Annotated in this window: 46 protein-coding genes and 1 pseudogene; 25 read left to right on the top strand and 22 right to left on the bottom strand. The window is 42.5% G+C overall.

All coding sequences use genetic code 11. The features are described from left to right. Window positions 1–33: 33 nt before the first annotated feature. Together V7K62_RS21075 and V7K62_RS21070 are read left to right on the top strand one after the other, a co-directional pair. Entirely contained in the window at window positions 34–1,071 is a 1,038-nt protein-coding gene (locus V7K62_RS21075; RefSeq protein ID WP_334867454.1) for an NADP(H)-dependent aldo-keto reductase, read from the top strand. A 288-nt stretch (window positions 1,072–1,359) separates the two neighbouring features. Continuing rightward, window positions 1,360–2,031 (top strand): glutathione S-transferase family protein, encoded by a 672-nt coding sequence (locus tag V7K62_RS21070; RefSeq protein WP_334867958.1) that lies wholly within the window; start codon window positions 1,360–1,362, stop codon window positions 2,029–2,031. A 254-nt stretch (window positions 2,032–2,285) separates the two neighbouring features. Here the strand turns inward: V7K62_RS21070 and V7K62_RS21065 are convergent, their stop codons facing one another. The 4 genes and pseudogenes from V7K62_RS21065 to V7K62_RS21055 all read right to left on the bottom strand — a co-directional run bounded on the left by V7K62_RS21065 (window position 2,286) and on the right by V7K62_RS21055 (window position 4,772). After that, on the bottom strand, window positions 2,286–3,317 hold the full coding sequence (locus tag V7K62_RS21065; RefSeq protein WP_334867452.1) for a zinc-dependent alcohol dehydrogenase family protein: 1,032 nt from the start codon (window positions 3,315–3,317) through the stop codon (window positions 2,286–2,288). Between the two features lie 186 nt (window positions 3,318–3,503). Next, a pseudogene (locus V7K62_RS31610) lies at window positions 3,504–3,662 on the bottom strand (tetratricopeptide repeat protein); the annotation flags it as partial. 351 nt (window positions 3,663–4,013) lie between these two features. Continuing rightward, window positions 4,014–4,547, bottom strand: coding sequence for a GNAT family N-acetyltransferase (locus V7K62_RS21060; protein ID WP_334867450.1), 534 nt, complete (start codon window positions 4,545–4,547; stop codon window positions 4,014–4,016). Window positions 4,548–4,571: 24 nt separating this feature from the next. Next, a complete protein-coding gene (locus tag V7K62_RS21055; protein WP_334867956.1) occupies window positions 4,572–4,772 on the bottom strand; it encodes a GNAT family N-acetyltransferase in 201 nt (66 codons plus the stop codon). 81 nt (window positions 4,773–4,853) lie between these two features. Here V7K62_RS21055 and V7K62_RS21050 point away from each other — a divergent pair, with 81 nt between their 5' ends. Further along, window positions 4,854–6,734 (top strand): ABC transporter ATP-binding protein, encoded by a 1,881-nt coding sequence (locus V7K62_RS21050; RefSeq protein WP_334867448.1) that lies wholly within the window; start codon window positions 4,854–4,856, stop codon window positions 6,732–6,734. A 175-nt stretch (window positions 6,735–6,909) separates the two neighbouring features. Here V7K62_RS21050 and V7K62_RS21045 read toward each other — a convergent pair whose 3' ends face one another. Next, the gene (locus V7K62_RS21045) at window positions 6,910–8,094 is read right to left on the bottom strand and encodes an RNA-guided endonuclease InsQ/TnpB family protein (protein WP_334867954.1); all 1,185 of its coding nucleotides are present in this window, start codon (window positions 8,092–8,094) and stop codon (window positions 6,910–6,912) included. Between the two features lie 441 nt (window positions 8,095–8,535). On the opposite strand from V7K62_RS21045, the gene V7K62_RS21040 reads away from it, so the two are divergent. Then, a complete protein-coding gene (locus V7K62_RS21040; RefSeq protein ID WP_334867446.1) occupies window positions 8,536–9,960 on the top strand; it encodes an ATP-binding protein in 1,425 nt (474 codons plus the stop codon). Between the two features lie 89 nt (window positions 9,961–10,049). Further along, window positions 10,050–16,025, top strand: a complete 5,976-nt coding sequence (locus V7K62_RS21035) for an nSTAND1 domain-containing NTPase (RefSeq protein ID WP_334867444.1) — start codon at window positions 10,050–10,052, stop codon at window positions 16,023–16,025. Between the two features lie 44 nt (window positions 16,026–16,069). Here V7K62_RS21035 and V7K62_RS21030 read toward each other — a convergent pair whose 3' ends face one another. The 3 genes from V7K62_RS21030 to V7K62_RS21020 all read right to left on the bottom strand — a co-directional run bounded on the left by V7K62_RS21030 (window position 16,070) and on the right by V7K62_RS21020 (window position 19,996). Beyond that, window positions 16,070–16,708, bottom strand: coding sequence for an acetoacetate decarboxylase family protein (locus V7K62_RS21030; RefSeq protein WP_334867442.1), 639 nt, complete (start codon window positions 16,706–16,708; stop codon window positions 16,070–16,072). 133 nt (window positions 16,709–16,841) lie between these two features. Then, window positions 16,842–18,749: a molecular chaperone DnaK gene (dnaK, locus tag V7K62_RS21025; RefSeq protein WP_334867440.1), complete on the bottom strand. Its 1,908-nt coding sequence runs from the start codon at window positions 18,747–18,749 to the stop codon at window positions 16,842–16,844. A gap of 428 nt (window positions 18,750–19,177) precedes the next feature. Next, on the bottom strand, window positions 19,178–19,996 hold the full coding sequence (locus V7K62_RS21020) for an SDR family oxidoreductase (protein ID WP_334867438.1): 819 nt from the start codon (window positions 19,994–19,996) through the stop codon (window positions 19,178–19,180). A 366-nt stretch (window positions 19,997–20,362) separates the two neighbouring features. Here V7K62_RS21020 and V7K62_RS21015 point away from each other — a divergent pair, with 366 nt between their 5' ends. Further along, window positions 20,363–21,886: a sensor histidine kinase gene (locus tag V7K62_RS21015; RefSeq protein WP_334867437.1), complete on the top strand. Its 1,524-nt coding sequence runs from the start codon at window positions 20,363–20,365 to the stop codon at window positions 21,884–21,886. A 177-nt stretch (window positions 21,887–22,063) separates the two neighbouring features. On the opposite strand, the gene V7K62_RS21010 is transcribed toward V7K62_RS21015, so the two are convergent. From V7K62_RS21010 to V7K62_RS20995, 4 genes are all read right to left on the bottom strand, one after another. Further along, complete coding sequence (locus tag V7K62_RS21010) at window positions 22,064–23,302, bottom strand: M20 family metallopeptidase (RefSeq protein WP_334867436.1); 1,239 nt, start codon at window positions 23,300–23,302, stop codon at window positions 22,064–22,066. A 392-nt stretch (window positions 23,303–23,694) separates the two neighbouring features. Further along, window positions 23,695–24,441 carry a phycoerythrobilin:ferredoxin oxidoreductase gene (locus V7K62_RS21005; protein ID WP_334867952.1) on the bottom strand — a complete coding sequence of 249 codons (747 nt, stop codon included), beginning with the start codon at window positions 24,439–24,441 and terminating at the stop codon, window positions 23,695–23,697. 5 nt (window positions 24,442–24,446) lie between these two features. Next, entirely contained in the window at window positions 24,447–25,181 is a 735-nt protein-coding gene (locus V7K62_RS21000) for a 15,16-dihydrobiliverdin:ferredoxin oxidoreductase (RefSeq protein ID WP_334867434.1), read from the bottom strand. Between the two features lie 131 nt (window positions 25,182–25,312). Then, on the bottom strand, window positions 25,313–25,891 hold the full coding sequence (locus tag V7K62_RS20995) for a phycobiliprotein lyase (RefSeq protein ID WP_334867432.1): 579 nt from the start codon (window positions 25,889–25,891) through the stop codon (window positions 25,313–25,315). A gap of 116 nt (window positions 25,892–26,007) precedes the next feature. On the opposite strand from V7K62_RS20995, the gene V7K62_RS20990 reads away from it, so the two are divergent. Beyond that, window positions 26,008–26,832 (top strand): pentapeptide repeat-containing protein, encoded by an 825-nt coding sequence (locus V7K62_RS20990; RefSeq protein ID WP_334867430.1) that lies wholly within the window; start codon window positions 26,008–26,010, stop codon window positions 26,830–26,832. 101 nt (window positions 26,833–26,933) lie between these two features. Here the strand turns inward: V7K62_RS20990 and V7K62_RS20985 are convergent, their stop codons facing one another. Together V7K62_RS20985 and V7K62_RS20980 are read right to left on the bottom strand one after the other, a co-directional pair. Next, complete coding sequence (locus V7K62_RS20985; RefSeq protein WP_334867428.1) at window positions 26,934–27,134, bottom strand: hypothetical protein; 201 nt, start codon at window positions 27,132–27,134, stop codon at window positions 26,934–26,936. 148 nt (window positions 27,135–27,282) lie between these two features. Beyond that, window positions 27,283–27,945: a HEAT repeat domain-containing protein gene (locus V7K62_RS20980; protein ID WP_334867426.1), complete on the bottom strand. Its 663-nt coding sequence runs from the start codon at window positions 27,943–27,945 to the stop codon at window positions 27,283–27,285. A 138-nt stretch (window positions 27,946–28,083) separates the two neighbouring features. Between V7K62_RS20980 and V7K62_RS20975 the strand changes: the two genes are divergently transcribed. The 8 genes from V7K62_RS20975 to V7K62_RS20940 all read left to right on the top strand — a co-directional run bounded on the left by V7K62_RS20975 (window position 28,084) and on the right by V7K62_RS20940 (window position 36,353). Continuing rightward, window positions 28,084–28,665 (top strand): phycobilisome protein, encoded by a 582-nt coding sequence (locus V7K62_RS20975; RefSeq protein ID WP_334867424.1) that lies wholly within the window; start codon window positions 28,084–28,086, stop codon window positions 28,663–28,665. 834 nt (window positions 28,666–29,499) lie between these two features. Next, window positions 29,500–30,426: a phycobilisome linker polypeptide gene (locus V7K62_RS20970; protein ID WP_334867422.1), complete on the top strand. Its 927-nt coding sequence runs from the start codon at window positions 29,500–29,502 to the stop codon at window positions 30,424–30,426. 325 nt (window positions 30,427–30,751) lie between these two features. Next, window positions 30,752–31,510: a phycobilisome rod-core linker polypeptide gene (locus V7K62_RS20965; RefSeq protein WP_334867420.1), complete on the top strand. Its 759-nt coding sequence runs from the start codon at window positions 30,752–30,754 to the stop codon at window positions 31,508–31,510. Between the two features lie 389 nt (window positions 31,511–31,899). Continuing rightward, window positions 31,900–32,436, top strand: coding sequence for a phycobiliprotein lyase (locus tag V7K62_RS20960; protein ID WP_334867418.1), 537 nt, complete (start codon window positions 31,900–31,902; stop codon window positions 32,434–32,436). 99 nt (window positions 32,437–32,535) lie between these two features. Further along, complete coding sequence (locus V7K62_RS20955; RefSeq protein WP_334867417.1) at window positions 32,536–33,165, top strand: chromophore lyase CpcT/CpeT; 630 nt, start codon at window positions 32,536–32,538, stop codon at window positions 33,163–33,165. Continuing rightward, window positions 33,159–33,497 (top strand): CpeR family transcriptional regulator, encoded by a 339-nt coding sequence (locus V7K62_RS20950; protein WP_334867416.1) that lies wholly within the window; start codon window positions 33,159–33,161, stop codon window positions 33,495–33,497. Before V7K62_RS20955 ends, V7K62_RS20950 begins: the two co-directional genes overlap by 7 nt. A 440-nt stretch (window positions 33,498–33,937) precedes the next feature. Beyond that, entirely contained in the window at window positions 33,938–34,945 is a 1,008-nt protein-coding gene (locus V7K62_RS20945; protein WP_334867415.1) for a phycobilisome rod-core linker polypeptide, read from the top strand. A gap of 508 nt (window positions 34,946–35,453) precedes the next feature. Beyond that, a complete protein-coding gene (locus V7K62_RS20940) occupies window positions 35,454–36,353 on the top strand; it encodes a M23 family metallopeptidase (RefSeq protein WP_334867414.1) in 900 nt (299 codons plus the stop codon). A gap of 311 nt (window positions 36,354–36,664) precedes the next feature. Here the strand turns inward: V7K62_RS20940 and V7K62_RS20935 are convergent, their stop codons facing one another. Next, the gene (locus tag V7K62_RS20935; protein ID WP_334867413.1) at window positions 36,665–37,516 is read right to left on the bottom strand and encodes a cyanophycinase; all 852 of its coding nucleotides are present in this window, start codon (window positions 37,514–37,516) and stop codon (window positions 36,665–36,667) included. Between the two features lie 408 nt (window positions 37,517–37,924). After that, window positions 37,925–38,128, bottom strand: coding sequence for a hypothetical protein (locus V7K62_RS20930; RefSeq protein WP_334867412.1), 204 nt, complete (start codon window positions 38,126–38,128; stop codon window positions 37,925–37,927). A 334-nt stretch (window positions 38,129–38,462) separates the two neighbouring features. On the opposite strand from V7K62_RS20930, the gene V7K62_RS20925 reads away from it, so the two are divergent. Together V7K62_RS20925 and V7K62_RS20920 are read left to right on the top strand one after the other, a co-directional pair. Then, on the top strand, window positions 38,463–40,382 hold the full coding sequence (locus tag V7K62_RS20925) for an ATP-binding protein (RefSeq protein WP_334867411.1): 1,920 nt from the start codon (window positions 38,463–38,465) through the stop codon (window positions 40,380–40,382). Between the two features lie 246 nt (window positions 40,383–40,628). Continuing rightward, window positions 40,629–41,219 (top strand): thioredoxin family protein, encoded by a 591-nt coding sequence (locus tag V7K62_RS20920; RefSeq protein WP_334867410.1) that lies wholly within the window; start codon window positions 40,629–40,631, stop codon window positions 41,217–41,219. A 173-nt stretch (window positions 41,220–41,392) separates the two neighbouring features. Here V7K62_RS20920 and V7K62_RS20915 read toward each other — a convergent pair whose 3' ends face one another. The 4 genes from V7K62_RS20915 to V7K62_RS20900 all read right to left on the bottom strand — a co-directional run bounded on the left by V7K62_RS20915 (window position 41,393) and on the right by V7K62_RS20900 (window position 46,863). Continuing rightward, window positions 41,393–42,214, bottom strand: a complete 822-nt coding sequence (locus tag V7K62_RS20915) for a PEP-CTERM sorting domain-containing protein (RefSeq protein ID WP_334867408.1) — start codon at window positions 42,212–42,214, stop codon at window positions 41,393–41,395. Window positions 42,215–43,003: 789 nt separating this feature from the next. Continuing rightward, a complete protein-coding gene (locus V7K62_RS20910) occupies window positions 43,004–44,119 on the bottom strand; it encodes a sensor domain-containing diguanylate cyclase (protein ID WP_334867406.1) in 1,116 nt (371 codons plus the stop codon). A gap of 834 nt (window positions 44,120–44,953) precedes the next feature. Beyond that, window positions 44,954–45,184, bottom strand: a complete 231-nt coding sequence (locus V7K62_RS20905) for a DUF6737 family protein (RefSeq protein WP_334867404.1) — start codon at window positions 45,182–45,184, stop codon at window positions 44,954–44,956. A gap of 59 nt (window positions 45,185–45,243) precedes the next feature. Next, complete coding sequence (locus V7K62_RS20900; RefSeq protein ID WP_334867402.1) at window positions 45,244–46,863, bottom strand: cyclic peptide export ABC transporter; 1,620 nt, start codon at window positions 46,861–46,863, stop codon at window positions 45,244–45,246. A 608-nt stretch (window positions 46,864–47,471) separates the two neighbouring features. Between V7K62_RS20900 and V7K62_RS20895 the strand changes: the two genes are divergently transcribed. The 8 genes from V7K62_RS20895 (at window position 47,472) to V7K62_RS20860 (ending at window position 56,772) form a co-directional block, all read left to right on the top strand. After that, complete coding sequence (locus tag V7K62_RS20895) at window positions 47,472–49,127, top strand: B12-binding domain-containing radical SAM protein (protein ID WP_334867400.1); 1,656 nt, start codon at window positions 47,472–47,474, stop codon at window positions 49,125–49,127. Window positions 49,128–49,240: 113 nt separating this feature from the next. Continuing rightward, window positions 49,241–49,846, top strand: coding sequence for a CDP-alcohol phosphatidyltransferase family protein (locus tag V7K62_RS20890; RefSeq protein WP_334867398.1), 606 nt, complete (start codon window positions 49,241–49,243; stop codon window positions 49,844–49,846). Window positions 49,847–49,944: 98 nt separating this feature from the next. Then, window positions 49,945–50,658, top strand: a complete 714-nt coding sequence (locus tag V7K62_RS20885; RefSeq protein ID WP_334867396.1) for a 2OG-Fe(II) oxygenase — start codon at window positions 49,945–49,947, stop codon at window positions 50,656–50,658. 136 nt (window positions 50,659–50,794) lie between these two features. Then, a complete protein-coding gene (locus V7K62_RS20880) occupies window positions 50,795–51,550 on the top strand; it encodes a phosphocholine cytidylyltransferase family protein (protein WP_334867394.1) in 756 nt (251 codons plus the stop codon). A 436-nt stretch (window positions 51,551–51,986) separates the two neighbouring features. Further along, window positions 51,987–53,642 (top strand): phosphoenolpyruvate mutase, encoded by a 1,656-nt coding sequence (gene aepX, locus V7K62_RS20875; RefSeq protein ID WP_334867392.1) that lies wholly within the window; start codon window positions 51,987–51,989, stop codon window positions 53,640–53,642. Window positions 53,643–54,130: 488 nt separating this feature from the next. Next, window positions 54,131–54,421 carry a hypothetical protein gene (locus V7K62_RS20870; protein ID WP_334867390.1) on the top strand — a complete coding sequence of 97 codons (291 nt, stop codon included), beginning with the start codon at window positions 54,131–54,133 and terminating at the stop codon, window positions 54,419–54,421. A gap of 22 nt (window positions 54,422–54,443) precedes the next feature. Continuing rightward, on the top strand, window positions 54,444–55,625 hold the full coding sequence (gene aepY / locus V7K62_RS20865) for a phosphonopyruvate decarboxylase (RefSeq protein WP_334867388.1): 1,182 nt from the start codon (window positions 54,444–54,446) through the stop codon (window positions 55,623–55,625). A gap of 64 nt (window positions 55,626–55,689) precedes the next feature. Next, a complete protein-coding gene (locus tag V7K62_RS20860) occupies window positions 55,690–56,772 on the top strand; it encodes a 2-aminoethylphosphonate aminotransferase (protein WP_334867386.1) in 1,083 nt (360 codons plus the stop codon). Window positions 56,773–56,833: 61 nt separating this feature from the next. Here the strand turns inward: V7K62_RS20860 and V7K62_RS20855 are convergent, their stop codons facing one another. Next, entirely contained in the window at window positions 56,834–56,974 is a 141-nt protein-coding gene (locus V7K62_RS20855) for a hypothetical protein (RefSeq protein WP_334867384.1), read from the bottom strand. 312 nt (window positions 56,975–57,286) lie between these two features. Further along, on the bottom strand, window positions 57,287–57,671 hold a 385-nt coding region (locus tag V7K62_RS20850; protein WP_334867382.1), incomplete at its 5' end, for a hypothetical protein.

Raw genomic sequence — 57,671 nt, 5'->3', positions numbered from 1 at the left:
ACTGTTCAATCAACTGAATAACAGCGCAGAAGTATGAAGTACAACCAACTTGGCAAGAGTGAATTAAAAGTTTCTGAAATTTGTCTGGGCACTATGACTTATGGACAGCAAAATACTATTGAAGAAGCGCACGAGCAGCTAGATTATTCTATTGCCCAAGGAGTCAACTTTATTGATGCAGCGGAGATGTACCCAGTACCAACAAGTGCTGAAACTTATGGATCAACTGAAACTTACATTGGAGAATGGTTAAAACGCCAACAAAGAGATCAACTGATTATAGCTACTAAGATTGCTGGCCCGGGTCGAGGTTTTAAATGGGTACGTGGTGGAGCCAAAGCAATTGACCGCAATAATATCAAACAAGCTGTAGATGATAGTCTAAAAAGATTACAAACAGACTATATTGATCTATACCAAATCCACTGGCCCGATCGCTATGTGCCACGGTTTGGGCAAACGGTATTCGATCCAACTCAGGTAGGGGAAACAGTTCCCATCACTGAACAGCTAGCAGTTTTTGCCGACGTAATTAAAGCAGGGAAAATTCGCTATATCGGTTTGAGTAACGAAACCCCTTGGGGAGTTGCCCAGTTTAGTAACGCTGCTAAACAATTAGGATTGCCCAAAGTTGTTTCGATTCAAAATGCTTACAACTTGCTGAATCGAGTATTTGACGGAGCCTTAGCAGAAGCAGTTTATCACGAAGAAATTGGGTTACTAGCTTATAGTCCTTTAGCATTTGGCTTCTTGAGTGGCAAATACCTCAACGGCAAACCAGAGAAAGCAAGAGTCACTTTGTTTGAAAATTTTGGTCAGCGCTATCTCAAACCAAAAGTAAGTCAAGCAGTAGAAGCTTATGTGGAAATTGCCAAGCGCCATCAACTGAGTCCAGCACATCTAGCTTTGGCATTTGTGCGGAGTCGTTGGTTTGTCCCTAGCACAATTATTGGTGCTACGACACTGGAACAACTCAAAGAGAATCTGGAAAGTATAAATGTAGTTCTCAACAAAGACATTTTGGAAGAGTTGGATATAGTTCATGCTCAGTCTCCAAACCCAGCACCATAAGAGTACTGAGATGCCTCGTTACCAGTCTCCAGACTGGTAACGCCTTCCAAGAGCCTCTGGCTCTAGAAGTCTGTCAAGTTTAAAATTAGCTTTTCAAACATCCTCTAAGCACTTTAGTGCTTACTACGAACTTCTGATTATTAAAAATTTGGTTAGTGTCGAGAATTTTTCCAGCTACACCCGTCTCAAAAAGATTTTGTGACACTAACAATTTAAGATTTGGGATTTTGGATGAATATTCAATTCCCAATGCCGATTAACAAGTCCTATTTACCAAGGAACTTAAACATGGCCCAAATCAAAGTATACAGTGCAGTTGTTTGCCCTTATGCTCACCGTACCCGCTTGGTACTCCAAGAGAAAGGCATCGACTTCGATTTGATTGAGATTGATTTGCAGAATAAGCCTGAAGGGTTTACTAAAGTTTCTCCAGATGGTAAGGTACCTGCACTAACTGATGGCGATAACCGAGTTTGGGAATCAGCAGTAATTAATGAGTATCTCGATGAGGTATTTCCCAATCCACCACTGTTACCCAGCAGCCCCATTGCTAGGGCACAGGCTCGCATCTGGATCGATTTTGCTAACACCAGGTTCGTTCCCACTTTTTCGACTCTGCTGCGGAGTTCAGATCCCCAAAAACAAGAAGAAGCTAAAGAGGAACTATATAAACACCTGGAATTCATTGAAAACGAAGGTTTAGCAAAGCTATCTAAGGAAGGCCCTTACTGGTTTGGTGAATCCATTAGTTTGGTCGATTTCACCTATTTCCCCTGGTTTGAGCGCTGGGCTGCACTGAGAGAGTATCGTGGCTTTGGCATACCGACTGAATTCACCCGTCTGCGGCAATGGAAGCACGCTCTTAAGGAACGTGAGTCGGTGAAAGCGATCGCTCACTCTAAAGAATTCTACATCGAGCGATATGCTAAATTCGCTGCGCCTACTCTCGCTGCTGTTTAAATAAATTTATCCTCTCGTTCTTTGGCTCTGGCAAGGAATGGGTTCTGGAGGCTCCGCCTTTTTAGACTTGAGGCAGAGCCTCAATAAATGCATTCCCACGCAGAGCATGGGAACGAGTTAATAGGACTAGCCCTTTCAAGGTGAGTAAAAATTTTGCTCAAAAAATTCCTCTTTAATCTCTTAACTCTGTGTTCTCTGCGTCTGGAGTGGTTAAATAAATTACTTTTAAACCGGCAGAGGCACAGAGAAGCCAGCTACGCTTTTAGCGCGAACGTAGAGAGCGTCATTACAATTTTACCGAAGTGAGCGGCACTTTTGAGGTAATGATAAGCCTCCCGTGCTTCAGTGAATGGGAAAACTCGATCAATAATCGGTTTAATTTGATGCTGTTGCATCGCCTGATTCATCGCCTCAAACATTTCTCGACTGCCAACATAAATTCCTTGAACTGTTAAACTCTTAAAAAGTATTGGCATGGGGTCAATCTCATTTCCTCTGCCAGATAATACGCCAATCAAACTAATACGTCCCCCAATACGGACTGCTTGTAGCGATTTTGGCAGAGTACCTGCACCGCCTACCTCAACTACATGATCTACACCTGTGCGATTGGTCAATTGATAAACTTGCTTTTCCCAATCTGGTGTTATTTTGTAGTTGATTGTCTCGTCAGCACCAAGCTGTTTGGCTTGTGCCAACTTCTGATCACTGCTGGAAGTAATAATCGCTCTAGCACCATGTATCTTGGCAAACTGGAGAGCAAAAATTGAAACTCCCCCAGTACCGAGTAATAAAATACTATCACCTGCGCGAATATTGCCTTTTGTCACCAATCCGTGCCAAGCTGTGACTGCTGCACAGGGCAAAGTTGCGCCTTCAATATCGGATAAGTGGTCAGGTAATATCACTAAACCATCTTGGTGTAATACGACATACTCAGCCAGCATTCCATCGATACCGCCTCCGAGATCGGATTTCATTTTCTCTTTGGTTAAAGAGCCATAAATCCAGTCTTGGAAGAAAATACCAGCCACGCGATCGCCTATTTTCACCCGTGTCACACCTTCCCCCACCGCCACAACTTCCCCCGCACCGTCAGACACGGGAATTAACGGATATTTCTGTCCAGCACCGTAAGCTCCTTCAATGACAAGCAGATCGCGGTAATTTAAGGATATTGCTTTGACTTGAATCAGAACTTGTCCAGCTGCGGGTTTTGGTTCAGGGCGATCGACTAATGCCAGGGCATCAATCCCGGCGTTGCTTTGAATTTCGTAAGCTTTCATAGAATTTATGTTTGTCAATAGCTCAAACGCCACAGTACAAGACTAGGCTATCGCCAATCATCCAATGCGAAAACATCTGAACGTATGCCATGCAAACTTTTTAGGATGCGGTGACGCCGGGACACAAAGAGTAAATCTTAAGTCAACTTAAGGTGAAAAGGGCAGTTTCTAACCGCCCTCTTCACGCTACAGAGAATCTATGAACTGCTGTACTTTTTCCAGGAGTGGTTGATATTCGATTTGCTCTGCTAACTCTTGGGCCTTTTGGTAGCACGATTGCGCCATTCTTTTGCGTTTTGTTGTAGCGTAAAGGCTTCCCATATTCAGCAAAGTTGAAATTTCCCCCGTTGGTAGTAGCGGTTTGCTTGATCACGACGTTGTTCCCACTCTTTGACTTGATTTAAAGGTTGGATCATCTGACCTCAGTTGCATTCTGCGATAAGTAGGCAAGACATCTCTTGGGAATGAACCCCTCTTTGGTTTCCCAAATTTTACCCTTAATCTTCTATCTTTAGATATAAGACGAAAACAGAGAAGTATGATATCGTTTCATACTTACAGGAATATTTATGAAGCAATTAATACAAATTCTGTAGTAGGGACGCATAGCAGTTTTCGTACCCTGCCTGAAGCCGCTACACCTATATAGATACAACAGATGGTAGGGGCACACCAATCTTGAATATATTGATAGTTTTAAGATTGCAAAATGTAAAGGGAATCATCCGGTGGCCATTCTGTGTGTGAGATAGCGTAGTACACTACATCATGGCCGTAATAGCTAGCATTCTTTTCGTACTTCATCCCTACCTTTTGAATCACCCGCACTGAAGCGAGGTTTTCTGGATGTGCGATCGCTACTATCCGATCTAGCTTCACTTCCCCAAATCCAAACTTTAAAGTTGCAAGAGATGCTTCAGTCGCCAGTCCCATGTTCCAATAGGACTTGTCAAACACATAGCCAATCTCAACTTCCGGCGTATTTTCCAGAAAACCAAGTCCACAACGACCAATCATTGTACCAGTTTCTTTGTGTATTACTGCCCACATCCCAAAGTTGTGTTGTTGCCAGTGTTGGATATGTTTCCTTAAACTTGCCTGGGTTTGTTCTCTTGTTCTTGGGGACAGATACCTCATGACTTCTACATCGCTGTAGAGGCGAAATAGGTAATCAAAGTCTTTTAGAGAAAAGTGCCTGAGTTGTAGCCGCGCAGTTTCTATCTCAGGCATAATCACCCCAATTCAAATTTAAATTTACAAAATGTAAAGGGAATCATCTGTGTAATAAAAAATTGTAATATTTTCTCTTGTTACTTCTTTGACCCGATCTTTAGGCATAGTCCCTCTATGTGAATACCTCATAACTGCTGGATTGCTCAAAATGGGAGCAAGTTCATCTAAGTCTTGAGGAGTATAGGGTCTTAGTAGTAGTCTTGCAGTTTCTATCTCAGGCATGGTATCAGAGTAGGAAGACAAACGCTACTTTAAACAAGCGTGTTTTTTCCAAACATTAATATAAAATATAATGCTCTTACTATGAGCATCTATCAATCTCTCAAAAAATCTTATACGCAACATCGTCGGACTGAGAATGACTGGCGGTTATTTTTGCGTTTGGTGCCTTATGCCCGTCGTAGCGGACGGCTACTGGCGCTGTCGATGTGCCTACTCGTACCGATCGCACTAGCTAATGCTGTACAACCCTTCTTGATTGGCCAAATAATCTCCCTGATTCGTAAGGAACCAAGCGCTTACGAATTTTTCCGGAATCGTCCCTTCTCGCAAGGGCTAAATATCCTAGAGGGATTATTGGTAATTGCGATCGCCATCCAATCAATGTTGACAGGTTTCCAAGGTTATATAGTCCAAAAGCTAGGGCAACAAATCACCGCAGCAATTCGCCAAGACTTATTTCAGCATGTGACATCTCTGGCGGTACGCTTTTTTGACCGCACACCCGTAGGTAAATTAATTACCAGAATCACCAGCGATGTGGAAGTGTTAGGCGATGTCTTTTCTACTGGGGCAGTTGGCATTGTATCCGATTTGTTTTTAATGCTGGTGACTTTGGGTTTAATGTTTTCCATCCAGTGGCAACTTTCTTGCTTGCTGCTATTGATGCTGTTACCAACTAGCTGGGTAATTGTTTACATTCAAAAACAATACCGCAAAGCCAATTACAAAGGACGAGAAGAACTTTCGATCCTGAATTCACAGTTACAAGAGAATGTGCTTGGTATTAACGTCGTACAGTTGTTCCGCAGAGAAAAATTTAATGCCGAATTATTTCGGGCGACAAACAGCGGCTACACTCAGCAAATGGATAAAACCATCTTTTATGATTCATTTGTTTCAGCAACCTTAGAATGGATTGGACTGATTGCGATCGCAGCTGTTTTGTGCGTGGGTGGTTGGTTGCTGTTGGAAAAAAACTTGACTTTTGGGACTTTATCTACATTTGTATTGTATGCCCAGCGATTATTTGACCCTTTAAGGGCTTTTGCCGAAAAATTTACAGTAATTCAAGCTGGTTTCACTGCCATAGAACGCGTCGGCGATATATTAGATGAACCGATAGAAATCCGCGATCGCGCCAATGTCCGCTTCTCAATATTTGATGCGAAATTTGGCTACATAGATGAGATCGTGGCAAATCTAGAATCCCCAGACCTCACTTCCCCCCCAGAACTGGGAGAGATTCGCTTCGATCACGTCTGGTTTGCTTACAAAAATGATGATTACGTAATTAAAGACTTAGATTTCACCATTCATCCTGGTGAAAAAATTGCATTAGTCGGCCCCACCGGTGCAGGTAAAACTTCGATTATCCGTCTTTTATGCCGCCTCTACGAACCCACCCAAGGACGTATTCTCATAGATGGCGTAGATATTCGGGAAGTCCCACAAGCAGAACTGCGGCGCTACATGGCAGTAATTTTACAAGAAGGCTTTTTGTTTGCTGGCGATGTTAAAAGCAACATTTCTTTAGGAGATGGTTATACCATTGAACAGATTCAACAAGCAGCAGAAGAAACCAACATTTCCCAGTTTATAGAAGAACTACCCCAAGGTTATGATACTCAACTTCGAGAACGGGGTACAAATATTTCTAGTGGTCAAAAGCAACTTTTAGCCTTTGCGCGGGCTGCCATTCGCAATCCCCAAATTTTGGTACTAGATGAAGCTACGGCTAGTTTGGATGTTGGCACAGAAGCTTTAGTTCAAGAGGCATTAAACCAGCTTTTGCTCAGACGTACCGCCATTATTATCGCTCACCGCTTATCTACGATTCGGAATGTAGACCGGATTTTTGTTCTCAAGCGTGGCGAATTAATCGAACAGGGAAGTCACGATCAACTCCTGCAACAGGGAGGGCTTTATGCCACTTTACATAACTTGCAGATGTTGGGAAGTTAGGGGCAAAGTAATTGAACTACACTACTCCCCAATCCCCAGTCCCCAGCGTAGCTCTGTCCTTGGCGCAGCCTCTGTCTGCAACACGCTGTTCGCGTTCGTAGAGAAGTATCCCCAGTTCCACTCTCAGTCTGTGACGTACCCACACTCATCGGAGTACCGATTGAGTTTGGGCTTCTCAGAGACTCTTCAATGAAGACATTTTCTGAGCTTTAAGATCGTGCGCCCCACGATTCTTTATATTTATACTGGCATTTAGATCCCGACATATAGAAGTCTTGCAGGCATGACAGTTATGTATCCTTTGAGATAAGGTCTTTTTGACCTTAGTGCCACAACTAGAACATTCTTGACTAGTACCGTTGGGGTTTACAGCTATCACTTTCAACCCAGCATTTTCGGCTTTGTTTGAAAGTATGGTTATAAATTGTCGCCATCCGGCATCATTTATACTTTTAGCTAACCATGTTTTAGCGAGTCCTTTTATATTCAACTTTTCAACAGCTATGACATCGTACTTATCAAGCAATATTTTAGCTGTTTTAAAGTGAAAGTCCTTGCGAGTATCAGCAACTTTTTTATGCTTTATACCCAACTGCTTAATCGCTTTTTTGCGGCGATTAGAACCCTTCTTGCGACGTGAGACTTTACGCTGTGCTGACTTTAATTTACGTTCAGCTTTACGTAAATACTTTGGTGCAGCAATTCGGGTGTTGTCAGAAGCAACATAAAAATCTATCAACCCTACATCAATACCAACAATATTATCAAGATTAAAATCAGGCTTTATGATTGGAACTGTTTTGTCATCAAGGCTTAGAGTAACATAATAGCCATCGGCTTTTTTTGTGACGGATACGGTTTTAATGTCGAAACCATCTGGTATTTGACGATGAACAATTACTTTAACATCACCTATTTTTGATAGTGTGATTTTATTATTGACAAAGTGGTGACGCTTAAACTGAGGATAAGTAAAAGTTTTGTATTGACCTTTACCTTTAAACCGAGGTCTACCAGATTTTTTACCATTAGCATCACCAGCAAGCCATCTATCAAAAGTTATTTCAACTTTTTTAGGGACTTCCTGTAGTACTTGAGAGTGTATGTCTTTGTACCAAGGTCTATCCACTTTTAGCTGGGTTAGTAATGCTTTTTGACTGTAGTAGTTAGGCTTGTCCTTCAACTCTGGTAAATGGCAGATTAACGGACATCTATCGATAGGACATCGATTCATTTCATGCCAATCAAACCTTTGAGCAAGCAGGTAATTATATTGATAACGCAACATTTCAAGTGTCTTATCAATCTTTTCTACTTGTTCTTTGTTAGGTTTGATTTTGTACTGATATGAAGTTCTCATTTTAATATTAAGATTGTTTTTTCGACCTATAAGCATGATAGCATAAACGTAAAGATGTTGTATAGGCATTTATGAAAAACAAAGCATTAAATCTGAGAATATCGGAACGCAGATTAAACAAACTACGTTTATATTCTGTCCAAAAAGATACAACTATGACCCATGTTATTGAAGATTTTATTGATTCATTAAAACTCGAAAATGGTGATTCCTTATCGACCCCTTGCCCTCTCAATTCGTAGAATTGAATTGGTTGGTGGTCAATTCGTCAGACGCCGGAGTACCGGCTACCGCTTTCGCTATCACCCAAAAATTCATCCCACGCTCCCCTGAGTACAGGGTGAGACGTGGGGCTTCTTTTCGTTTAAGCTAAACAATTTTGCGGAATATGTAACAGGGTTTGTGTTGACAATAAAGAAAAGCCTTGTTGTGAGGTAGTTAATGGAACTGGATTTACAGAAGTTTTATCAGGCTTGCAACCCTAGCAAGACCTTGGCTGTAGAAAATGCCGAGGATCGAAAGTACTATATTGATTTTTCCTCAGTGCGCGGTGGCAGGATCATTGAGGAGTTAAAGGAGAATATTACCTTTTTCTCACCTGAAGGCCCTACCTGCGAATTATTTACAGGACACATCGGCTGTGGTAAATCGACAGAATTGCTCAGACTGAAAGCAGAATTAGAGCAAGCAGACTTCCATGTGGTATATTTTGAGTCCAGTCAAGACCTGGAAATGGGTGATGTCGATATCAGTGATATTTTATTGAGCGTAGCTCGCCGAGTTAGTGAAAGTCTCAATAGCTTAGAAAAACTGGAAATTCCTGAACCCCAAGGTCTGAAGAAAATACTTCAAGGAGCCGCTAAACTGTTGATGACGGAAGTTGAGGTTTCTGCCGAAGCATCACTTCCTGGTATTGGTAAGTTTTCTGCAAGTACTGAAGGTAAATTTGCTGCTGAAGCGAAAATTCCAGGTATTGGAGAGCTGAAAGCAAATGAGAAAGAAGGAGTATCAGTGGTGGCGCTAGGCATTGGCAAGATTACAGCCAAAGCCAAAAATAGCCCGGAACTTCGCAACAAGTTAAGAGAATATTTAGGGCCGCGCACAAAAGGCATTTTAGATGTAATTAACGAGGAATTACTCGAACCTGCCATAGTTAAACTGAAGCAACACGGCAAAAAAGGACTAGTGGTAATTGTCGATAATCTCGATCGCGTCGAAACTGCTGCTAAGTCTTGGGGACGACCCCAGCCTGAATATCTATTTGTAGATCGGGGAGAACAATTAACTCAACTCAAGTGCCACGTGGTTTACACCATGCCTTTAGAGTTGATGTTTTCCAATGACTTGAGTCGGTTGACACAGCGATTTATGGTAGATCCAAAAGTGTTGCCAATGGTGCCAGTGCAGTTGAGAGATGGCAGTGAATGTGCCGAGGGGATGGCACTGTTGCAACAGATGATATTAGCAAGAGCCTACCCTGATGTCCAGTCCAGCGATCGCGTCGCCCTGATTACAGAGATTTTTGATACTCAGCAAACCTTAAATCGACTGTGCCGAATCAGTGGCGGTCATGTCCGAGAATTACTCAGACTGCTCAATGATTGGATCAAAAAGGAAAGAAGACTGCCTCTATCTCGTGCGGGGTTAGAAACCGTAATTAGAGCCTATTGCAATCAAATGACTTTAGCAATCACAGATGATGAGTGGGACTTGCTGCGCCAGGTACAACAACGAAAATGGGTCAGCGGCGATAATGGATACCGAGTTTTGGTACACAGTCGATTCGTCTATGAGTACCGAGACACTCAAGGGTCTTGGTTTGAAATTAATCCAATTTTGGCAGAAGCACCAAGGTTGCAGTTTTAAGTTCTGAGTGAGGAGTTAGGAGTTAGGAGTTTTTAATCTCCCCCTGCTCCCCCTACTTCCCCATCTCCCCATAAATAAGAGGTCTAGTCATGAGTGATCCACAGCCACTCACAATCGACAACGAAAATTCTTTAGAAGAATTAGCATGGGCGATCGCTACTTCTCAAAAAGAATTTTCTCTGATTTTGGCACTTTGTAATGCAGCTAATTTGCGAAAACGTTTGGTACAAAGTCTGCAAGCATCCAGCGATTTGGAAATTCGGGAAATAGTTCTGGATAAGTCAATTAAGACATTTTTTCAGACTATCCAAGACTCACTAGGCTTGGAGCATCCCCAGGTCTTAGTTGTGTCTGGTTTAGAGGCGGTTACTAAACTTGAACAAGTTCTGAGTGCGGCTAATCAGGTAAGGGAAGAGTTGAGAAAAAATTTCCACTTCCCGTTGGTGTTGTGGGTAACAGATGAGGTACTGCACAAACTCATACGATTAGCACCAGATTTACACAGTTGGAGTACAACTGTTGAATTTGCGATCGCCACTGATGATTTAATCGATTTTATCCAGCAAACTGCGAATGAAGTCTTTGAAAAAGTTTTAGCCGCTGGTGCAGGCAGATATCTCGACAACACCGCACTTAATTTACAAATTGGCTCTCCGCGTCGCGTTGAATTGGAGTCAGCATGGCATGATTTGCAAAATCGTCGTTTGAGTCTGAATCCAGAGCTTGAGGCGAGTTTAGAATTTATGCTAGGTCGAGCTACTTCTAGCTCACTGGAAGTGTCAGGGCAACATTACGAGCGCAGCTTAATACTTTTTAGTCAAGACACTTCATCTCTTCAGTTTTTAGAGCGACGCGCCTGTTTACAGTATTCTATGGGATTATGGTGGCGAACCTACGCAGTATTGCATCACCCCGAACGCGATCGCGCTCATAATCTTGCCAAAGATTATTTTCAGCAATGTATTGAGGTATTCGAGCAAGCTAACCGCCAAGAATTGGTAGCTAAATTTATCAACGCTTTGGGAGCTATCTTGCAAAGTCTCCATCGCTGGGAGGAGTTGGAAGTTGTTGCTAATAAAGCATTAGCTCTGCATCAAACTTATTTTGATCGGTTTAAACTAGCTAGAGCTTACGGTTTTATGGCTGAAGTGGCGATCGCTAAATCAGCTTGGAATGAGGCAAAACGAACGGCACAACAAGCGCTTTCGCTGCTAGATAGTGTGCAAATAGATACAGCTAACCCAGTCTCAGAGGAGATGAAAGCAGATTTAGATTGGGAAAGGTCGTATCATCGGGGTTGGTATTTGTTTGCTCTAGCGCGATCGCAATCTGCACTAAATCTCTCACAAGCAGCACTCGAAACCTTAGAAACTGCCAAAACAGAAACCAAACCCCAATACGATCCAGAGCTTTACATTCACATTTTGGCAGACTTACGAGCAAGCTACTTTCAAAAAGGTGAATATCTCACGGCATTTCATCTTAAACAAGAGCAGCGCTCAATTGAACAGCAATATGGTTTCCGTGCTTTCATTGGTGCAGGTAGGTTACAGCCTCAACAGACGGAAAATAACCCGGCTTTACCATCCTTTGAACAACAAGCAACAGTAGCGACAGAAATTGCTGCTTCTGGAAGACAGCAAGATATTAATCGCCTAATTGAACGCATGGGTCAATCTGACCGTAAACTAACAATAATTCATGGGCAATCAGGCGTTGGCAAAAGTTCGATTTTACAGGCTGGATTAATCCCAGCATTGAAACAAAAATCAATTGCAACTCGTGATGTTTTACCTGTTTTGCAACAAGTTTATCCAGATTGGATTGGAGAACTGAATAATCGGCTAAGAGATGCTCTCTGTTACCTAACCTCCGAAGTCAGGGGGAAAGCGTACTCCCCTCCTCTGTTAGAAGAGGGTTTAGGGCAAAGGTCTATCCTCAACCAATTAGCAAAACATGATGATTACAACCTACTAACAGTTTTAATCTTTGATCAATTTGAAGAATTTTTCTTCATTTATAAAGACCCGACTAGTAGGAGGCCTTTTTATGAATTTTTACGCGAATGCCTAGATATACCCTTTGTAAAAGTTATCTTATCTTTACGTGAAGATTATGTCTATTATCTATTGGAATGTAATAATCGCCTTGCTAATTTTGAAGTAATTAATAACAATATTTTAGACAAAGATATTCTCTACTTTCTGGATAATTTTTCAGTAGAGGATGCTAAAAAAATTATTCAAACATTAACTGAAAAAAGCCAGTTAGTTTTAGAAGGAGCATTAATTAATGAATTGGTAAATGATTTAGCTAGAGATTTAGGGGAAGTACGCCCGATTGAGTTGCAAGTGGTAGGAGCGCAACTACAAACAGAAAAAATAACCAGCCTAGAACAATATCAACAACATGGGCCCAAAGAAAACTTTGTTGGGCGATTTTTAGAACAAATCGTCAAAGACTGCGGTTCTGATAATGAACAAATAGCCAAACTAGTTTTGTACTTGCTCACAGATGAAAACAATACTCGCCCTCTCAAAAATCGTGCTGATTTGGAATTAGAGTTAGATATAAAAGCTGAAAAATTAGACTTAGTTTTAGAAATATTAATCAAATCAGGATTAGTGTTGAGGGTACCAGCATCACCGGCTGACCGCTATCAACTAGTACATGATTATTTAGTGCCGTTCGTTCGCCAGCAACAATCAGCCCGATTAATTGCTGAGTTAGAAAAGGAGAGAGAGCAACGGAAGCTGACAGAAGCGAAGCTGAATGAGGTTCTGCAACAACAACTTTTAGAGACACGTCGCGGCTTAGTCTGGAAAGTAGCATTAGGGGCGATCGCTGGGGGATTAGCAATATTCTTGCCACTAGTGTTAATCAGTCAGAACAATGCCAATCTCTACTCTATGACTCAGGAGTCAAAAAATCAACTTAACTCAAATAAAGATTTGGAAGCGCTTGTAGAAGCTCTAAAAGCAGGTAAACGATTACAACAATGGTGGTCAATAGGAGTACAACCCGAAACCCAAATGAAACTGGTGACAACACTACAGGATGTAGTTTATAAAATAAGAGAGCGCAACAGTTTAGAAGGGTATAAAGATACTGTCACCCGTGTGAGTTTTAGCCATGATAGTCAGAGAGTAGTTACTGGCAGTGAAGATGGGACAGTGAAAATCTGGAGTCGGGACGGCAGAGAAATTCCTAATTTTAATTTTAGAGCTTATAACAAAAAGATTACCAGCGTCAGCTTCAGCCGTGATGATCAGATGGTAGTTGCTGGCAGTGAAGACGGTAAAGTACTACTTATTAGGAGTCGGGATGGCAAAGAAATCGCCAACTTCCAGGGGTACGAAGAGGAAATTACCAGTATCAACTTCAGTCCCGATGGTCAAAAGTTGATTTCTGCAAGTAAGGACAAAACTTTCAAACTTTGGAATCTTAAAGGTGAAGTAATCACAACCTTTAAAGGGCATAAGGAAAGTGTTAATAGCGTCAGCTTCAGTCCTGATGGTCAGCTAATTGTTTCTGGTAGTGAAGACAACATGGTCAAACTTTGGACTTTGAATGGCAAAGCTATCAAAACATTAAATAATGAAATTCCTGTTACCGAAGTTACCTTCAGCCCTGATGGTCAAACCATAGCTTCAGCAGGTGAATACAACAATATAAAACTCTGGCGACGTAACGGTTCCTTGATCAAAACCCTTAGCTCGTCTGGGAGTGTAAGTTTTAGTCCTGATAGTAAGAGTATTGCTTTAACTAGTTTTAGCGAAAGTACTGTAAGCGTAGAAATCGACCAGATTGACACCGAAAATACAGGAACGACCTTTGAACTCAAAGGACATGGAAATAATATCACCAGCGTCAGCGTTAGCCCTGACTTTCAAATGCTGGCCTCTGGAAGTGAGGATAGAACTGTGAAACTTTGGAGTTTAGAAAAGAACAGAGATTTCAAAAACCCTGATGAATCTGTAGTAAACAATGTGAGTTTCAGCCCCAACAGTCAGCTAATTGCCTCTGTGAGTGGTGAAGACAATGTACGACTGTGGAAGCAAAACGGTGCTCTCAAGACAACCTTACCAGGGCATAATTCACAACTTAGTTTCAGTCCGGATAGCCAGATGTTAGTTACAGCTAGTGAGGATCGTACAGTACAACTTTGGCGACGCGATGGTACTTTTATTAAAACTCTCCAGGGCGATGTTATACCGGGAAGCTTTAGCTCCGATGGACGAACCATTGCACTAGTTAAAAATGACAATAGAGTAGAACTATCAACAAGTAACGGTAAATATATTTCTACGCTCAAAGGTGACAAAAATAGGGTGAAGCAAATAACTTTCAGCCCAAATGGCGAAACTATTGCTACTTATGATGAGAATAAAACTATCAAAGTATGGCAGAGAAATGGTAAGTTAATTAATATTATTAATGGTAATGAATACAAGAGTATAGGTTTTAGTTATGATGGCGAAGTTTTAGCTATTCAAAATGGAAGAACTCTGAATTTTTGGCAACGAAAGGGTAAAAAAATTAAGTCTATTAATGATTTACAAGGTATAGCAACTTTTAGCCCTGATGGAAAATTAATAGCCATTATCAGACCTGATATACGTGATAAAAGAGTAAAATTCAAGTTAGAATTATGGCGAATTGATGGTACGTTACTTAGAACGTTTTCAGAAATAAATATCTATATCTATGATGGCATCTCCAGACCTTATTTTACAGAGGATAGTCAGGTTATAGTTTATCAAGATTATCAACAATTGATTTTCTGGAGAAGTAATGGCTATTTACTCTCGAAAATTGATAAAAATGTAAATAGCTTCAGCCCAGATTTGCAAACTTTAGCCACAATGGAAGAAAAGAATAGTGTCAAACTATGGAAAAGTGATGGTACATTCCTCAGAACTATTCAAGTTAAAACTAAAAAAGCAAATATTGAATCTATTACTTTTAATGATGATGGTCAAACTTTAGTTATCCACACTAATAAAAACACACTAGAAATTTGGCGTCAGGATGGTACTTGGCTCAAAACTATCATAGGTCTGAATAATAGGAAGATTGAGCGCTTGGCTACTGATAAAATTGAAGAGCAGGATGATGAATTGCCAATGAGCTTCAAGGATAAAACTCTAGCTATCCGCACGCAAGAGAATGAAGTACAATTATGGAGAATTGATAGCAATACCAGTACAAATATATCCCCAATTAAAACTATCAAGAACCAAGGTAATTGGGTTAAAGAAGTGAACTTTGTTAACACTGACACAATAGCGATTGTTAGTGGTGTAGATGTAGTAAAACTCTGGCAGATTCCTAGTGCAATAGGTAAGAAAGTGCAGCTGTTGCAGTCTATGAAAGGACATACTAATCAGATTACAAGCATCAGCATCAGCCCTAATGGTCAATTAATAGCCTCAGCCAGTAAGGATAATACTGTAAAACTTTGGCGGACTGACGGCAAGCTTCTCAAGACATTCAGAGGGCACAAAGACAATGTTAACAGCATCAGTTTTAGTCCAGATAGTCAGCTTATTGCTTCAGCTAGTGATGACAAAACTGTTAAAGTATGGCAACTTGATGGCAAAATGCTTATGTCTTTTGACAAGCATGATAATAGTGTCAACAGTGTCAATTTTAGTCCCGATGGCAAAATGATTGCTTCTGCTAGTAAAGACAGAACTGTGAGAGTTTGGAGTTTAGAAGGCAAGGAAAGAAAAAATTTATATACTGAAGAGCCTGTCAATAAAGTCAGTTTCAGCCCTAATGGTCAGATGATTGCATCTGCTAGTGATAAGACTGTTAAACTATCGAGCATTGATGGTACTTTGCTAGCAACCTTTAGCGATCGCTTTGGTAACGATGATGTTAGTTTTAGTCTAGATGGTAAAACTATTGCCGCTCCTTTGGACAACGGAATATCAGTTTGGAATTTTGACCTGAAAGAACTGCTCAAGCGCGGTTGTGACGAGGCTCATGATTATCTCAAGAATAACCCAAAAGCAGGGAGCGATCGCTATCTCTGTGACGACATCTACAAAAAAAAGTGAAAGCTCAAGGTGTCTTATTTAGAGTCAAATAAAACACCTTTAAATTAATCTAAAATTGATTGACCTACCACTTTTGGCGCATCAACCCGCAAACTCAACTGCTCACAACGGACAGTTAACCAAGGCTGACCTAAGCCTATTCCAGAAAAAGGACTTTCGATGGGGATTTCTAACTTAGAACCAATCAAACCCAACAGAGACTCAAATTCAGCAGGGAATATCAGCAAATCAGCACCCTTAGCGCTGAAACTAGAAGCACTTAATCGCTGTCTCCATGCCAAGCTTTGTTGATTATACTTAAGACTACACAATTTACGGTTTTCTTGATGCACAGTAATATGCTTTCCTTGTTCCCAGGTAAACTCAGCTAGTTCCTTTGGTAGTCCCCAAATTTCTCGACCACCAGCCACCGAATCAGCATTATCTACATAAATATGGGAAATCCAACCGCCGATTTTCCTCTGGTAATTAATCAAAGCTGGGACAACAATTAACTCACTATACTCCAGTACTGAACCTGACCCGTAATTAGATAAATACACGCTACCGAGGGTTTTACCAGGCCATACAGAAACAATGTCTAACTCTAAGGGAATCAAAGGGCGCACTTGGTCAATATTTACCAAATGCAGAGTTTGGATAGCATAACCTTGAAGTGTCCAAGGTGCTTGTGGATATGGCATAAGGGATTAACCGAACTTGATATAACTCCTAATTCCTAACTCCTAACTCATTAAAAAAATCCCCACCCAGACAAATGCCTGAGTGGGTAATATGAGGTCGGACAAAACAATCTTCCCAAAAGAAGTAGGGGAATTACTTGCTCTCTGTGAAATCAGCGTCAATCACATCGTCGCCGCTACCAGAGCTAGATGTGGAACCGCTATTGTCTTGAGGTTCAGCACCAGGTGTAGCACCGCCACCGGCTTGTTGATAGATGTTGCTACCAACGGCGAATAGTGCTTGTTGCAATTCTGGGGTGAGCTTCTTGATTTGCTCATCGTCTTCTTTAGCAACTGCTTCCCGCACTTCTTTCACCAAACCTTCGACTTTGGTCTTGTCAGCATCGGGAACCTTATCGCCCAATTCTTGTAACTGCTTTTCAGCTTGGTATGCCAAAGAATCGGCTTGGTTCTTGCGTTCAATCTTCTCACGCCGCTCTTTGTCAGATGAAGCGTTTTGTTCAGCTTCTCTCACCATCCGGTCAACGTCATTTTTATCCAGGGTGGAAGCGCCAGTTATACTGATGGACTGTTCTTTACCAGTACCTTTGTCCTTAGCGGTGACGTTAAGGATACCGTTAGCGTCAATGTCGAAGACCACTTCAATTTGAGGGACGCCACGTGGTGCAGGAGGAATACCATCGAGGCGGAAGGTTCCCAAGCTCTTGTTATCGTTAGAGAATTCGCGTTCACCTTGCAGGACGTGAATTTCTACATTGGTTTGTCCATCCACAGCCGTGGAGAACACTTCGGATTTTTTGGTGGGAATTGTCGTGTTACGGGGGATAATTTTGGTCATCACCCCGCCCAATGTTTCCACACCCAAAGATAGCGGTGTCACATCTAACAGCAAGATGCCAGTTACATCACCAGCCAGTACCCCGGCTTGAATGGCTGCACCAACTGCTACGACTTCATCAGGGTTAACGCTTTGGTTGGGGTCTTTACCCAATACCTGCTTCACAATCTGGTGGACTGCGGGAATACGGGTAGAACCACCAACTAACACCACTTCATCAATATCGCCTTTGTTTAACTTGGCATCCCGGAGGGCGTTTTCCACAGGAATACGGCAACGGTCGATTAAGTCAGAGCAAAGTTCTTCAAACTGAGCGCGAGTCAGGGTTGTATCCAGGTGCTTGGGCCCATCCTGGGTTGCGGTGATAAATGGTAGGTTAATTTCTGCTTGGGTGACGCTAGAAAGCTCAATTTTGGCTTTTTCTGCGGCTTCAGTCAGACGTTGTAAAGCTTGTTTGTCTTTCCGCAGGTCAATACCTTCGGCTTTTTTAAACTTCTCAGCTAAGAAGTCAACTATTTTTTTGTCAAAGTCGTCACCACCAAGGTGAGTATCACCAGATGTGGCTAGTACTTCAAAAACTCCATCTCCTACTTCCAGCACGGATACGTCGAAGGTACCACCACCAAGGTCAAATACTAGGATGGTTTCGTTACTCTTCTTGTCAAATCCATAAGCCAGAGAAGCAGCGGTAGGCTCGTTGATAATCCGCAGAACTTCAATTCCGGCAATTTTACCAGCGTCTTTTGTCGCTTGCCGTTGAGAGTCGTTGAAGTATGCGGGAACGGTGATTACAGCTTGGGTTACGGTTTCACCCAGGTATTTGCTGGCATCTTCAACTAGTTTGCGAAGAACTTTTGCAGAAATTTCTTCAGGAGCAAACGGTTTACCAGCTATCGGACAATCTAATTTGACATTGCCGTTGCTGCTGAGAACTTTGTAAGAAACTTCCGTAGCTTCGTTACTCACTTCATCGTAGCGGCGACCGATAAAGCGTTTGACTGAGTAAAACGTATTTTCGGGGTTCATCACCGCTTGGCGTTTGGCGATTTGGCCAACCAAGTTGTCGCCATTTTTCGCAAATGCGACTACTGATGGCGTTGTCCGAAAACCTTCAGCATTAGCAATTACTGTGGGTTTGCCACCTTCCATCACTGCCACGCAGGAGTTCGTTGTTCCTAAGTCAATTCCAACTACTTTTGCCATTTTAGGTGCTGGCTCCGTATAACTACAAATGAATGAATGAGAATATAAAGCACTAAATTTTGAACCAACAGGGTCAAGAAATCAGCCAGTTCAGCATGAACACCTTTGTTTTGGCTTTCCTGGGGTTAAAACTCCAGACTATGCTGATATATATACTGAAGCTTAGTGGTAGCCAGTCCATGAAGGGTGGTTTCCCGAACCTTGCTTGGGACGGTTAAACTAACTAAATTGTGTTTTTAGTTGGTTCATGGATTAATTTGTCTTCACTCTGTCTAATGTAGAAGAATTAATACTTTCAGTAATTAGGGTGAACCGTAACGTCCGAGTGGTGTTTGCCGTCTTTTGAGGCAATAAACTACAGAAGCAGTCAGGATTGGGGATTGGGAATTGGAGATTGGATAAAATATGACTCAGCACTTAGCAGTTACTCAGAGCGAAGAAAAAAGAGTTTCCCAGTCAATTACAGGCGGTCTTTGTCCTTGGTTGACTATTTCAAAAATTTTCCTAGAACTACTTGGCTGAAAAAGGCATTCTACACAAGCATTTGCGACGTCAATTCGGCTGGCATCACCCGAAAGTGTATCCCCAGTGCCTATGACCACACCGTATTTACCCCCAGTTTTTGCCTTCAGGAGGCTGTTGAGGTCGTATGAGGTATAGGGGCCGTCAATGAGGCGTCCTGGGCGGATAATGGTGTAGGGTAATCCGGAACTAATAATCGACTCTTCGCCTTTTTGTTTGGCATCCAACACGCCAAAACCATTAAGAATACTAAAAGGAAACTGATTTTTACGGAGAATTCCACAAGAAGAGACAAAAACGAATCGCTTCAAATTCTGGGGTGCTGCTGCTACTAGGTTGCTGACACCTTGAGCATCGATCTTTGCCGGACTATTCTTTGCTTTTGCTTCGCTAGATTTGGGATTAAGGAAAATTATTCCCCATTCAATCAAGTTTGGGGGTTGGTCAAACTCCCATCGCGCAGAGGGAAAGGCAGTGGTTCCAGTACAATTTATGATGTGGGTGACACCTGGCATTGCGGCTGGCAGTGTAGCTGGTTGGCGGATGTCACCAACAGCAATTTCCACTCTTTGGTTAAACATCTTTTCAGCTTTTGTGGCATTGCGTGTCAGGACACGAACTTTCAAACCCTTCTCTAGCAGTTTGCCTACCACCAGTTGCCCGACTCCACCAGTAGCACCAGCAACTAGTACCAAATCTTCAACTGAAGTTTCAAAAGAAGTCATAAAATGCCCTTGAGATAGTCTATTGCTAATCTACTCAAAAAAATGCGATGTCTACGACGGGCTACGCTTACGCAGATGGACTCTTTTAGGTAGCTTGCTGCATCTGACGAAATGAGGTTTATCCCTTCTCAAACTTGCATCTGCGATCGCCATCCCTATCGGTAAAATTCAGCGCAAATATTTTTCAGCCCATAACTGCGACGCCGAATAGCCCGTCGTAGACATCGCTATTATAGGGGAAATTGCGCCTGAATTGTTCGGTTCTACCACTGTCACCAGTACACAAATAGCTATAACCTCTTAAGTAGTAGTGAAATGTCTACCCTAGACGCTGTTAGTCGCTCTTGAATTAAGGGGTGAAAGCCTGTGTACAAATGGATATTGCCAAGCCTGAGCGAAATCTTGGCTGAAAATCAATCAAGTGTGGCTGAATGTTCACCTGCTAAAGCAGAGCAGCAGTGGCGTGTCAGCCTCGCAGCGACAGAACATTTGCTATTAAATACTTTAGCAGCTCCTTCAGCTGACACAACGCAAGGATTAGTTTTAACTGCACCAGCACCGTTATTTAGTCAGCCAAAACTGACCCAAAGTTTACAAACAGTAACTTTTACAGCAAAACCATTTAACCCCTTGGCGCTGATGCCATTTCAGATGCCAGGTGCAATCGCGTCTGTCCATGAAGAAATTGCTCCCCATGAATCGGTACTTCCTTTACTACCTGCCGATCCGCTGGGGGCGGAACAGTTTTGCTTGGTTTTTACAGATAAATTTAGATTAGTACTGGTTTTAGCAACCCACAAAAACGGTAAAAAAACCTTTTCATTTTCTTTTGAGCCAGAGGTAGTACAGCAGGCTTGGCGATCGCTAGGGGCACGGGTAATGCTGGCTAATCCAGAATTTTTTGCCCGCTTGGACGCATTAGTAGAACAGCATTCTCCGGTAGCACCAGACTACCGGATGATGATTCAGTTTAGCCAGTTGTTGCTTCAAGAATTAACAGAACCAGAAGAGACTAGAGACTCTTTACTAGGGACTGGGGAGAAAGAGAATAAGGGGGACAAGGAGAATAACTCATGCCCAATACTTGGGCAACGCTCAGTACAAGTGCCCAATCCCCATTACCCCTTATCCCCAGAGGGGGCCCCACCTTCCCCAAATCCTGATGTAGAATTGCTCCAAGCCTTCGCTCACGAAGTCCGCACACCTTTAACAACAATTCGCACCATGACTCGTCTGCTGTTGAAGCGGCGAGACTTAGATGTTAGTGTGATCAATCGCTTAAAAGTTATCGATCACGAGTGTACCGAGCAAATTGACCGCATGGAATTGCTGTTTAAGGCCGCAGAACTAGAAACTACTGCCTCAGCAAAATCGTCAAAAACTCAACTCACGCCGATGTCTTTAGATCAAGTGTTGCAGCAAAGTATTCCCCGGTGGGAACAAGCAGCGCATCGGCGGAACTTAACTTTAAATGTTGTTTTCCCCCAGCAACTACCGACAGTGGTAAGCAATCCTACCATGCTGGATCAGGTTCTGACTGGTTTGATAGAAAATTTTACTCGCAGCTTGCCCCCTGGCAGCCATATTCAAGTACAAGTTATCCCCGCTGGAGATCAACTGAAGTTACAATTATCGCCGCAATTCCGGTGCAAAGATTCAAATAAAGCCGCCACACCTGCAACGCCACCAATTCGTAAGGCTCTAGGTCAACTGCTGATGTTCCAACCAGAAACAGGTACGATTAGTTTGAATATCGCTGCAACCAAGCATTTGTTTCAGGCGATCGGTGGCAAACTAATTGTGCGCCAGCGTCCACACTATGGCGAAGTTTTAACGATTTTTCTGCCTTTAGAAGTTAGCAATAAACAGAAACCGGCAGTTAGGAATTAGAGATATAGCAGTTCTCGTTTACATCTGGTACATCTGTAGTAGCACAGCAGTGCCCCTCATCCCCTAACCCCTTCTCCCGTGTTGGGAGAAGGGGTTAGGGGATGAGGGCAAAACTCATACATTCTAAAGATTTCACCTTAAGATGACATCAATGCACAGATGTAATTATCCTATTCTTTAAGTTGAAACAAAGTACTTTTCCACGCATCTAACAAATATTTCCACACCCATTGCCAAGGCGGTTTCGTCAAAATCAAACCGGGGATGATGATGGGGATATGCTAAGTCTTTCGCGGGGTTAGCAGAACCTAGAAAGAAATAACAACCAGGAACCTCTTCTAAAAAGAATGACATATCTTCAGCAGCCATAGTTTGGCATTCTGGCACAATACCTACAGGAGTTTCTACCACTTCTTCTGCTACAGATCGCACTAGTTCTGCTATTTTAATATCATTAATTACTGGTGGATAAAGTGACCAATATTCTAAGTCATAATTTGCACCATGACTCTGACAAATTCCAGCAATAATCTGCTCGACACGCTGGTTAAAAAAGCCTTTCAAACTAGGATTAAAATACCTGACAGTAGCGCTCATTCTCGCTGTATCAGCAATCACATTACGTTTGGTTCCAGCGTGAAGTTCGCCTACTGTCACTACTGCTGAATCAATCGGATTAACATTCCGAGCGACAATAGTTTGCAAAGCATTGACGATTTGGGCAGCAACAACAACGGAGTCAACAGTTTGATGGGGTAGTGCGCCGTGTCCACCTTTGCCCAAAATTGTGCAGTTAAAGCACTCCACAGCTGCCATTAACGCCCCAGCCCGCACACCCACTGTTCCTAAAGGCAAATTATTCCATAAGTGCAAACCAATAATCGCGTCAACATCTGGATGTCTCAGAACTCCAGCTTCAATCATCGGTTTTGCGCCTCCTGGTGATTCTTCTGCTGGCTGAAAGATAATTTTCACGATCCCGGAGAAGTCTTGACGATGCTGCTGGAGATAATAAGCTGTACCTAAAGCGATCGCTGTATGTCCATCATGTCCACAAGCGTGCATCACTCCATCATGCTGCGATTTGTACGGCACTTCATTGAGTTCTTGGATTGGCAAAGCATCCAGATCCGCGCGAATCGCTAAAACTTGGGGAGTCGGGAGTCGGGAGTCGGGACGTTTGTTGCCCTTGATGGTGGCAACAATGCCAGTATGGGCAATGCCAGTTTGATGCTCTATTCCCCATTCTTGCAGCTTTTGTGATACAAACTCAGCAGTCAGTTTTTCTTGAAAACCCAACTCTGGTTGTTGATGCAATCGCCGCCGCCACTCTACTAATTGCGGTTGCAATGAGCGGATCGAAAGTCGGATGCGAGATAGATCAACAGAAGCGGGATTGGGAAAGGTGGAAACCATTATGAAGACAAACTAGTTTAAGTACAGCTAATACCAATTTGAAAAAGAATGCAACACATAATATATAGATAAGATCCTTCGCCAAACCTTCCCAAGGCATCGGGTAAGGTGCGTGTCAGCATATCATGTCGCAAACATTTTTTGAATTGGTATAACTGAGATTATTTTCCTAGTTTAACGTGACTTGGATGAGTCTTCAGTAAGGAAGTACTTAGCACTAGATAGACCTCTTGCACAAATGCAAAATTCGCCCTCATCCCCCAACCCCTTCTCCCAATTTTGGGAGAAGGGGAGCCCTCACCCTAAATCCCTCTCCCAAGGTTGGCAGAGGGATTTAGGGTGAGGTCTTTTGATTCTATGCAAGAAGTCTACTGAGTGCGGTCAAAGAGCCTCTAGTTAATAGCTGTTAATTTTCTCTCTAGGTCAAATAAAAAGCCGTGGATATACTCTTCAGTCCATTCGGCACCATAAAAGCGTTTAAACATCCCTCGTGCTGGGTCTTTTTCAGCCCGATATCGCAGGTATCGCAGTTGGGCTTGCTCAATGGCTACTAAATTTTGGGAATCTGTTACAGCTTCTGCTTGCTCCACGAAATCGAGATAAGCTTTCAAATAGTCTTTGAAAGCGGCAAACACCTGAGTTTCTACTACAGCCGTTTCTTGGGGACGAGTCCACAGAAAAGCGGGAGAGAAAAAAGGCTGTGCTTCTTCTGGGAAATCTCCTCCCCAGGATAGATGCTGTTGATGGGCGTGAAAAATGGGCAGAATTGGTTCAGTATATTTTGCTTGATATGCTAGATCGTCTCGAAATAGGGGCTGCATATCCAGAGCAATTAGATGTCCTCCTGGCAATGTCACCAAATCCGCCCCAAAAAATGGTAAATCGTAGTTGAGGCGGGGAAAAATCACAAAATTCAGCACTTGCAGCGAATTGCCACCCTGTACGTGAGCTGCACGAATTTGCCGCAATTTTGAAGTTTGAAAGGCATAACTGGTGGTGACAACCTCTTCCTGATTCTTTCCCTTGCCCACAACAGCACTCTTGGACTCAAACCCAGTGGGAATAGGATAGGGCTGTAAATCCAAGCGCGATCGCATATAGGCGATCGCATAATCGAGAAATGGTTGATAAAGCGTCACTTCGGTCATCTTTTGCCGGCACCAACTGCTAGGGGAACAGCATCTTCAAATAAGAATTCATGGAGAAAGCGCTCTGCCCATTCATGACCAAAGTAACTGCTAAACAAACCAGATGCTGGATCGCGGTCTGCACTATATTGGTCATAGTCTTTTTGGGCTTTGACAATCCGCTGGATATCTTCAGGGTCTTGGAGCGGTTCGGCATCTGCTAAGATTTGCCAATACAAGTTTAAATAATCCTGAAAAGCTTCAAAGACTCGCGTTGACACTGTTTCAGGGTCGGTTTTGGCAAACAATAGATATTTAGAAAAATACTGGTTGGCATCGTAAAACTTCATTTCTAAGTTTTGCGCCAAATCCGGGTATTTATCATGCAGAGATTTCAGCGGAACTATATATTTTTTTTGATAATCTTCATCCTGAAATAAAGGTTGAAAATCAAGCACAATCAGGTTTTTGACTTTACCAAAGGATAAAAAATCAATCCCTAACAGAGGTAAATCGTAGTTATGACTGGGATAAACTACGCTGTTAAAAATTTGGGCACTCTCCCCGGCATCAATGTAGGTATAGCGAATTTTCCGCAACTCTTGAGATTGGTGACACCAACTGCGAATAGTTGCTGGGTTTCTGCCGCGATCGCTAACTTTGAATTCCAAACCAGGGGGAATGACCCTACTTTGTAAATCAAACCGCTGAAATAGCTCTTTTTCTAAAAATTCCAGGAAAGGCTTATACATGGAGCATGATTTGTTAACCCTTGCATGAAAATAAGTGATGGCAATCATGCACGTCTCATTTATGAGAAACAAAGCAACATTCCTTAATGGGTATGGGGCATTAGTTATTCTTCCCCATTCCCCATTCCCCACTAACGCCTAGCATGATTCCGACTGATCATTTGCTCTAGCAGTTCTTGCGAAACACAGCGACGTTCAGAACAATAAGTCATCAAGTTGACTCCGTTCATCATTCGTACTGTACTGACTCTGACACGAAAATCATCCGTCACAAACCAACAACGTTCCTGACCTTGATTGTTGTCATAGTCAGTATTAATCGTCAGCACTCCATCATCGGCAAACTGATATCGGCTTACAACCGGAATGCTCTCGACATAGCCTTGGTTGCGGATCAGTTTTCCAGAACGCCTTGTTTCGTCGGGAACATCAACTAAAATGGCCGCATTATCGCTATTTGGTAGCCTGGTATCTAGGTTAGCTTGCCATGCAAAGCTAGCACCGCCTGTTGCTTTAGTAGGGTCTATCCCTTGGGCTGTACAAACTTCTTGGACTTTGGGATCATCCTTTTCCATGACTTTTATAATCAAATTCGACTCCCCCGACTCATCCGCCGCCGAGTCAAAATGATGAACGGAGCGTTCCGTAAACCATGTTCCCTCACTTTTACGGAAGAAGTCGATCATTGTCAAGGGCGGTATTATATGCATCTGTTTTGAAACCTCGTTTGATCAAATTTTGGCGTTATTGAATACTGAGTTATGAGATGAAGTCCCGATTTAGCTAAAGTGTAGAATAACTCCAAAAGTGATATTTTAATCAGCTGATGACAAATAGTGAAATTCAACTTATTACAAGCGTTCGTCCCAGTCCAACTCCAGAAATCTTAACAGCCCTCAAAAAAGGAATCCCTCTGGATTCGGTCGATTTATACCAATTCAATCTCAAGGAAGTCGATTTACGACAAGCTAATTTGACTAAAGCCAAGCTATTAGGAGCCGACCTCAGTGAGGTGATCTTGAGTAATGTCGATTTGAGTGGGGCTGATTTGCGAGGCGCTAATCTGCGAGGAGCCGATTTGAGTGGGGCTGATTTGCAGGGAGCCTATTTAAATCGTGCTAACCTCCAACAAGCAAATCTCAGTGGTGCAAATTTGGAGGGAGCCAAACTCCAAGTAGCGCGTTATGATTCCCAAACGAAATGGCCCCAAGAATATAATTACAAAGCTTCTGGAGCGGTAGGGCCGGGTGCTAATCTCAATGGTGCTTTTCTGAATACAGCTTCTTTACGAAATGCAGATTTACAAGGTGCTAATCTGCGTGGAGCCTATTTGAGTGGCGCTGACTTGACAGGAGCCAATTTGCAAGGTGCTTATCTGAGTGGGGCTGACCTGACGAAAGCTTATTTGACAGGGGCTTGCTTACGAAATGCTCGATTGACTGGAGCCGATTTGCGGGATACAGACCTGCGAGCAACCGATCTCAGTGATGCAGAGATGGAGCATCTTTTAAGTATCGCTGGGGCAGATTTTACTCTTGCTCAAGGACTCACAGACGCAACTAAAGCCATGCTTTCCAGCCGTCCATATTCAGAACTCGACGTTTGGAACGCCTACACCCGCAGAACAACTCGTGAAAGTTTGAGTGCTTAACCAAACTGAGTATCTAGAGAGTGCTGAGTTCCGAGTGCTGAGTCGAATTCAGGAGTGCTGTTAACGGACACATATAACAACTTTTAGGCACTCAGCACTCTTCATAAAGACTGCCAGTTCTTTTTCAGGAGCGCTAAAAATGTCGCGTATCCTTCGGAAAAACCGGGCGGATCAGGTAGAACATATTGTGGAAATTCTTTATACGATCGCCAAGGTTCCGAAGCATTATGCCGCAAATGTAAGGCACATTCTGAGGAACCTGGTAGTCGCCAAATCATTTGACCAGTTTGTATATCAGTCACAAATGCCTCCTCATCTCGAAAAAGTTGATCTTTTCTTCCAGATTTTGGCAGATTACCGGATATTTTTGTCAAATTTAAGCTAAGATAATATATTTTCTATTATTCAAATAAGTTTTATCACAACAATATTCCGAAAAAACCCACGCCGCTATTGTGGCAACAAGTCTTCTAAAGCAGCTCCGACAACTCGATGATTTTCATCCTGTCTGAGTTGGTTCAGGGCTGCTTTGGCTTCCGGCTCGTCAAATCGTTTGAGGGCATAGCTAACTCGCACGCGCATCCGCCAAGATTGATCATTCACCAAGGTTAGTATCTGGGATAATGCCGCAGCATGTTGGCTAGAATCAGCTAGGGCGGCGAGTCCATCAACAGAGGATTCCTGAACTGTGAAATCTTCATCTTTTAAACCCTGAACGCAGATATCAAATAGTTCTTCAGGGCAATCCATTTCAGCGATCGCGGCCAAAATGCTCCGCCGCACTAGCCAGTGATCATCCTGATAATATGCCAGAACTAGGTGAGAAACTGCGACTCTGCCAAATAGTGATAAAGAATTTGCCGCCTCAGCCCGCACGTTGGGAGTATCATCAAATTTCATAATTTGCATCAAAGCAGCAAAAGATTCCGCTGATTGTTGATTACCCAAACCCCTAGCCACAAAAGAACGCACCAAAAATTCTGAGTCATGAAGTTTACTTGTGAGCAGAGGAACTGCAACTTCTGATTCATAATCATTGAGGGCAGCGATCGCCTTCAGCCGATATTGAAAATCTGGGTTCTTCAGTTCAGCTTGGATTTTATGGATTTCCATAGGTGCATTTGGTACAGCTATTCTTTACTTTATTTTACAGATTAAACAAATGGCGATCGCATTCTCAGAAGATTGAATCACGGGTATGGGGCATTGGGAAAGAGGAGGCAGGAGTTTTTGAATTTGGAGAGAAGCGACGTGATTCAATTAAGCGAAACCGTTAAAGAATTAATAGCCAAAGCTAGAATTGTCAGCTTTGCTGAGTGGGAACAGTCCCATCCAAAAGCAGCGATTGCCATATTTCAAGCCGCGGATGATGCTTTTCGCTACCTAAGCGACGAAGATTTATTGCAGATTAAAACCTTGTCACCCGATAATTCTGAGTTGATTCCTGTTGCTCAGTTATTACGCGATCGCGCGGCCGAAATCGTTGATGAAGCTAGGGAGCAAGTTTTAGCAACTTATCCCGAAATTATCCAGCCTGGAGGCGGTCTTTATCCACCTGAACGCGCCCAAGCTTGCTGGCGAGATTTTTGGCATTTTCTCCGCTGTATTACTTATGGCCTCGCAGGTGGCCACGCTGAATATACAAATCCCACAGGACTGCACTATATGAATTTGCTCTATCAGGAATTACAAGTTCCATTGGATGCAATGGTTTTAGGCTTAGAAAGCATCAAGGCTGCTAGTTTGAAACGCTGCCAAGCCAATCAGCAGCAAACTCTTACTCCTTATTTTGACCATTTAATCAGCCAACTGGCTACTTTCCAAATTCGATAAGTTAAGTGGGCATGAATAATTAAAGGTTGCTAGTCAGGGCTGAAGCTCTTACTAAAAGGTTGTTTGAAAAGTGGTGACTGAGGTATCCAAAACTTTAGATCCTCCTAAATCCTCCGATAAATTGGAGGACTTTGAGAACGTTATTCCCCCCTTTTTAAGGGGAGCCAGCGCGGTCTTCTCTACGAGACGCTGCGCGATGGGGTCTCCCCAAGTGGAGCGACTGGCGTGGGCTAGGGGGGATCTAGATACAAGCGTAGATTTTTCAAACATCCTCTAAGAGGATGTTTGAAAAGTATTTGGCTGTGATTTTAGGCACTTTGATCCCCCCTAACCCCCCTTAAAAAGGGGGGCAACCTCTCTCAAAGTCCCCCTTAAAAAGGGGGATTTAGGGGGATCTAAAATGTTTTGATACCGACAAGCGTAGATTTTTCAAACATCCTCTAAAAGACAATCTTACTTAATTTTACATTGCGTAATATAGTTGAATTTATTCATGCTCACTTATTGAGATCAACTTGGGTGACTCAGCACGATTAATACTCTGGCTTAAGGGAATTACACAATACCATCACTTGTATCCCAATCGCCAATCAAATACTAAAAAAAAGCTGAGATTTTTTAAACTATTATTTAACTTAACAAATTTTAATAAATATGGTTTCGGCATCGTATCAGAATATGTAAAGGTGAACGATGCAAAAACTTAAAATCATCAAGACTAATAAGGATTTAAAGTCTACATGTCCTCTCCTTTGTCACAATGATCTAAAGTTTTTTAACATCTGCTGAATATCCTTCTCATAAAATTTAGTTGTTAACTGGGAGATAGTTTGAATGGCTTTTGGACCAGCATCACGATTAGGGGTCGCTCTGTTTGAAGATACCGATCCCATTGATCTGTGGCCAAGTCGCTCTAATGAGGAAGTTGAAACCGTAATTAGAACAGTCTACAAGCAAGTTCTAGGCAATGCTTATGTAATGGAAAGTGAGCGGCTTTCCGTTGCTGAATCCCAACTCAAACGGGGTGAAATTAGCCTTCGCGGGTTTGTGCGTCAAGTCGGGAAGTCGGAACTTTACCGTTCACGGTTTTTTGATAGCGCCCCGCGCTATCGGGCGATTGAATTAAATTTCAGACATTTCCTTGGTCGTGCGCCATTGGATCTAGAAGAAGCGCGTACACACAGGACTATTCTGGATAGAAAGGGCTTTGAGGGTGAGATTGATTCTTATCTAGACAGCGACGAATACCAAGAAACTTTTGGGGAAAACATTGTGCCTTATATTCGGGGCTACAAAACCGAAGCTATCCAGAGTTTGGTTCAGTTTACCCACTTGTTCCAACTGGTACGTGGTTCCTCTAGCAGCAGCCTCAAAGGTGACTTAGCTGGCAAACAACCAAAATTAAACAGTCTGCTAATTCAAAGCACGCCTACCCCTGTGGTTTCACCAGCTAGTAAGGGTGCTGCATTCCGCAACCCAACATCTACCCCTCGGACTCGTCAAGGTGTAGGATCTGGTGATGATGGTAAGGTTTACCGGATTGAAGTCACTGGCTACAAGGCAAATGTGGTAAATAACATTTCCAAGTTTCGCCGCAGTAACCAAGTCTTTTTCGTGCCATACAATAAGCTTTCACAAGAGTATCAGCGGATTCACCAGTGCGATCGCCAGTATTACCCCTGTCAACTAAAGAATAGAAATTGGGAATTAGAGATTAGGGATTGGGAAATAATTCCGCTGTACTCAGTCTCCAATCTTTAATCCCCAGTGTTGATCGTTCTCGGATTTAGGCAAAACTACAGGCGCTTAAGGGCAATACCCTTACCTGAAAATCATTCTTTTCGGCTGTTATTTGCGTAAATCCTGATTTATCAAGAGTTAGCCAAAGCGATCGCTAATCTGGGGTTTGACCAATTTCGCCGTCAGTTGTCAAATACGAAAATATTTAACACACTTTCACAAACTAAAGTTTTACAAAAGCTAGTCAGTAGCAAAAATAACTGACAACTGATCGGAAATTCTACCTTTACAAGGGGTAGGATGCTCGGAAATTTCATTTAATTAGCGTTTTTCAGGAGATATTTCAATGTCACTTTGGGCTATTGATTCACCGAATGTTGAACTGCGTCCGAATACCAGCGAAAGCGAATTACAAACACTGATTCGGGCAGTTTACAAACAAGTTTTGGGTAATGCTCACTTGTTGGAAAGTGAGCGACTAGCCACTGCTGAATCGCAATTGCGCGATCGCAAAATCAGTGTCCGCGAATTCGTCAACACCGTTGCAAAATCAGAACTCTATCAATCCCTGTTTTTCACCTCTTCTTCTCAGTATCGGTTCATTGAACTGAACTTCAAACATCTACTAGGACGTCCTCCTGCCGAGCAAGCAGAAATTTCCGAACACGTCCGCATTTACAACGAACAGGGCTATGATGCTGAGATCGAATCCTATATCGATAGCAACGAATATCAGCAGAATTTTGGCGAGAATATAGTTCCTTATATTCGCAGCACAAGCTCCCAAATAGGAATCAAGAATGTTACCTTTAACCGCACCTTTAGCTTACTCCGAGGAGTAGCTAGCAGTGATAGCGATCGCAAAGCCAAATTGATCGGCGATATCGGTTCCAATTTACCCACATCCATCAAGGCTCCCGCAGCTGGTTCTAGTGTAAACAGCACCGATAAACGCTTTTTGATTAAGGCTGTTAAAGGTGCAGGTAATCTCCGTACTCGTCTGGGCAACCTCGAATATGTAGTTAACTACAACCAACTGTCTGGACAAGTGCAAAACATTCATCGGACAGGCGGCAAAATTATCAGTATCACTGAAGTTGCTTAGATTTGTCTAAGAGGACGTTTGAAAAGTCCTCTTGTTGGTATCAAAAGTTCTAGATCCCTCTAAATCCACCGATAAATTGGGGGACTTTGATTCCGGTTCCCCCCAATTTATCGGGGGGTTAGGGGGGATCTAAAAATGCCTAAAGTCACACCAAAACACTTTTCAAACATCCTCTAAGTAGGAGGCTGAGAACTGGGACTGGGGACTGGCGGGAGAATAATAACTTCTAACTCCTAACTCTTGTACGCGATTAATCGCGTCTCTCCCCACTCAGCACTCCTAAACGCAGTTGTGGTCAAGAAGGCTAACATATAGACTAGGAGAATAACTTTCTTTTTTGCCAAGATATCTCTTGGATTTTAAGCTACTTTTTTAAAATCACTTTTCTAATGGAAATTACTGAGTTTTTTGAACTTTCAATTGGACGATGGCGATCGCAGCGAAGCGCTCATCATTTAGCATTCGCCCACTTTGAAGAAGTATTGTCTAACATTGACATTGAGTCTCTATCCACCAACGATCCAGCGGTGGTAGCAATCTGTCAATTGTATGACACTGAAATCAGCAGTATCACTCACCCCTTTCGGATGACTTGGGAAGGTGAGTCAGACTGGGACGATAAACCAATCTCTGGCAGTACTGTGCTAGTACCAATTCCCGATGTCGAAAATCCTTCTAGAGGCAAACTCCTGCGGGACAAGGGATACGCCGAAACAATCCCAGCAGTGGCTAAATATCATCTGAGTGACGATGGTATTTTTACCCTGTTAACAGAGTATGAACTCGCTGCTGCTGAAGAGCGAATTTGGTTTGCTAACCCAAATCTCCGATTTCGGGTAGCGACGATTAAAACCAGTGATGGTAAAGGCGTGACAACAGCTTCTTTTTCTTCAGAGATTCGCTCTTTGTCAAGTTCAACCAATTAGCAAATATCAGGTTAAAACATAAAAGGATACAAGCTCCTAAATTTATTTATGGGGATTGTAATGCGTGAATTTTGAATTTTGAATTTGGAGCGAAGCGACGTGACGATAGCGCCCAGCGAATCTAGCACCAACGCTAGCGATTTACTTACCTTAGCCTCTTGGATGGCAGGAGATTTTAGCAACTACAAGCAATCTTTTGCAAATCCGCAACTTTACGCCCACATTCACATTTATTTTCGTCCTTTACCGATTGAATTTTTTTCTGCCATCGGTTTTTATTCTGAACAAGCTTATGACCACGATTTATGGACACCCTATCGTCAGGGAGTACATAGACTAGTCGATTGGGGCGATCGCATTTATATCGAAAATTACAGCTTGAAAGACCAGATGCTTTATGCAGGTGCAGCTCGTGAATTAGATATCCTTAAAACCATCACTCCAGAAAGCATCGAACGACGTTATCACTGTTCAATGGTTTTCCAGCGAAAAGGTGAAATGTTTCGAGGCAGTGTGGAACCAGGCAATCAATGTCTGATTAAACGCAATGGATGTCAGACATATCTGATCAGCGAAGTAGAAGTAACCGAGCGTACTTGGATAAGTCTAGATAAAGGTATGGATGTTGAAACCCACGAGCAAATATGGGGATCTACCGCTGGCCCATTACAATTTGAAAAACGCGAAAGTTTTGCTGATGAATTACGTGCAGTGAAGGCATTATGTTGATTCAGCTTGAATCTGTTAAAACCAAAATGTTACCTCCACAGGCTGAAAAAAAGATGCGTTGCTGGATTCGCAGCCGCCATTTGATTTGTTCGGGTAACTTTTTTATATTCGAGACATTAGAATATACAACCATTGAGAGATTCTCTGAATGCGTTGCTTCTTTAGGAGGAACAGTAATATCCGTTGATCCAGTTAATAAAATTTGGATGGGCGATCATCGCCAAGTTATTTTATATCAGGCAAAAGCTAGTTTACATACACCTCATCATACTTTGAAACAATACTGGATAAAATACGGTGGTTTCTACACTAGATTTGATGAGCGTGCTTGAGAGTTACTATCCTGCGGAATTTCTTCTGACAGGCGTCTACACTCCAATTCAAAATTAAGTTTTGAATTTTAAATACTCCCCAAGGGGATTGACGGCTAATTGTTAATGTCTAATTGCTAATTTTCTCTGATGATTAGCTGTTAGTTATTAACAGTTAGCCGTCTAAGTTTGTTAGAAAATGTAACTAAAAAACTCCCCAAAACTTGATAATTTATATCAAGACCCAGTAATTAATAAATCTTAAGTAGGGTGCATTAGCCGCTTTGATTTGTATTTTGGTGACAAATCATCTCGAAATATGTATCTAACACAACGCCCTCTTAGCTGCGCTGGTTCACCAGTTGCTACAACTTTGGCAACCAAAGCAAAGCACTAGCTCCCCTACAGAAATTTTATTTTTACTTGACAAATTAGTCACTCTTACCCACACGAACCCAAGTATGCAGACCTTCATAGACGACGAAACCAGACGACGCCAATATCAAGCATTTCCCAAAACAGAACCCATCGAACTGTGGACTACTGCTTCAGCTGATGACATTGAAATTGTAATTCGGGCAGTTTATCGGCAAGTGTTGGGTAATGCCTACATCATGGAAAGTGAGCGGCTGATCGTTCCAGAATCCCAACTCAAGCAAGGTATAATCGATGTCCGTGAATTTGTGCGTCAAATTGCCAAATCAGAGTTATATCGCTCCAGATTTTTTGATAACGTTTACCGCTACCGTGCAATTGAACTTAACTTTAAGCACCTCCTCGGTCGCGCTCCCGATGATTACTCCGAGACGATATATCACAGCAACATTCTAGATGAGTCGGGTTTTGAAGCGGATATTGATTCTTATCTTGATAGCGATGAGTATCTAGATGCCTTTGGGGATAATATAGTGCCATATTACCGGGGTTATAAAACTCAAACGGGCAAAAAGATATTGGAATTTAGCAATATGCTGCAACTGCTGCGGAGCAATTCTAGCAGTGATAAGAACTTAGCAACGAATAATAAACCTCAACTGGTGCGATCGCTAATTACCAACACTGCTTACGGTAAACTGAAACCCACGGATATTGGTGCATTGCTGGCTGAAATATTCAAGCCCAAGCCAGAAACTGCTGCTCCAGTTAATACCTTTATTGCAGCTCGCACAGCAGCCGAACAAGGCTTGCGGCAAAAGATTCAAGAGCAAGAAAGCCAGATTGCAACTTTGCAACAACAACTAGCAGACTTAAGACCCTTTGCCACCATCGGGGCAACGAAATTTAGTAGTAGTTGGCAGTCCTCCAGTTTTGTGGCCAGCACAGGCGAATATACATCTTTACAACAGCAAGCTGACGCACAAGAAAAACAGATTGCAGCTTTGCAAGAGCAAATTGCTGATTCCCGACGGTCTGCCACAATTGGAGAAGCCCGGTTGAATAAGTGGCGCAGTCGCGTTTTTAATGGCTAATTTCTCTATTAGAGATATAGGAATCATATTTGATTTCTGAAAAAATCTCGGTAGTCTTGTAGTGGACTGTCTAGGCTTTAATGTTGCAAAAAAATTGCTTTGTTGGGTTACGCAAAGCCTCCACCCAACCTACGTCTACGTCTAATGCACTATTTAAGCCATGACAGTCCACTACGTGCATTTCAAAAATCAAATACTAGTCCTATAGCAGTGAAAAACCTTACCTTGTAGAGACGTAGCAGCGCTACGTCTCTACAAGGGTTTTGGATAACGCATATTTAACTTCACCAGATATCTATTAGACTTCTTGCATGAATCAAAAGCCCTCACCCTAAATTGGGAGAAGGGGTTGGGGGATGTAGCTACATCCAGCAGGTTGGGCGAATTTTGCATTTGTGCAAGATATCTATTGTTTAGCCGATTTTATTTCCTGATGTTTTCCAAGTCAGCTTGAAACAACAAATAATCAGAAAGTGTCTGAATTATTGTTTTAATAGACTTGCAACTTATGAAAAAAGCTATCGTTTATCAATACCGTACTTATGGACTAATTGGGTTAATATCCTTAACCGCTGTATTCGGTACAGCTACATCTGGCTTAACACAGTTAGCAGGCGATTCCCCAATTTTGCCAACTCCTATCCCTGCTTCTAACTTAATCTGGCCGACTCAAGGGTTTATTTCTCAAGGCTTCCGCAAATATCAACATGAAGGAATTGATCTTGCAGGGGCAGATGGAACTCCTATTGTTGCTGCGGCATCCGGTACAGTTGTAAAAGCAGGTTGGGATAATTGGGGATTAGGAAATGCCATAACTATTAAACATCTCGACGGCAGTACTACTGTTTATGGACACAATCGCCGTTTGTTGGTGAACAAGGGTCAACAGGTCATCCAAGGTGAAATTATTGCCGAGATGGGATCTACAGGCAATAGTACAGCACCTCATCTGCACTTTGAAGTTCATCCAAATGGTCGAATAGCAGTTGACCCCCTTCGTCTGTTGACATCTTTAACTGCAAGTGTTGGCTCTGGTTCTAGAGTTCAGCAAGTGGATAACCCGAACCGCCCAGTAGCAAAGCAAGTTTCACCTTCACAGCCAATTCCAATCGGTTTTGCACCTATAAACACTAATACTAAATGCAATGGAGTTACCATCATTGAAGGTGAGACTACAAGTACTCGTGTAAAAGTCTGTGAAGAAAATGGTCAGTTATTTTATATTGGGCAGTTGAAGCAAGACCCAAGTCAGCCGATAAAGATAGCAGCTTTGAATATTGGTAAAAGCAGATATCGAGCAGATAATGGGAGTTTCTATTATTTAGTCACTCCACAAAGAGTGGAAGTTTGGCGAAATGGCAGTAAGATTCGTTCTGACAGTTTTTATAGTTTAACGAAATCGCCATAAAATTTGGGTGGCCAAAAGTCGCCACTCAGTGGTGAGTGAAGAAAAGTACTCATACCATTCAATACCTACGCAGTATTGAATATTCATAGGTTGGGTTGAGCTTAAGCCTTACCCAACAAACCCCGCTCTTAGGTTGGGTTGAGGAACGAAACCCAACCTACACATTTTTATTTTTTAGCGTTAACAAGATGGGCAAACACTGGCAACAATAAGCGGGTAAAATTTTGGGATTTCGTTAACCGAACCGTATTGACAGCGGCAAAGGCCGCCGCAAAGCATAAAACTTTCAGTTTAAATGCACTTACTAAAAGTTAGGTGTTAATTGAAGCAACTGCTACAGAGCCATTTGGCACAGAGCCATTATTTAGGATCGGCTGGCGAGTTTTCAGGTCAAATTTGAAGCCATGTGGCAAAATATGAAGCTTTGCTCCACAAATCGCCAAAGACTCATCCTTCAAAATTTCGCCCATATTGTTATATGTAGCCTCTGATTCATCAACAATCGTAACCGCACCTTCACCAATCACTTCAATTTGGTCATTTGTCACTACCATCGCGGTATTTTCGTCAATCCCAAATCCCAAGACAGCAGGTTCTAGTATTAAAGCTGATATTAAGCGTCCCAAGCGTCCACGCTGAGAAAAATGTTGGTCAATTACTACCCCTGGTAAAAATCCCATACCTGGGCCCATTTCAACAGTTTCAATCCGAGGATGTGTCTGGGAGTCACCTTCCACAATCATTTTATCTGGCATCACAGCAGCTCCGGCGCTAGTACCTGCGATAACTACACCTTCAGAAAACCGCTTGTGAATTGCCACATCGATTTCAGTGTCCTTGAGGATGCTGGTAATACGAGCTTGATCTCCCCCTGTAAAAAATACCCCAGTTGCTTTATTAATAGCTTCCAATGCGGTAGATGAAGATGCATCTTCACGGGTTTCTGTATCAAGAATGCGAACATTTTCGGCTCCGAGGCGCTCAAACACTCTGATATAATTTTCTCCCACTTCTCTTGGTAGCTCTGTTGCTGCTGTCAAAATTACAATGTATGCCTTTGTACCCCCAGCGCGTCGTACAAAGTCCCGCAAAATTACGGCATCCCCGTCTTTGTCTTCGGCTCCCCCAATAATTACCAACTGCCTTTTGATATTACTTTCCATTATGATGCCCCTTGAATTTGAGTTAATCAATTTCACTAAACCATGACAATTCCAAGTATCAAATCATCCCTTTGATAGATTACTTGATAGAAGTAGGATTAACATTTACGTAGACGCATACTCTTACGGACAAGCAAGCTAGCAAAAGCGTCTGTCTGCGACACGTTGTTCGCGTTCGTAGAGAAGCGGCTTGTCGTTAGACATCGCAATTACACCAAAATATTTTTCCGAAAAATTACCTAATTTTTCAAGTACTAAATAAAATTCACAATGTCAACTGCCTCTAGAAGTATTTCCTAGAGGCATTGTTCGCTATATTGTCTAATTGTCGATTGGAGATTTATCGTGCGATCGTGAGCAATTAGTATTAACTTTAGCTGGGTGCAACTAAATGTCTGATAGAAAGTCCTAATGAATCCCACTTCTGTAAAGCAAGTTAGTTAAGAAAAAACGTGCTTGTTCTAGTGGGAGATGTCTGGGTTTGCCTTGGTAGACAATTTGATATTCATCCATATCTGCCCCATCTCCATGTCCAGAGATCAGCTTTTGGTGAAAAGCTTCCTCAGCAAGTTCTCGAATTTCATCTCTTAGAGCAGCTTGTGTGCTATTCATACTTTGCTGTGCTGTCTTTTTATGCTGTCTTTTTAATAACCCATATTCACTTATACAAATTAGTGGGTGAGTGTTGCACCTTTCAAAGGTTATATCTTTGATTATTCATGAGGATGAATTGACTGTTCTTGATACCTGGCTGAAGAATGGGGATTTAATTATGTCTTGAGATAGTTGAAAATGCTTACTGATAGAGTTAGCGTGGGTTTTGATTAGTTCAATGGCAAAGCCATGACTCTCCAAAAACAATGTGAATTAATCTACAATCAATAAGTCTGAGTAACCACAACTCAGCATTTAAACTTCAGGGTGTTTAGCCAAAGGTTCGGAATTAATGGTTCTACAAAAAAGCAGTGAATTAGTCCGCATTAATGCTAGAAGAACGGATGTCTTCGATATTTTCAACTTCAAGCATTACCTTGGCCCCAACCCCTATTTAGATATAGGGGCGCTAGTATTTGATTTTGCTCTAATTGACTCTAGAGAGCCTTTGCCCATTGAAGATTATATTGCGAGCATTGGCGATCGCTATCCAAATCTTCGCGATCAAACCTACGAATCTTATGCCCATCTCTTTGCCCAAGTTGTGTCCGAAGCCGGAAAACTGGACATGGATTTACACCTTAAACACTTGAGTGTTAAGCCATATCCAAATCTCACGCGGATTAGCGTCCAATCACTACATGAACGCACAACTAGAGAGGTAGTTTACTTTGTTTGGGATTGGTTTGAAGCCATTACCCAAGATGAAGACTTCACCTTTGATGAGCAGCTGGTAAGGTTGCAAGATAGATTTCGCGCATCTGTCTACGGTGGCCCCACGGTTTACGCCCTATTGCGAACAGCATACCAAAAAGGTATTCCCGCCTTTTATTTGTGGGAAGAAGGATTGATGCAATACGGCTTGGGAAAAAAACATGTCCGGGGGGTAGCAACAACTTTTAACTGTGATAGCCATCTAGATTCGGAGTTTACTACCCGCAAAGATGACTGTAAGGCATTTTTAAAAACCTTGGGTTTCCCAGTGCCTAAAGGTAATATTGTCTTTTCCGAGAAAGAAGCCTTGGCAGCAGCAAGAGAAATTGGCTACCCAGTGGCAGTTAAGCCAGTTGTAGGTCACAAAGGAATTGGCGTCACGGCTGATGTGCAAGACTCAAAAGAACTGGTATCTGCTTATAATAGGTCAGTGGCAGCGATTCCTGAAAATCAGCAAAACCGAATAATTGTTGAGAAAAGCATCTCAGGATCAGATTTTCGCTTGTTGTGTGTCAATGGTCGATTCGTCGCCGCCACAGAACGCCGTCCAGCATCAGTTGTCGGTGATGGGTACTTAACGCTTGCAGAGTTAATCCGCCAAGAGAACCGCAAACCTGCACGTTTAGACACGCCAACTTCACCGATGAGTAAAATCCAGATCGATGAAGCAATGGAACTCTACCTAGACGAACAGCGCTTATCATTAGACAGCGTGATTGAGAAAGGACGCACTGTCTACCTGCGTAAAGTCGCCAATCTTTCAGCCGGTGGTATAAGCATCGATGCAACCCCGACAATTCATGATGACAATATTATCTTGGCGCAAGATATTGCCCAACATTTCCAGCTAACTTGTCTGGGGATTGATGTCATTACCAAAAGTCTTGCAGAATCTTGGAAGTCCAGTAATTTTGCCATCCTGGAAATCAATGCCGCACCAGGCGTTTTAATGCATCTTAAACCTTCTGTTGGTGAAAGTGTTGATGTGCCTTCTCATATTTTAGAAACCTTTTTTGAGTCGGATACAGATGCCAGGATACCAATTATTACCTTTAACAAAATCTCAGTTGAAGAACTGGAAGCGACGATTGACCATATCCTTTTGGAACATCCCAACTGGACAATAGGTGCTGTTTGTCGTGACGCAGTTTTTGTGAATCGCTCGAAAAAAGTATTAAGCAAAGATTACAACAGCAATGTCCAAACTTTGCTGCGTCATCCCAAACTTGATTTGCTGATTGCCGAGTACCCTGAAGAGATCCTCGAAGAACAGGGTATGTTTTACCAAAATAGTAATATCGTAGTTTTGGATAATCCCACCGAAACTGAGATGATTCTGGTGCGGGATATTTTCGATAGTTCGACTGTGGTGATTAGAAAAGGCAACGGTATTTCTGTTCGTCGCAAAGGGTTAATTGAAGATTATTCTTTGGGTGAAGATGAACCATTTTCGCGGGTTTATTTGAAGGAAACTGGAGCGATTTTGGATGTTAAGTAAATAGGCGCTCAACCGGTTGCGCCCAGGATTTCTCAACTTCTCTACGAGACGCTACGCAAACAGATGGCAGCTTCTTGGGGAGGAATGAGGGCTTTGGTACTGGGTACTGGGAAAAAATTCTTTTAAGATTTGGTTGGGGTCTAAATCCCCATTCAAATCTTCCCAGTCCCCAGTCCCCAGTTAAAGAACACTTGGAGTCAGTTAAACTAAAGAAGAAATTGCTTAATAAGTTTTAATAATTCTGTTATGAGTACTGATTCACCTATTAATTCTCCCGAAAAACCTGAATCCACATTCGGGAAGCGTCTGAGAAACTTCTTAATTGTAATGGTAGCGATCGCACTTAGTGTTTCCCTAGTCTTAGGATTGCGAACTGAAACAACCTCGGCAACTCTAGCCAAGTTAAGTGAGGCGTCCACACCGTTAGAAGTAGCTGTCAGCAACGGCAAACCATCTCTAGTAGAATTTTATGCTGATTGGTGTACTGTCTGCCAGAAAATGGCACCAGATATCACTCAACTAGAAACAGAGTATGCTGATAAGATGAATTTTGTCATGCTGAATGTGGATAATACCAAGTGGCTGCCGGAAATGCTGAGATATCGGGTAGATGGGATTCCCCATTTTGTATTTTTGAGTCAGCAAGGGGAAACCATAGCCCAAGCGATCGGCGATCAACCCCGGACGATTATGGCTAGCAACTTAGAAGCTTTGGTTACTGGCTCGTCTCTCCCTTATGCTCAAGCTAGCGGCAAAGTTTCCAAATTTTCAGCCCCAGTAGCACCAACGGCGAATCAAGATGACCCCCGCAGTCATGGCAGCCAGGTGGTAAATTAAATAAATTGAACGAATTCAAAAAAATAGGATGAATATCACTGGCGCCAGGTGGAGCCTAACAGGTGCAGAAGCTGTTTTACGTCTTCGTTCCCTGCATATTAGTGATGATTGAGATGAATATTGGCGCTTCGATTTTCGGCAAGAATATGAGCGTAATCATCTGTTGTTGTAAGCTAAGAAGAAGCTATTTTACGCTTGCGTATTGAGGCAGCACCAAGCATAGTGCAAGTAAGCAGCGAACCTAGAATTGTTGAGGGTTCTGGGACAGAATAGACGTTCACCTGATTACTTTTAAATTCTATTAAGTTTAAACGAGTTGACTTATCGAAAGTACGCGAATATTTACCCTTAAAGCTAGTCGAAGCATATTCCTGTGTTCCGCCAAAAGATTTATCAATAGAAGTCTGACTTAAATCAAGAGTTATGCTACTACTCGGTTGAACTACAAAAGCATCATTGTTACCTAGAGTTGATAAATTTCCATAAATATTGAAAGAGTCCAAAAGATTACCAGTGTCGCTGTCGTATAACTGATATGACAACTCTCCATCAGCGTTTGCACGTTCAGTGAATGCATCATCAATGGATGTTTCAAGCTTAAATAAGCCACTGAAATCAAAAGAAAACTCTTTGTCTACTGCAAAGTCATAACCGATAATCGCAGCAAAGCTGTTCGCCGTCCCTGTATAGCCATAACCTTGACCTTCAGCTTGGCTGAAAGACCAATTGGAGGCAGAGCTGTTTGGATCGACATTAAACTTAGCCTCAGCTTTAGCATCAGCAGTTACTTGACCACCTGTGCTAATTGTTTCAGTCACAGTATCAGTCAGAGAGGTAACACTTAAAGGGTTGCTACTAAAGTTGTTTATGTTGAATCTTGACTCAGAATATGCAATGGTAGCAGCTTGGCTGGGCGAGGTTGCCAATATCGAACTAGCGATCGCTGGAGTAGCCAATGCCAAAAAACGCTTTACAACTTTCATGTACTGTTTCATACAATTCTTTCTTTTTATTTTTAGAATGTTAATGTTGCAAAATTGTCATGCTTACTGACTGCCTTACTAGTGAGCAAGAGCAAAATATAGGCAAGCAGGATGGACAGCTTGGGAAATTTTCAAGCCTTTTTTGTCTTATGCAGAAGAAATCTTCTATTTAAGAACGAATGTTTCTTTACCGTTTGTTCACGACTAAATCAGTAATAACCGCATCAGTGACTTAGTTAGTAAACCTGTCTAATCGAAAATTAGTTACATACTTATACTAACCGTGCATTAATTTAGTCCGTGTAAAGTTTGAGTAAAAAAATGGAGTTATTCGTTGGTATTTACGTAAGGATTCAGGTAGGGAGGAGTTGACATAAGTGATTTTTCCCCTCCTCGCTTGCTCTTGGGGGGTTGGGGGTGGGGTTCTTGTATATAACTCAACCGAGAACCATATATAAGTCAATACGCTTGGGTTAAGGCTAAAACCCTTTGTGAAATCAATTTTTTTAACGTAGACGCGGAGCGGCTTGCCACAGGCTACCACAGAGGCGCAGAGAACACAGAGAGAAGGAAAAAATGCTTAACTCAACTGTATTGATATATAAGTAGTCAGACAGAATTAATTACACAATGTCATTGCGAGCGAAGCGAAGCAATCGCAAGGGCTGGGATTGCTTCGCTTCGCTCGCAATGACTGTAAATATTTTTGTCCGACTACTTAAGGGATTTAGATTCCGACGGTTACTGAGCCTGTCGTTCGCGTAGTGCATTACCTACCTAATTCCCAATCTCCAATCCCCATCATCTAAGAGATTGCCGCTTGAGACGCTTTTGAACGTACATTAATTCGTCAGACCTGGCGATTAGTTGTTCTAGTGGCATATTGCTCTCTGGTGAGTAACGCTCTATCCCCATACTCATCGAAAGTTCATAGCTACGGTTTTGCTGTTGATTAAAGTTGGTGATATTTGCTTGTAGACGCGCTTGGATACTATCAGCATCCTTAAAATAGCTAGAGATCAAAACAATGAACTCGTCTCCACCCAAGCGGGCAACAATATCCGAGTTCCGAAAACTTTGCTTAAGTAATTCACCAGCATCAATAATCAAGGCATCTCCCATGTCATGACCAAGGGTGTCGTTAATCTGTTTTAGCCCATCTAAATCAATGAACATAACCCAGCAACACACTTTCATGCGGTGAGCAATTTTCAACTGCTGTTCAGCCATTAGGAAGAAAGCACGTCGGTTATGCAAACCTGTTAGTTCATCGGTCAGTGATAACTGCCTTCCTTCTATCTCTGCTTGTTTGCGGTTGCGAACTTCCTGAATGAGTTCCATTTGAGCGATCGCCTGACGACTTAGGCGGCGCAGTGCATCTAACTGCTGGTAACTTAGTTGATGAGGAATGGTATCCAGAACACACAACGTCCCAATTGGAAGACCATCGGGTGTAATTAGAGGGGCACCAGCATAAAAACGAATTTTGGGATTACCTCTAACTAGGGGATTGTTATTAAAGCGATCGTCCTTGATGGCGTTGGGAACCACTAATATATCCTCTGGTTGAAGAATGGCATGGGAGCAAAAAGCCCAATCTCTGGGTGTTTCGCTACTTTTTAGTCCAACCTTAGATTTAAACCATTGGCGATCGGCATCAATTAAGCTAATTAAAGCAATTGGAGTCTTACAAATGTAGGCAGCAAGAGCAGTTAGGTCATCAAATGCTTCTTCCGGTAGGGTATCCAGAATATTATAGTCCGCCAATGCTTTGAGCCTTTCTGCTTCATTGGCAGGTAGAGGAGCAGCTTGGGTTTTCACAGATGAGTGTCCGAGCGTTAGCCAGGAAAGTCTAGGACGCTGGAAATTTTGCAACAATCGCAAGATTACCTTTGCAGCAACAAGGCTGTGCGACATAAACATCTCTGCAACGAAAATCAATATTCGGTTGAATATACAGAAATATTGTATTACATGATGTTCTTCATGTTTCTGGTTTGCTCTGTTGTTCATGTCACCCCAGCTTTCACTGTGCAAATTCTCTAAGTATGTAGATGCTTACAAGGTCTTTTGCCGACAGCCAGCTTGAAAATATCAATATCAGCTAAAAATTATCAAAACTTATTATACTATCAGGGTTCTTCTTCAAGGATTGATATTTTTAGTACTACTAGTTTAAATATAATTACATAAAAATTGCGGGTTGGAAGCCGACTCTCGCAACATATCCTTGCCATCTGTTCTCTATCAAAGCAAAAGTAAGATGCTTGAATTTATACCATATTTACTCAAAGATTTTTGGCGCGATCGCACTCTTGATTGCCTTTACAACCAAAATATCATCAATATCACAAATTTTCTAGCGCTACGCAAATATTTTTGCTAAGACTCATTTGCTACTCATTCACAAGTTCTCTCGGAATTATTCTTCAGTAAGATTATCTTATACCAACTATTTTGGTAAAAGGCAGTAGTTGATCCAGTTTTAATAATCGGTTTCAGCTTTAATGCTTGATAGGCAAGTATGTTAGTTCTCCAGATGAGAAAGGTATACCGTGGGTACTCAACATAGATAAAATATTGCCTGAAGAAGACTCACCTACTACTTGATAGATACACTGGAAATTATTCCAGGATAAACCGTTAGATTGGCAGTATCAATGGCTAAATAAACTTTGCTGCTAAATCTCTCAACACGGTGGAATAATTTTATCTACCTGGAGCAATTTCCAGTATTATATCAAGCTCGAATTAGTCTTTATACGACTCCAAAATCCCACTGCGAATCATTAATTGCGGCCAAAAAAATACAAAAAATCCCATCCACGTTACTAGAGGAATAGAGACGAGAACTGTTAGCCAGATAGTTTTAAATAGTAACCAGCTACCACCAATCAATGTTACACCCGTGAGAACTATAGACCAGGGCTGACACCACCAAGGTTTGTAGTTCCAAGGACTTATGGGCTTTTGTTCAGACATTGGTTTTATTTAGTAAAACTCCAAATATTTCTTTAACAATTATGAATTACATTGACAGATTAAGTTTTATCGTACTCTATTTTTCCATAGTCAAGTTTGATAATTCGGTCTGCTAAATGAAAATAGCGATCGTCATGGCTAATTACCAGCACTGTTTTACCGCGCGATCGCAATTCTGGGAGAAGTTGAGTGTAGAATATTTCTTTGAATACTGGATCTTGATCGGCTGCCCACTCATCAAATAGATAAATTGGTCGATCTTCCAAGTAGGCTGTGAGTAAAGCTAATCGTTTCCGTTGTCCTTGAGAAAGAGCAGTGGTCGAAAGTTGTCCATTTTCAACTTTTACCTTATGGTCTAGTTGTAGTTGTTTTAAATATTTTGTGGCTTGAGCATCCAAGCGAGAATTTTTTAATCCTAAAAGTTCTTCAAATAAATAAAAGTCGGAAAATACTACGGAAAAATGCTGGCGATACCATTCTCGATTCTGTTCGCTAATTAACTCGTCATCAAGCCAAATCTCGCCGATTTCCGGGATATAAAGCCCAGTAATTAGCTTGGCTAATGTAGATTTACCGCTACCATTACCGCCAACAATGAAGACCAATTCTTGAGGATACAGTATCAATTCGATGGGGCCAAAGATAAAGCTATTGTCTTCTTGCTCTGTGTAGTAAGTGTGGGTAACACTTTTAAATTTTAAGCTATGCCAGTCAGATTTAAGGGCAGGTGGAACAGTCGATATTTCAGTTCGACTAGCTAGAGATAAACCCAGGGACTCGATTTTTTGCAAGGCAATGCTGGCTTTACTTAATAGGGGAAGTTTGCTGATGATGTTATCCATTGGTAACACCAAGTAAGTGAAAGTCAAAATGTAGCCAGAAAGAGTTTCGGGATTGATGGTAAGCAGATTAGGTAGCGCAAACAGTACAAAACCGAGGGCAAAAAAGAATATGAGTTGACCCCAACTTGAAGTTATGGCAAAAAGGGTTAGACCGTTAACGTTGTGATGACGGAACTCGTTAGCAGTTGATTGTAGTTTTTCTTCTAAAAACTCTTCACGCCGCCTATAGTTTAGTTTTAGTTCCTTGGCTCCTTCGGTAATGGTGCGAAAATGTTTAAACAGATGATCTTCGTCTTCACGAGCTAGAGCCAGCAATTTACCGCCTCTGTTGAGTAGCCACTGACAACTAGCGATCGCAACTACTGAAATACCACAAACCATCAGCAGTACTAACCAAGAAAGCCAAGTTATATATGTTATACAACCCAGGACGATCGCTAAATTAATAAAGATAAAAGGCATCTGATAAACAGCATTAGCAACCGCTTGAATATCTTCTGTGAGAGTTGCCAATAATCGAGGATTCCCTAAGCGTTCTAGATGACTCAACTCGGAAGCGAGAATTTGACGACTCAAACGCATCCGTAATTGCAAAACTGCATTCTGAGAAAGACGAATCAGCATCACTTGAGAAATGATACTGGTAATTAGTGCAACTATTGCCAGCCCCGCAAAACCCCAAATTATCGATGTGAGACGGGAAGCACTACCGCTACTAGCAGTATGGCTGATTAAAGCAATCAAGCCAGCACTACTACCGCCACTCAAGAATCCAGTAGCGATCGCGATCGCTACCATCCCCCACGAAGAACGCAAAAGAAAGTAAATCAAATTCATGACAGATGCCTATACCCAATTGGATACAACAAAAAATGAAAATCTCTCTTTTTATGTCCCATGCGCGATTTCCATAATAGTTGTTTGCCAACCAATTAAATTTGTATTGCTAGGGTAGATTTTATATTTTAACAGTTAAACACCCCTTCAAATATCACGATGAATCAACCACAAGGTCAGCAAATCGCAAAGTTTTTCTCAAGGGCGATGCCGACGCCAATTCAATTCACCGTACATATTAGTTCTAAATAATACCTAAACTATTAATAAAACTTATAGCGCAATGCCGGCACATATTGCGGCCGACTTTGTTGAAATGGGCACTAGCATTCACAGCGGCGCATCGCGGCAGGTAAGATAGTTGAGCAAAAAAATGTATCTCAAGTTACAAACTCTTGGCGTAGGCATCACTCTGTTGGAAAAAAACTTTGCGATTTACTGAAGGTAAGATTGGGCGATTTCTAATCGCCAGGACTTTGCTTGGAGCAAAAATACATTTCTGATTCCTTCTGCCTCCTACCTTTCTTTGGTAAGCTAGTTGGAATTACAGCTAATTATGTCAATAAACTGTCAAATTAGCTGCTGAGTTTTCCAGGGTGAAATTTGCGATGACTGTGAATCTAAAATCTTTAGAGAACCAAGTTAATCTAGCGGCCGATTCCAAAACCGCTTCTGTCACTCAAGGAACCCGCTACGTTCCTTCGCACCATCGACGCATTCTGTGTATTTTTCCCAAATACAGCCGGTCCTTTGGTACTTTTCATCACGCTTACCCACTTATGGGCAGTGTCCGGGCTTTTATGCCACCCCAAGGTATTTTAATTGTGGCTGCCTACTTACCTCAAGAATGGGAAGTGCGGTTTATTGATGAGAATGTCAAATCAGCAACTAGGGCTGATTATCAATGGGCTGATGTGGTGATTGTGAGTGGAATGCATATCCAAAAACCACAGATTAATCAAATTAATGAACTTGCTCATCGAGCGGGGAAAATTACAGTTGTGGGTGGCCCCTCGGTATCTGGGTGTCCAGAATATTATCCTGAGTTTGACATTTTAAATTTGGGTGAATTGGGAGATGGAAGCGATCGCATGATCGAATATCTAGACCAAAACTCGCAACGTCCCCAACAGCAAATTCGCTTTGAAAGCAAGGAACGTCTGCCCCTCACAGAGTTTCCCACCCCAGCTTATCATTTGTTGAATATCAATGATTATTTCCTGGCAAATGTCCAGTTTTCTAGTGGTTGCCCTTATCGCTGCGAGTTTTGTGATATTCCCGAACTCTATGGCAACAGTCCTCGGATGAAAACACCAGAGCAAGTAGTCGCGGAGTTAGACGCAATGCGACAATCTGGCAATTTGGGGGCAGTGTATTTTGTCGATGATAACTTTGTTGGCGATCGCCGCGCCGCCATGAAGTTGCTTCCTCATCTGATTGACTGGCAAAAACGCAATGGCTACCCCATCCAGTTTGCCTGTGAAGCAACGCTGAATTTAGCTCAAAGTCCAAAGCTGCTGGAAATGATGCGCGAAGCTTATTTTTGCACAATCTTTTGCGGCATCGAAACACCGGAACCAAATGCTCTCCATGCTATTTCCAAAGACCAAAATCTGAGTATGCCTATCTTAAAAGCGATTCAGGTTTTAAATAGTTATGGCATGGAAGTAGTATCAGGAATCATCATCGGGTTAGATACAGATACACCAGAAACAGCAGACCGAATTATCGAATTTATTCGGGCATCGCAAATTCCCATGTTGACAATTAACCTACTTCATGCATTACCAAGAACTCCATTATGGCGGAGGTTAGAAGCAGAAGGACGACTTCTCTTTGATGAAAGCCGCGAATCAAACGTTGAGTTTTTGATGCCCTACGAGCAAGTTGTTGAGATGTGGCGGCGCTGCATCACAACTGCTTATGAACCGGAATTTTTATATCAGCGGTTTGCCTACAACATGAAACACACCTATCCAAACCGCATCGAAGTACCTAACAGCCCATCTCGCACTTCTGGGGCTAATATTCGCAAAGGTTTAACTTATTTAGCTAATATTTTGCTGCGGGTAGGCATATTTAGTAACTATCGTCAAACTTTCTGGAAAATGGCCAAGCCGGCACTGAAAGCAGGTGATATTGAAAACTTGATTCATGTTGGACTTGTCGGACATCATTTAATTAAGTTTGCCCAAGATTGTGCCAAAAACGAAGAATCAGCTTCTTTCTATTCCCAAAAAATCCTTACTAAAGTTCGTAGCTAACTTAACAAGTAAAATAGGTTTTGAGAGGCTGAAAAAAATCTATAACTTTAGATGGATGTGGTAATTTTCAGTGTTATGAAGATTCAAAGAACAGATCAAATTCAAGTTCATCTATGACCACAAAGCCTTGGGATGCTCAACTTGCTTACTGGCTAGTTCGACCTCTAAAAGACAGTTGGGTAAACCCCAATCATCTCACCACAGTGAGACTTGTAACGGGGTTGGCGGCTGCCGTCGCGCTTGCCGTTGGTGATGCCATTTGGGTTAACATTGGGGCATGGCTATTTGCTTTATCCAACTTTCTAGATCACACAGACGGTGAATTAGCTCGTTTGAGTGGGAAAACCAGCAAATGGGGACATCAGTATGATCTTGCTAGTGACGCCATCATCCACATTCTATTGTTTGTGTGTATTGGATATGGTCTTAGGGAGGGAAAATTTGGTTGGTGGGCATTGTTGATGGGGATAGTATCTGGCGTGTCTGTTGCTTGCATCTTTCATTTGCGAAACCAAATGGAACAGCGTTTAGGTAAAGACGCCAGCCGTCAACCAAATTTCGCCGGGTTTGAGATTGAAGATGTGTTGTATTTGTTTCCCATAGTTACCTTACTGGATGGACTAGAGCCATTACTAATGGCAGCGACAATTGGGGCACCAACCTTTGCTGTATGGGTAATTTGGCAATTTTGGGCACTCCCGCAGCCGGAATCAAACTAGTATAACGGGGCATGGGCAGAAAGCTAAGAAAACAGCCTTTTCTGATTTACCGAATGCGATATTTATTTTTGCAATCCTGTATTAGGATCAAATTATCAATGGAGCTTCAAACTGAAATTGATAAAGCTATAGCAGCTGTTGATTACGAGAAATTTCAAGCTGAGTTTCAAGCTCAAAATGAATTTTTGGTGGTTGAGAACTTTCTCCCTAACTCCATCATCGAGCAGTTCTTGGTGTTGTTGCCGTCTTTGCAACCTGCTATCAACCGCAACTATATTCCCAATCATAAAAAGGGCGGTAGTATCAGCCGCTATAGTTTAGACAGCCTTGCTGCGATTTTCGGAGAGTTTTATCAACTCAGTGCCTTTTTTGAGTTCCTCAACCAGATTACGGCAGAAAAACTCCTTCCCTGTCCTGATGCTGATCCCCATACTTACGCGCTGTACTATTATACTGAGCCTGGAGACCATATCCAGTATCATTACGATACCTCTTACTATCGCGGGAAACGCTATACAGTGTTGATTGGTTTGGTTGATAATTCATCCAGTAAGCTGGAATATCAACTCTATAAGGACATTCCTGAACGGGAGACGGAAATGCGATCGCTCTCCTTAACTCCTGGTACTCTAGTATTATTCAATGGTGACAAACTTTACCACAGAGTTACTCCTTTGGGTGAAAATGAACAGCGCATTGTCTTGACTTTGGAATACGTCACCGACACCCGCATGGGTATGCTAAAACGTTTTGTCTCAAATATGAAAGATGCGATCGCCTATTTCGGGTTTCGCCAAGTGTTTCGCAATTGAGGCGATACAAAGTTATTGTTTCTTCCATGTTAAGAATTAATTAACAAATATTGTCTGGAGCAAAAAACAGTCATTATAAAATACTGGGAAAATTTCCAGATTTTCTGGTGTCTAAGCTATTGTTGGTGACTTGACGATGAAGGCAATTATCTTAGCTGCTGGCGTTGGACGACGCTTAGGTAAAGACGGGCAAATCCAACCCAAATGCTTACTGAAATTTAACGGTAAATCTCTATTAGAGCGCCATTTCAACTATCTCCGTCATTACCAAATTGATGAAGTAGTGATTGCTGTGGGTTATCAAGCAGAAAGAATTCAGGATGAAATCAAAGCATTAGGAGCCGAAAATTGGGTCAGTACAGTTTATAATCCTGATTATACTAAAGGCAGTGTGATCAGCCTTTGGACTGTACGTCAGCATTTAGTTGCTGGCGATGACATATTATTAATGGATGCAGATGTGTTGTGCGATCGCCGCATCATCGAACGATTGGTAAAGACAAATATCCCCAACAGCTTTTTACTAGATCGGAATTTTGAACCGGGAGATGAACCCGTGAAGCTTTGTGTTAGAGATAATTATCTCGTGGAGTTTCGCAAACAAGTAGCTCCTGGTTTAGCTTATGATTTGATTGGCGAGTCAGTGGGATTCTTTCGTTTTGGCAGTGTTGTTGCTCACCGTCTTGCTAATCGCACAGAACAGTATGTTGCAGACGGACGGGATAATGAACCTTATGAAGAAGTAATTCGGGATCTATTATTAGAAACTCCAGAAATATTTGGCTACGAAGACATCACTGGATTACCTTGGCTAGAAATTGATTTTCCCCAGGATATTCAACGTGCCCAAAACGAGATTTTACCTCAGATAGAAGTCGCAGAAAATGTTTGAAAATATCTTCATTTATAGCGGTTTTACTTTGAATCTTAGAGGCTGTTTGAAAAGTCCTATTGTAGGTATCAAAACGTTCTAGATCCCCCTAAATCCACGCCACTTGCTTCACTTGGGGAGACCCCAGACGCTCTCTACGAGACGCTGCGCGAACGATGACTCGCTACCGCTTCGCTATCGCTTTTAGCGTCTCCCCTTCTCCCAAAGGGAGAGGCTAGCGCCAAGGGAGAAGACCGCAGTGGCTCCCCGATAAATTGGGGGACTTTGATTCCGGTTCCCCCCTTTTTAAGGGGGGTTAGGGGGGATCGCTAAGTGCATAAAATCACAGCAAAATACTTTTCAAACATCCTCTTACCCCCCAACGCTACAAGGGAAGGGGCTGGGGGTTAGGTCTGTGAGAACCGCTATATTATATAGGTTGAGAAAAGCAGAATAAATGCATCAAATATTTGCACCCATTGACACCGCTGCAAAATTAAATAAGTGTGCCCAATTGCGGGTATTACTAGAATCGCCTCAACTCGACTTCATCATGGAAGCTCACAATGGGATTAGCGCCCGCATTGTGGAAGAGGCTGGATTTAAAGGAATTTGGGCGAGTGGACTAGCCCTTTCTGCTCAATATGGCGTTCGAGATAATAATGAAGCCAGTTGGACTCAAGTTGTAGAAATGCTGGAGTTCATGTCTGATGTCACCAGCATCCCCATCTTATTAGACGGGGATACTGGTTATGGCAACTTTAATAATATGCGTCGCCTGGTCAAAAAGTTAGAACAGCGAGGTATTGCTGGAGTCTGTATTGAAGATAAGCTTTTTCCTAAAACCAACAGCTTCATCAACGGAAGTCGCCAACCTTTGGCTGATATTGATGAATTCTGCGGCAAAATTAAGGCAGGTAAGGACAGTCAGACAGATCCAGATTTTTGCATCGTCGCCCGACTCGAAGCTTTAATTGCTGGCTGGGATCTCTCAGAGGCAATGCGCCGATCTGAAGCTTACCACGCTGCCGGAGCAACCGCCATCTTGATTCACAGTAAATCATCCCGTCCCGATCAAGTGCTAGCCTTTGCGAAAGAGTGGGCGGGTCGCTCCCCGTTAGTGATTATACCGACCAAATATTACAGTACGCCTACTGATGTTTTTCGCAAAGCTGAAGTTAATTTGGTCATTTGGGCAAACCATCTGATTCGATCTGCTGTTGCTAGTATGCAAGCGATCGCGCGTGAAGTGAAAGCCAGCGAAACTTTAATCAACATTGAAGATGATATTGCACCTGTAAAAGAAATTTTCCGGCTACAAGGGGCGGATGAACTCATAGAAGCTGAAAAACGCTACTTTAACAACGGACGACAAAACACCCAAGCGATCGTTCTGGCTGCTAGCAGAGGAAAAGAGTTAGCAGGATTGACGCAAGATAAACCAAAAGTAATGTTACCCCTTGGAGGTAAACCCCTACTCAGGTTGTTGGTGGATAAATTCAAAAAACTTGCCATCAATGATATTACCGTTGTCGCCGGTTACAAAGCAGAGACTATTAATGTTCCGGGGACTAAAGTCATCCGCAACCCAGATTATGAAACAACGGGAGAATTAGCATCCTTAGCTTGCGCTCAAGCTAGTTTTGGCGAAGAAATGCTGGTGCTTTACGGCGATTTACTATTTAGAAGCTACATCCTGCGGGATTTATTAGAATGTCCCGGAGAAATTGTGGCTGTAGTTGATTCTGTGGCTAACAGCAAATCTGTTAGCGGTTCACCTGACTACGCCTATTGCTCAATTCCAGACGATCTTTCTCTGTTTGGACAGGATGTCAACCTGTTGGACATTTCTAAAACGACACAAACGCAATTAGGAAAGTCTAGCGGCCGCTGGATTGGGATGCTGCGCTTACGGAGTCAAGGTAGAGAGTGGCTGAGTGAAGCACTCAATGAGTTGCAAAAACGGCCAGAATTCAACAGTCTGGGTTTACCAGAATTATGCAATTATTTAATCGAGCAAGGAAAACCGATTAAGGTGCTTTATATTCGCGGTAACTGGTTAGATGTTAATTCTTTAGATGATCTTGACCTTGCTTTTCAATTAAAACAATAGGGGAGTTTGGAGTTTGGAGTTTAGAGTTATATTATGTCTGCTGGATTACTTATTAAACCCGAATCACCCCACCCCGCCAAAGCTGCGCTTTGTCTCCCCTCCCCGCTCTTCGAGAGGGGATTAAGGGGAGCCAGAGGGGGTTTCTCCGATGAGCCACTGGCGTGTGGGGTGCAATGACTGTGGAAATCATAACTAAATTATGCGGACATGATATTAGGAGTCGCGAGTTCCGAGTTCTCAATACGGTTCGGATAAGACACGATCCCCCCAACCCCCCTTAAAAAGGGGGGACTAAAAATCGCTCTATTTCCCCCATAGCTATTCCTCGGCATCGACAACATATAATTCCTTAAAAAGGGGGGACTAAAAATCGCTCTATTTCCCCCTTTTTAAGGGGGACTAAGGGGGATCTTTAAAACCTATGCACCTTAACCGAACCGTATTGGGGGAGTTCTAATCTCCACGTTCCGAGTTCAGAGGTCGGAGTTTTGAGTTCTAATCTCCAAGTTCCGAGTTCCAATCTTGACGTTCCGAGTTCCAATCTTGACGTTCCGAGTTCCAATCTTGACGTTCCGAGTTCAAATCTCCACGTTTCGAGTTCTAATCTCCACGTTCCGAGTTCTAATCTCCACGTTTCGAGTTCTAATCTCCACGTTCCGAGTTCTAATCTCCACGTTCCGAGTTCAGAGGTCGGAGTTCCGAGTTCAGAGGTCGAAGTAATAATCTTTCCTCCCCACTCCCAACTTCCCACTCCCCATCTCAATCGTCTAAATCCCTGAAAATTGCTGTAAATTTTTAATTATGATCCAGGCAGAGGAATTTGTAGAAGCTGCGCGTAATCTTGGCTTTGGGTGGTACACTGGCGTACCCTGTTCTTTTCTCACGCCTTTTATTAACTACGTTATCAATGACGTTCAACTTAAATATATCTCCGCAGCCAATGAAGGAGATGCTGTAGCGATCGCAGCTGGAGCCGCAATTGCTGGTAAACCAGGCGTAGTAATGATGCAAAACTCTGGTTTGGGGAATGCTGTTAACCCACTAACCTCCCTCACTTATATCTTTCGGATTCCACTGCTGCTGATTTGTACCTTGCGAGGCGATGTCTACGACGGGCTACGCCTACACCATTTACAAGATGAACCGCAACATCAATTAATGGGGCAAATCACAGAGAAATTGCTGGAAACAATGACTATACCTTGGGAATTTTTTCCCACAGATGCAGCAGAAATAGAACCTGTTCTGCAAAGAGCCATAGCCTATATGCAACAAGAACGCCGTCCTTATGCTCTAATTATGCGTAAAGGAGCGATTGCACCCCATGCACTCACCCGTTCTTCTATTCCCGAACGAGAAAATAGTAATAGCGCTCATATTCAGCAAAGCTTTTTTCGGGATCACCAAGAACAACGCATTTCTCGCAGCGAAGCATTAGCTCGGATTGTGGAACTTACCGATCCAGAAAACACTGTAGTAATTGCCACCACCGGATACACGGGACGCGAACTCTTCGCCAGTCAAGACAGCGCCAATCATCTTTACATGGTCGGCTCGATGGGCTGTGCTTCCTCAATGGGCTTGGGATTATCCTTAGCACGTCCAGACCTCAAGGTAGTGGTAATAGATGGCGATGGAGCAGCACTGATGCGAATGGGTAATTTTGCGACCATCGGCACTTATGGCGGTGCTAACTTAACCCATATTCTTTTAGATAATGAAGTCCACGATTCCACAGGCGCACAAGCTACCGTCTCTGCGGGTATCTCCTTTGCCAAAATTGCCGAAGCGTGCGGTTACGGCCTTACATTAGCCGGAGATGACCCCGCCCTTTTAGATGCCTTATTTACCGCAGATGCTAACACTAGACCTAAATTCGCTCATTTGAAAATCCGTCCCGGTACTTTAGAAAAGCTACCCCGACCGAACCTCACCCCGGAAGCAGTTTTGCAACGCTTCATGAAACATATTGGTAATTCGTAATTCGTAATTAATAAATTCAAAGTACAAACTCTTAATTTATTAATGCCCAATACCCAATGATAAAATGATTTTACTAAATCCCGGCCCTGTTAATTTGAGCGATCGCGTCAGAAATGCCCTGTTGCGTCCCGATTTGTGTCACCGTGAGGTGGAATTTTCCCAACTTCAAAGCAGAATCCGCGAACAATTACTTCAAGTTTATGGTCTTGGAAGCAATCGCTGGGCAGCAGTTCTCCTTACGGGTTCTGGTACCGCAGCGATGGAAGCGATGATCAGCAGTTTAGTACCCGCAGACGGGAAATTACTGGTAATTGAAAACGGTGTATATGGCGAACGACTATCCAAAATTGCCAAAATCCACGGCATTGATTACATCACACTTTCCCATCCCTGGAATGCGGAAATAGATATTAACGGTTTAATCAAACTCCTGGATGAAAACACTGATATCACCCACCTCGCTGTCGTCCATCACGAAACTACTACCGGTCGCCTCAATAATTTAGTGGAACTTGCGCCAATTTGCCAAGAACGCCGCATCAAACTATTAGTGGATGCAGTCAGCAGCTTTGGTGCCCAAGAACTAAATTTTGCAGATTGGGGAATCACCGCTTGTGCTGCGACAGCGAATAAATGTCTGCATGGTGTCCCCGGAGTGTCCTTTGTCATCCTGCAACGGGATGCACTGCCCTCAGTAAACACAATTCCCCGCACCTTATATTTAGATTTAGGAACCTATTGTCAGCAACAGGATCGAGGCGGCACACCTTTTACGCAATCAGTACAGACATTTTATGCCTTAACAGAAGCTTTGCAAGAAATGGCAGAAGCAGGAGGTTGGCGTGTCAGACAAAACCATTACAACCAACTTGCCAGCTTAGTCAGAGACGGGTTAGCCTCAATCGGAATTAAACCCCTACTTTCTCTTGGTAGTTCATCCGTTGTTTTGAATGCCTACTACTTGCCAGATGGTTTCAGCTATGAGGAATTTCACGACCAACTGAAAGCACAAGACTATATAATTTATTCTGGACAGGGAAATTTAGCTCAATCAATCTTTCGAGTATCGACAATGGGAGCCATTACCCAAGCTGATATGGAACGCTTTGTTGGTGTTGTTAAACAAATTATTTCCAAAAGACAGTAATTAGACCTGTCAGGAATATTAACTTGGGGTCAAAAAAATGGTAGAACGAAATTTTGACCGTCTACCAAAATGAAAAATCGACTTCATTATATTCAAAAATCCCTGCACAGCATAAAACAAATACTGCCGCGATCGCTCTAACTTTTGAATTGATATCCACTCCCACAACTTGAGAGCGATCGCTTTTCTGTTTTGCCAGCATCAAATTCTGCCCTGTACCAAATAGGACTTACGCACTTTAAAAATTGAGCATCATCTGCATATCAAGCTTATTAAGATATAAGTCTTGCTCTGCCTCGTTCCCAGGCTCTGCCTGGGAATGTGATCACTGGGAGGCTCTGCCTCCGTGTTTGACAGGAGGCAGCAGCCCTCCCACAAGAGCATTACAAGGCAGAGCCTTGTAACGAGAGGCAATTCACATTTGGTTATGTCTGTCAATGCGTAAGTCCTACCAAAGCCAAATTCTAATTTTGCAAGTCCTGAGTGATACAACTAATTGCTACTACCTTTAGCATCACCCATACCAGTAACCATCTTGGATAGAACTGTTTGCCCCGATCCAAAACACTTCCATGCTGCCAGAGATTCTTGATACAGCCGTAATGCCGCCATTTGATGCACTTCCTAAAGGTGCTAACTCAAATCGCTGCCAGCCGACATTCTCGTACCAGTAAGCATCTTGGATAGAACCGTCTGCCCCGATCCAAAACACTTCCATGCTGCTGGGGATTCTTGATACAGCCGTAATACCGCCATTAGTTGATGCACTTCCTGGAGGTGCTAACTCAAATCGCTGCCAGCCGACATTCTCGTACCAGTAAGCATCTTGGATAGAACCGTCTGCCCCGATCCAAAACACTTCCATGCTGCTGGGGATTCTTGATACAGCCGTAATACCG

This window comes from Nostoc sp. (assembly GCF_036917935.1).
In the GTDB taxonomy this organism is placed as follows: domain Bacteria; phylum Cyanobacteriota; class Cyanobacteriia; order Cyanobacteriales; family Nostocaceae; genus Nostoc.
The sequence above is the reverse complement of the archived record's forward strand: the minus strand, read 5'-3'. Positions and strand labels throughout refer to the sequence as shown.

Bases quoted from the DNA above. Each gene is read 5' to 3' on its own strand.
- V7K62_RS20900 (WP_334867402.1), bottom strand. From the start codon at position 46,863: ATGAATTTGATTTACTTTCTTTTGCGTTCTTCGTGGGGGATGGTAGCG.
- V7K62_RS20995 (WP_334867432.1), bottom strand. From the start codon at position 25,891: ATGCATATAATACCGCCCTTGACAATGATCGACTTCTTCCGTAAAAGT.
- V7K62_RS21000 (WP_334867434.1), bottom strand. From the start codon at position 25,181: ATGTATAAGCCTTTCCTGGAATTTTTAGAAAAAGAGCTATTTCAGCGG.
- V7K62_RS20990 (WP_334867430.1), top strand. From the start codon at position 26,008: ATGACAAATAGTGAAATTCAACTTATTACAAGCGTTCGTCCCAGTCCA.
- V7K62_RS20935 (WP_334867413.1), bottom strand. From the start codon at position 37,516: ATGGAAAGTAATATCAAAAGGCAGTTGGTAATTATTGGGGGAGCCGAA.
- V7K62_RS21050 (WP_334867448.1), top strand. From the start codon at position 4,854: ATGAGCATCTATCAATCTCTCAAAAAATCTTATACGCAACATCGTCGG.
- V7K62_RS20895 (WP_334867400.1), top strand. From the start codon at position 47,472: ATGACTGTGAATCTAAAATCTTTAGAGAACCAAGTTAATCTAGCGGCC.
- V7K62_RS21020 (WP_334867438.1), bottom strand. From the start codon at position 19,996: ATGACTTCTTTTGAAACTTCAGTTGAAGATTTGGTACTAGTTGCTGGT.
- V7K62_RS20940 (WP_334867414.1), top strand. From the start codon at position 35,454: ATGAAAAAAGCTATCGTTTATCAATACCGTACTTATGGACTAATTGGG.
- V7K62_RS20885 (WP_334867396.1), top strand. From the start codon at position 49,945: ATGGAGCTTCAAACTGAAATTGATAAAGCTATAGCAGCTGTTGATTAC.
- V7K62_RS21045 (WP_334867954.1), bottom strand. From the start codon at position 8,094: ATGAGAACTTCATATCAGTACAAAATCAAACCTAACAAAGAACAAGTA.
- aepX (WP_334867392.1), top strand. From the start codon at position 51,987: ATGCATCAAATATTTGCACCCATTGACACCGCTGCAAAATTAAATAAG.
- V7K62_RS20930 (WP_334867412.1), bottom strand. From the start codon at position 38,128: ATGAATAGCACACAAGCTGCTCTAAGAGATGAAATTCGAGAACTTGCT.
- V7K62_RS20880 (WP_334867394.1), top strand. From the start codon at position 50,795: ATGAAGGCAATTATCTTAGCTGCTGGCGTTGGACGACGCTTAGGTAAA.
- V7K62_RS20925 (WP_334867411.1), top strand. From the start codon at position 38,463: ATGGTTCTACAAAAAAGCAGTGAATTAGTCCGCATTAATGCTAGAAGA.
- V7K62_RS21035 (WP_334867444.1), top strand. From the start codon at position 10,050: ATGAGTGATCCACAGCCACTCACAATCGACAACGAAAATTCTTTAGAA.
- V7K62_RS20860 (WP_334867386.1), top strand. From the start codon at position 55,690: ATGATTTTACTAAATCCCGGCCCTGTTAATTTGAGCGATCGCGTCAGA.
- V7K62_RS21060 (WP_334867450.1), bottom strand. From the start codon at position 4,547: ATGCCTGAGATAGAAACTGCGCGGCTACAACTCAGGCACTTTTCTCTA.
- V7K62_RS20950 (WP_334867416.1), top strand. From the start codon at position 33,159: ATGTTGATTCAGCTTGAATCTGTTAAAACCAAAATGTTACCTCCACAG.
- V7K62_RS21040 (WP_334867446.1), top strand. From the start codon at position 8,536: ATGGAACTGGATTTACAGAAGTTTTATCAGGCTTGCAACCCTAGCAAG.
- V7K62_RS21055 (WP_334867956.1), bottom strand. From the start codon at position 4,772: ATGCCTGAGATAGAAACTGCAAGACTACTACTAAGACCCTATACTCCT.
- V7K62_RS20965 (WP_334867420.1), top strand. From the start codon at position 30,752: ATGTCACTTTGGGCTATTGATTCACCGAATGTTGAACTGCGTCCGAAT.
- V7K62_RS20960 (WP_334867418.1), top strand. From the start codon at position 31,900: ATGGAAATTACTGAGTTTTTTGAACTTTCAATTGGACGATGGCGATCG.
- V7K62_RS20970 (WP_334867422.1), top strand. From the start codon at position 29,500: ATGGCTTTTGGACCAGCATCACGATTAGGGGTCGCTCTGTTTGAAGAT.
- V7K62_RS21065 (WP_334867452.1), bottom strand. From the start codon at position 3,317: ATGAAAGCTTACGAAATTCAAAGCAACGCCGGGATTGATGCCCTGGCA.
- V7K62_RS20980 (WP_334867426.1), bottom strand. From the start codon at position 27,945: ATGGAAATCCATAAAATCCAAGCTGAACTGAAGAACCCAGATTTTCAA.
- V7K62_RS20890 (WP_334867398.1), top strand. From the start codon at position 49,241: ATGACCACAAAGCCTTGGGATGCTCAACTTGCTTACTGGCTAGTTCGA.
- V7K62_RS21075 (WP_334867454.1), top strand. From the start codon at position 34: ATGAAGTACAACCAACTTGGCAAGAGTGAATTAAAAGTTTCTGAAATT.
- V7K62_RS20855 (WP_334867384.1), bottom strand. From the start codon at position 56,974: ATGCTGGCAAAACAGAAAAGCGATCGCTCTCAAGTTGTGGGAGTGGAT.
- V7K62_RS21010 (WP_334867436.1), bottom strand. From the start codon at position 23,302: ATGGTTTCCACCTTTCCCAATCCCGCTTCTGTTGATCTATCTCGCATC.
- V7K62_RS20920 (WP_334867410.1), top strand. From the start codon at position 40,629: ATGAGTACTGATTCACCTATTAATTCTCCCGAAAAACCTGAATCCACA.
- V7K62_RS21070 (WP_334867958.1), top strand. From the start codon at position 1,360: ATGGCCCAAATCAAAGTATACAGTGCAGTTGTTTGCCCTTATGCTCAC.
- dnaK (WP_334867440.1), bottom strand. From the start codon at position 18,749: ATGGCAAAAGTAGTTGGAATTGACTTAGGAACAACGAACTCCTGCGTG.
- V7K62_RS20910 (WP_334867406.1), bottom strand. From the start codon at position 44,119: ATGTCGCACAGCCTTGTTGCTGCAAAGGTAATCTTGCGATTGTTGCAA.
- V7K62_RS21030 (WP_334867442.1), bottom strand. From the start codon at position 16,708: ATGCCATATCCACAAGCACCTTGGACACTTCAAGGTTATGCTATCCAA.
- V7K62_RS20915 (WP_334867408.1), bottom strand. From the start codon at position 42,214: ATGAAACAGTACATGAAAGTTGTAAAGCGTTTTTTGGCATTGGCTACT.
- V7K62_RS20945 (WP_334867415.1), top strand. From the start codon at position 33,938: ATGCAGACCTTCATAGACGACGAAACCAGACGACGCCAATATCAAGCA.
- V7K62_RS20905 (WP_334867404.1), bottom strand. From the start codon at position 45,184: ATGTCTGAACAAAAGCCCATAAGTCCTTGGAACTACAAACCTTGGTGG.
- aepY (WP_334867388.1), top strand. From the start codon at position 54,444: ATGATCCAGGCAGAGGAATTTGTAGAAGCTGCGCGTAATCTTGGCTTT.